This window comes from Burkholderia sp. BCC0506 (assembly GCF_902833145.1).
In the GTDB taxonomy this organism is placed as follows: domain Bacteria; phylum Pseudomonadota; class Gammaproteobacteria; order Burkholderiales; family Burkholderiaceae; genus Burkholderia.
This window is the reverse complement of sequence record NZ_CADFEN010000021.1, coordinates 1-56,013: the sequence shown is the minus strand read 5'-3', so window position 1 is coordinate 56,013 and position 56,013 is coordinate 1. Positions and strand designations below refer to the sequence as shown.

General features: G+C 68.5%; 54 protein-coding genes and 1 pseudogene (1 of these 55 only partly in view). 18 read left to right on the top strand and 37 right to left on the bottom strand.

What is annotated here, in order from left to right:
• Positions 1-175: the end of a YXWGXW repeat-containing protein gene (locus HWX62_RS31890; protein WP_175932987.1), read on the top strand. The gene continues 197 nt to the left of window position 1, outside the view; only the last 175 of its 372 coding nucleotides appear in the window; its start codon lies beyond the left edge, outside the window; its stop codon occupies positions 173-175.
• Positions 176-227: 52 nt separating this feature from the next.
• Here HWX62_RS31890 and HWX62_RS31885 read toward each other — a convergent pair.
• The 7 genes and pseudogenes from HWX62_RS31885 to HWX62_RS31855 all read right to left on the bottom strand — a co-directional run.
• A pseudogene (locus tag HWX62_RS31885) lies at positions 228-395 on the bottom strand (cysteine hydrolase); the annotation flags it as partial.
• A 57-nt stretch (positions 396-452) separates the two neighbouring features.
• Complete coding sequence (locus HWX62_RS31880; protein WP_175932986.1) at positions 453-1,703, bottom strand: MFS transporter; 1,251 nt, start codon at positions 1,701-1,703, stop codon at positions 453-455.
• Positions 1,704-1,866: 163 nt separating this feature from the next.
• The gene (locus HWX62_RS31875; protein WP_175932994.1) at positions 1,867-2,514 is read right to left on the bottom strand and encodes a glutathione binding-like protein; all 648 of its coding nucleotides are present in this window, start codon (positions 2,512-2,514) and stop codon (positions 1,867-1,869) included.
• Between the two features lie 259 nt (positions 2,515-2,773).
• Positions 2,774-3,229: a MarR family transcriptional regulator gene (locus tag HWX62_RS31870; protein ID WP_175932985.1), complete on the bottom strand. Its 456-nt coding sequence runs from the start codon at positions 3,227-3,229 to the stop codon at positions 2,774-2,776.
• Between the two features lie 163 nt (positions 3,230-3,392).
• Entirely contained in the window at positions 3,393-4,916 is a 1,524-nt protein-coding gene (locus tag HWX62_RS31865) for an efflux transporter outer membrane subunit (RefSeq protein ID WP_175932984.1), read from the bottom strand.
• Positions 4,913-8,086 carry a multidrug efflux RND transporter permease subunit gene (locus tag HWX62_RS31860; protein WP_175932983.1) on the bottom strand — a complete coding sequence of 1,058 codons (3,174 nt, stop codon included), beginning with the start codon at positions 8,084-8,086 and terminating at the stop codon, positions 4,913-4,915. The genes HWX62_RS31865 and HWX62_RS31860 overlap by 4 nt, the downstream gene beginning before the upstream one ends.
• A gap of 13 nt (positions 8,087-8,099) precedes the next feature.
• On the bottom strand, positions 8,100-9,296 hold the full coding sequence (locus HWX62_RS31855; RefSeq protein ID WP_175932982.1) for an efflux RND transporter periplasmic adaptor subunit: 1,197 nt from the start codon (positions 9,294-9,296) through the stop codon (positions 8,100-8,102).
• A 79-nt stretch (positions 9,297-9,375) separates the two neighbouring features.
• Between HWX62_RS31855 and soxR the strand changes: the two genes are divergently transcribed.
• Positions 9,376-9,855, top strand: coding sequence for a redox-sensitive transcriptional activator SoxR (soxR, locus tag HWX62_RS31850; protein WP_175932981.1), 480 nt, complete (start codon positions 9,376-9,378; stop codon positions 9,853-9,855).
• 24 nt (positions 9,856-9,879) lie between these two features.
• Here the strand turns inward: soxR and HWX62_RS31845 are convergent, their stop codons facing one another.
• Positions 9,880-10,641, bottom strand: a complete 762-nt coding sequence (locus tag HWX62_RS31845) for an SDR family oxidoreductase (RefSeq protein WP_175932980.1) — start codon at positions 10,639-10,641, stop codon at positions 9,880-9,882.
• A gap of 114 nt (positions 10,642-10,755) precedes the next feature.
• Here HWX62_RS31845 and HWX62_RS31840 point away from each other — a divergent pair, with 114 nt between their 5' ends.
• Complete coding sequence (locus HWX62_RS31840; protein ID WP_175932979.1) at positions 10,756-11,667, top strand: LysR family transcriptional regulator; 912 nt, start codon at positions 10,756-10,758, stop codon at positions 11,665-11,667.
• Between the two features lie 24 nt (positions 11,668-11,691).
• On the opposite strand, the gene HWX62_RS31835 is transcribed toward HWX62_RS31840, so the two are convergent.
• Positions 11,692-12,345 carry a TetR/AcrR family transcriptional regulator gene (locus tag HWX62_RS31835; protein ID WP_175932978.1) on the bottom strand — a complete coding sequence of 218 codons (654 nt, stop codon included), beginning with the start codon at positions 12,343-12,345 and terminating at the stop codon, positions 11,692-11,694.
• Positions 12,346-12,491: 146 nt separating this feature from the next.
• Between HWX62_RS31835 and HWX62_RS31830 the strand changes: the two genes are divergently transcribed.
• Together HWX62_RS31830 and HWX62_RS31825 are read left to right on the top strand one after the other, a co-directional pair.
• Positions 12,492-13,784, top strand: coding sequence for an NAD(P)/FAD-dependent oxidoreductase (locus HWX62_RS31830; RefSeq protein ID WP_175985327.1), 1,293 nt, complete (start codon positions 12,492-12,494; stop codon positions 13,782-13,784).
• A 44-nt stretch (positions 13,785-13,828) separates the two neighbouring features.
• Positions 13,829-14,218: a DUF3331 domain-containing protein gene (locus HWX62_RS31825; protein ID WP_175932976.1), complete on the top strand. Its 390-nt coding sequence runs from the start codon at positions 13,829-13,831 to the stop codon at positions 14,216-14,218.
• A gap of 3 nt (positions 14,219-14,221) precedes the next feature.
• Here HWX62_RS31825 and HWX62_RS31820 read toward each other — a convergent pair whose 3' ends face one another.
• Both HWX62_RS31820 and ggt read right to left on the bottom strand, forming a co-directional pair.
• Positions 14,222-15,550 (bottom strand): dicarboxylate/amino acid:cation symporter, encoded by a 1,329-nt coding sequence (locus HWX62_RS31820; RefSeq protein WP_175932975.1) that lies wholly within the window; start codon positions 15,548-15,550, stop codon positions 14,222-14,224.
• Positions 15,551-15,699: 149 nt separating this feature from the next.
• Complete coding sequence (ggt, locus tag HWX62_RS31815; RefSeq protein WP_175932974.1) at positions 15,700-17,451, bottom strand: gamma-glutamyltransferase; 1,752 nt, start codon at positions 17,449-17,451, stop codon at positions 15,700-15,702.
• A gap of 367 nt (positions 17,452-17,818) precedes the next feature.
• On the opposite strand from ggt, the gene HWX62_RS31810 reads away from it, so the two are divergent.
• The gene (locus HWX62_RS31810) at positions 17,819-18,697 is read left to right on the top strand and encodes a MurR/RpiR family transcriptional regulator (RefSeq protein WP_175932973.1); all 879 of its coding nucleotides are present in this window, start codon (positions 17,819-17,821) and stop codon (positions 18,695-18,697) included.
• A gap of 27 nt (positions 18,698-18,724) precedes the next feature.
• On the opposite strand, the gene HWX62_RS31805 is transcribed toward HWX62_RS31810, so the two are convergent.
• The 3 genes from HWX62_RS31805 to HWX62_RS31795 all read right to left on the bottom strand — a co-directional run bounded on the left by HWX62_RS31805 (position 18,725) and on the right by HWX62_RS31795 (position 22,127).
• Entirely contained in the window at positions 18,725-20,071 is a 1,347-nt protein-coding gene (locus tag HWX62_RS31805) for a nitrate/sulfonate/bicarbonate ABC transporter ATP-binding protein (protein WP_175932972.1), read from the bottom strand.
• 11 nt (positions 20,072-20,082) lie between these two features.
• A complete protein-coding gene (locus HWX62_RS31800) occupies positions 20,083-21,837 on the bottom strand; it encodes an ABC transporter permease subunit (protein WP_175932971.1) in 1,755 nt (584 codons plus the stop codon).
• An 89-nt stretch (positions 21,838-21,926) separates the two neighbouring features.
• Positions 21,927-22,127: a phosphate transporter gene (locus HWX62_RS31795; protein ID WP_175932970.1), complete on the bottom strand. Its 201-nt coding sequence runs from the start codon at positions 22,125-22,127 to the stop codon at positions 21,927-21,929.
• Between the two features lie 267 nt (positions 22,128-22,394).
• Here HWX62_RS31795 and HWX62_RS31790 point away from each other — a divergent pair, with 267 nt between their 5' ends.
• The 3 genes from HWX62_RS31790 to HWX62_RS31780 all read left to right on the top strand — a co-directional run bounded on the left by HWX62_RS31790 (position 22,395) and on the right by HWX62_RS31780 (position 24,254).
• Positions 22,395-23,339: a metallophosphoesterase gene (locus HWX62_RS31790; RefSeq protein ID WP_175932969.1), complete on the top strand. Its 945-nt coding sequence runs from the start codon at positions 22,395-22,397 to the stop codon at positions 23,337-23,339.
• Between the two features lie 19 nt (positions 23,340-23,358).
• Complete coding sequence (locus HWX62_RS31785; RefSeq protein ID WP_175932968.1) at positions 23,359-23,700, top strand: cupredoxin family copper-binding protein; 342 nt, start codon at positions 23,359-23,361, stop codon at positions 23,698-23,700.
• Between the two features lie 92 nt (positions 23,701-23,792).
• Positions 23,793-24,254, top strand: coding sequence for a cupin domain-containing protein (locus HWX62_RS31780; RefSeq protein WP_175932967.1), 462 nt, complete (start codon positions 23,793-23,795; stop codon positions 24,252-24,254).
• Positions 24,255-24,270: 16 nt separating this feature from the next.
• Here HWX62_RS31780 and HWX62_RS31775 read toward each other — a convergent pair whose 3' ends face one another.
• From HWX62_RS31775 to HWX62_RS31755, 5 genes are all read right to left on the bottom strand, one after another.
• The gene (locus HWX62_RS31775; protein ID WP_175932966.1) at positions 24,271-24,582 is read right to left on the bottom strand and encodes a 3-phosphoglycerate dehydrogenase; all 312 of its coding nucleotides are present in this window, start codon (positions 24,580-24,582) and stop codon (positions 24,271-24,273) included.
• A gap of 127 nt (positions 24,583-24,709) precedes the next feature.
• Positions 24,710-25,870: an alpha/beta hydrolase gene (locus HWX62_RS31770; RefSeq protein ID WP_175932965.1), complete on the bottom strand. Its 1,161-nt coding sequence runs from the start codon at positions 25,868-25,870 to the stop codon at positions 24,710-24,712.
• A gap of 94 nt (positions 25,871-25,964) precedes the next feature.
• Positions 25,965-27,317, bottom strand: coding sequence for an MFS transporter (locus tag HWX62_RS31765; RefSeq protein ID WP_175932964.1), 1,353 nt, complete (start codon positions 27,315-27,317; stop codon positions 25,965-25,967).
• 42 nt (positions 27,318-27,359) lie between these two features.
• On the bottom strand, positions 27,360-28,229 hold the full coding sequence (locus tag HWX62_RS31760; RefSeq protein ID WP_244136129.1) for an HAD-IA family hydrolase: 870 nt from the start codon (positions 28,227-28,229) through the stop codon (positions 27,360-27,362).
• Positions 28,151-28,462 carry a winged helix-turn-helix transcriptional regulator gene (locus HWX62_RS31755; RefSeq protein WP_244136128.1) on the bottom strand — a complete coding sequence of 104 codons (312 nt, stop codon included), beginning with the start codon at positions 28,460-28,462 and terminating at the stop codon, positions 28,151-28,153. The genes HWX62_RS31760 and HWX62_RS31755 overlap by 79 nt, the downstream gene beginning before the upstream one ends.
• 300 nt (positions 28,463-28,762) lie before the next feature.
• On the opposite strand from HWX62_RS31755, the gene HWX62_RS31750 reads away from it, so the two are divergent.
• A complete protein-coding gene (locus HWX62_RS31750; RefSeq protein WP_011547377.1) occupies positions 28,763-29,071 on the top strand; it encodes a helix-turn-helix transcriptional regulator in 309 nt (102 codons plus the stop codon).
• Positions 29,072-29,153: 82 nt separating this feature from the next.
• On the top strand, positions 29,154-30,215 hold the full coding sequence (locus tag HWX62_RS31745) for an alkene reductase (protein ID WP_175932962.1): 1,062 nt from the start codon (positions 29,154-29,156) through the stop codon (positions 30,213-30,215).
• A gap of 18 nt (positions 30,216-30,233) precedes the next feature.
• Here the strand turns inward: HWX62_RS31745 and HWX62_RS31740 are convergent, their stop codons facing one another.
• Positions 30,234-30,761 (bottom strand): GNAT family N-acetyltransferase, encoded by a 528-nt coding sequence (locus tag HWX62_RS31740; RefSeq protein ID WP_175932961.1) that lies wholly within the window; start codon positions 30,759-30,761, stop codon positions 30,234-30,236.
• A gap of 206 nt (positions 30,762-30,967) precedes the next feature.
• A complete protein-coding gene (locus tag HWX62_RS31735; protein WP_175932960.1) occupies positions 30,968-31,888 on the bottom strand; it encodes a phosphatidylinositol-specific phospholipase C in 921 nt (306 codons plus the stop codon).
• A gap of 6 nt (positions 31,889-31,894) precedes the next feature.
• On the opposite strand from HWX62_RS31735, the gene HWX62_RS31730 reads away from it, so the two are divergent.
• On the top strand, positions 31,895-32,917 hold the full coding sequence (locus HWX62_RS31730) for a LacI family DNA-binding transcriptional regulator (RefSeq protein ID WP_175932959.1): 1,023 nt from the start codon (positions 31,895-31,897) through the stop codon (positions 32,915-32,917).
• Between the two features lie 32 nt (positions 32,918-32,949).
• Here the strand turns inward: HWX62_RS31730 and HWX62_RS31725 are convergent, their stop codons facing one another.
• The 13 genes from HWX62_RS31725 to HWX62_RS31665 form a co-directional block, all read right to left on the bottom strand.
• Positions 32,950-33,810 carry a carbohydrate ABC transporter permease gene (locus HWX62_RS31725; RefSeq protein ID WP_175932958.1) on the bottom strand — a complete coding sequence of 287 codons (861 nt, stop codon included), beginning with the start codon at positions 33,808-33,810 and terminating at the stop codon, positions 32,950-32,952.
• Positions 33,807-34,676 (bottom strand): sugar ABC transporter permease, encoded by an 870-nt coding sequence (locus HWX62_RS31720; RefSeq protein ID WP_175932957.1) that lies wholly within the window; start codon positions 34,674-34,676, stop codon positions 33,807-33,809. The genes HWX62_RS31725 and HWX62_RS31720 overlap by 4 nt, the downstream gene beginning before the upstream one ends.
• A 34-nt stretch (positions 34,677-34,710) precedes the next feature.
• Positions 34,711-35,949, bottom strand: a complete 1,239-nt coding sequence (locus tag HWX62_RS31715) for an ABC transporter substrate-binding protein (protein ID WP_175932956.1) — start codon at positions 35,947-35,949, stop codon at positions 34,711-34,713.
• Positions 35,950-36,178: 229 nt separating this feature from the next.
• The gene (locus HWX62_RS31710) at positions 36,179-37,390 is read right to left on the bottom strand and encodes a porin (RefSeq protein ID WP_175932955.1); all 1,212 of its coding nucleotides are present in this window, start codon (positions 37,388-37,390) and stop codon (positions 36,179-36,181) included.
• Between the two features lie 161 nt (positions 37,391-37,551).
• Positions 37,552-38,490 carry a helix-turn-helix domain-containing protein gene (locus HWX62_RS31705; RefSeq protein ID WP_175932954.1) on the bottom strand — a complete coding sequence of 313 codons (939 nt, stop codon included), beginning with the start codon at positions 38,488-38,490 and terminating at the stop codon, positions 37,552-37,554.
• 68 nt (positions 38,491-38,558) lie between these two features.
• On the bottom strand, positions 38,559-39,143 hold the full coding sequence (locus HWX62_RS31700; protein WP_175932953.1) for a DUF3156 family protein: 585 nt from the start codon (positions 39,141-39,143) through the stop codon (positions 38,559-38,561).
• On the bottom strand, positions 39,140-40,642 hold the full coding sequence (locus HWX62_RS31695; protein WP_175932952.1) for an APC family permease: 1,503 nt from the start codon (positions 40,640-40,642) through the stop codon (positions 39,140-39,142). The genes HWX62_RS31700 and HWX62_RS31695 overlap by 4 nt, the downstream gene beginning before the upstream one ends.
• A gap of 245 nt (positions 40,643-40,887) precedes the next feature.
• The gene (locus tag HWX62_RS31690; protein WP_175932951.1) at positions 40,888-42,228 is read right to left on the bottom strand and encodes an aspartate aminotransferase family protein; all 1,341 of its coding nucleotides are present in this window, start codon (positions 42,226-42,228) and stop codon (positions 40,888-40,890) included.
• A 52-nt stretch (positions 42,229-42,280) separates the two neighbouring features.
• The gene (locus tag HWX62_RS31685) at positions 42,281-43,783 is read right to left on the bottom strand and encodes an aldehyde dehydrogenase family protein (protein ID WP_175932950.1); all 1,503 of its coding nucleotides are present in this window, start codon (positions 43,781-43,783) and stop codon (positions 42,281-42,283) included.
• A gap of 212 nt (positions 43,784-43,995) precedes the next feature.
• A complete protein-coding gene (locus HWX62_RS31680; RefSeq protein ID WP_175932949.1) occupies positions 43,996-44,193 on the bottom strand; it encodes a hypothetical protein in 198 nt (65 codons plus the stop codon).
• Positions 44,194-44,310: 117 nt separating this feature from the next.
• Positions 44,311-44,976 carry a hypothetical protein gene (locus HWX62_RS31675; RefSeq protein ID WP_175932948.1) on the bottom strand — a complete coding sequence of 222 codons (666 nt, stop codon included), beginning with the start codon at positions 44,974-44,976 and terminating at the stop codon, positions 44,311-44,313.
• Between the two features lie 39 nt (positions 44,977-45,015).
• Positions 45,016-45,756: a helix-turn-helix transcriptional regulator gene (locus HWX62_RS31670; RefSeq protein WP_175932947.1), complete on the bottom strand. Its 741-nt coding sequence runs from the start codon at positions 45,754-45,756 to the stop codon at positions 45,016-45,018.
• Between the two features lie 164 nt (positions 45,757-45,920).
• Complete coding sequence (locus HWX62_RS31665) at positions 45,921-46,799, bottom strand: neutral zinc metallopeptidase (protein ID WP_175932946.1); 879 nt, start codon at positions 46,797-46,799, stop codon at positions 45,921-45,923.
• Between the two features lie 438 nt (positions 46,800-47,237).
• Here HWX62_RS31665 and HWX62_RS31660 point away from each other — a divergent pair, with 438 nt between their 5' ends.
• The 5 genes from HWX62_RS31660 (at position 47,238) to HWX62_RS31640 (ending at position 52,160) form a co-directional block, all read left to right on the top strand.
• Positions 47,238-48,029 (top strand): SDR family oxidoreductase, encoded by a 792-nt coding sequence (locus HWX62_RS31660; protein WP_175985325.1) that lies wholly within the window; start codon positions 47,238-47,240, stop codon positions 48,027-48,029.
• Between the two features lie 176 nt (positions 48,030-48,205).
• A complete protein-coding gene (locus HWX62_RS31655) occupies positions 48,206-49,243 on the top strand; it encodes a LysR family transcriptional regulator (RefSeq protein WP_175932944.1) in 1,038 nt (345 codons plus the stop codon).
• Between the two features lie 99 nt (positions 49,244-49,342).
• Complete coding sequence (locus tag HWX62_RS31650; protein WP_175932943.1) at positions 49,343-50,032, top strand: DUF4286 family protein; 690 nt, start codon at positions 49,343-49,345, stop codon at positions 50,030-50,032.
• A 58-nt stretch (positions 50,033-50,090) separates the two neighbouring features.
• Positions 50,091-51,410: an MFS transporter gene (locus HWX62_RS31645; protein WP_175932992.1), complete on the top strand. Its 1,320-nt coding sequence runs from the start codon at positions 50,091-50,093 to the stop codon at positions 51,408-51,410.
• Positions 51,411-51,458: 48 nt separating this feature from the next.
• The gene (locus HWX62_RS31640; protein ID WP_175932942.1) at positions 51,459-52,160 is read left to right on the top strand and encodes a DUF2848 domain-containing protein; all 702 of its coding nucleotides are present in this window, start codon (positions 51,459-51,461) and stop codon (positions 52,158-52,160) included.
• A gap of 351 nt (positions 52,161-52,511) precedes the next feature.
• Here HWX62_RS31640 and HWX62_RS31635 read toward each other — a convergent pair whose 3' ends face one another.
• Positions 52,512-53,489: an NAD-dependent epimerase/dehydratase family protein gene (locus HWX62_RS31635; protein WP_175932941.1), complete on the bottom strand. Its 978-nt coding sequence runs from the start codon at positions 53,487-53,489 to the stop codon at positions 52,512-52,514.
• A 99-nt stretch (positions 53,490-53,588) separates the two neighbouring features.
• Here HWX62_RS31635 and HWX62_RS31630 point away from each other — a divergent pair, with 99 nt between their 5' ends.
• Positions 53,589-54,491: a LysR family transcriptional regulator gene (locus tag HWX62_RS31630; RefSeq protein WP_175932940.1), complete on the top strand. Its 903-nt coding sequence runs from the start codon at positions 53,589-53,591 to the stop codon at positions 54,489-54,491.
• Between the two features lie 31 nt (positions 54,492-54,522).
• Here HWX62_RS31630 and HWX62_RS31625 read toward each other — a convergent pair whose 3' ends face one another.
• Positions 54,523-54,843, bottom strand: coding sequence for a hypothetical protein (locus HWX62_RS31625; RefSeq protein ID WP_175932939.1), 321 nt, complete (start codon positions 54,841-54,843; stop codon positions 54,523-54,525).
• Between the two features lie 66 nt (positions 54,844-54,909).
• Entirely contained in the window at positions 54,910-55,782 is an 873-nt protein-coding gene (locus tag HWX62_RS31620; protein ID WP_175932938.1) for a LysR family transcriptional regulator, read from the bottom strand.
• Positions 55,783-56,013 lie beyond the last annotated feature (231 nt).

The following is a 56,013-nucleotide window of genomic DNA, read 5'->3' as shown; positions in this document are numbered from 1 at the left end:
GCCACCACGGCCGCACGGCTATATATGGACGGACGGTTATTGGCGCTGGCAGCGCGGCCGCTATATATGGGTGCCCGGTCGCTGGGTCGCGCGGCGCCCCGGCCGCCGTTGGGTGCCCGGCTACTGGCGCCGCCAAGGGTCGGTGTGGGTCTACGTCGACGGCTCGTGGCGGTAAACGGCGACTCGGCTCCGACCAATGAAGGTTTTGCGCGGAACGGCGCGCGCGAACTGCCGCCGTCCGCGACGTCGAGATCGCGCGTGGCGCACGCATCGTCGACGACGATCGCCGCATGCCGGGCGGCACCGCATCGCGCCGCACCAACTGCGCACGCGTGCGTCGAAAGGCCGGCGACGATCAACGTGTCGATGCCGGCCGCGTTCAGCCGCGTATCGACACGACAGCAGCGCGGCACGATATCCGACAGGATCGGGCCAACGTGCGCAAGCGCCGCCTATGACAGCACGGCCGTTCGCGCGCCCGGCCGCATGCGGCCGTACGCAACCATCATCGCGAAGCTGAGCAGGAAACCCGCGCCGCCGGCCAGCAGCAAACCGATTTCGCCGAATACGGGCAGCAGGTTCGTCAGCGCGCCCGTCACGACCCACGCGACCGCCATCACCGAGCCCGCGACGCCGAGCGCCCAGCCCTGCCGATCGTCGCTGACGGCATCGGAAAACGCCGTGTACATCGTCGTGTACGCCACCATGTCGAAGCAGCCCACGACCATCGCGAGCGCCCACAGCACCGGTTCGTGCGGAAACAGCGCGGACAGGATCTGGCCAAGCCCGGCCACGAGCAGGCCCGTCTTCGCGATATCGATCACGCGCCACACGCGCAGCATCAGCCGCACGACGCACAGCAGGCCGAACACGAAGCAGATGCCGATCACGCCGCTGAACAGCCCGAGCCGCGCGCTCGTATAGCCGAATTTCGTCTGCAACAGCAGCATGATGGTCTGCAGGTAGAGCCCGTAGCCGACCTGCATCAGGAAGAACACCACCGACAGGAACGCCACGTTGCGCTGCCGCGCGGCCTCCCAGACGATTCGCAGCGGCAACAGCGGATCGATGCGCGTATCGCCGCGCGGCGCGGCGGAATCGCGATACGACGCCCAGGTCCAGCACGCGCAGATCGACGACAGCACGGCCACCAGCACGAACGGCGTGCCGTAGTCGAACAGCGGCGAGATCGTCCGGTCGGACGTGACGCCGCCGAGCACCGGGCCGACGATCACGCCCGCGCTGAACGCGAGCGACATGATGCTCATGTTGTACGCCTTCGTCTCGGGGGTACTGAGGTCGGTGATGGCTGCCTGCGCGATACCCTGGCAACCGGCCATCAGGCCGGTGAGTCCGCGGCCGGCCAGCAGCAGCGCGACGCTGGCATGCCATGCGCCGGCCGCCATCATCGCGTAGCCGGCCGCGAGGCCGAGCACGCACAGCAGCAGGATGCGGCGGCGGCCGTAACGGTCGGACAGCTCGCCCATCAGCGACGAGCCGAAGAACATGCACAGCGGATAGACCCCGTAGCCGAGGCCGAGATAGAAATTGCGCGCGTGCGCGCCGGCGTCGGCCGGCAGGATGCCCGCGTGCGGATCGCTGAAAATCGCGGACATCATCGGATAGACGAGGCCGAATCCCATCGCGTCGAGCGCGATGGCGAGCAGGCAAGGGCCGAGCAGTGTGTAGTCGAGCCGGGACATGGCGACCTTCCGGATGGAGTGGATGATCGCGCAAGCGTAAAGACCGGGCGACGGCCGCGGTAGACCGCCGCTCGCGATACCCAGCATCGGCCCGCCCGATACCCGCGATGCCGCCCGCGCCGATGGATCGACGTCCCGGCCATGCGGCGCGGGCGATGCGATGTCAGTGCGCCGCCTCGGCCGCCGGCGCCCGGCATGCGACCAGGCCGCGTTGTACGGCCGGCCGCGCGGCGATCTCGGCGAGCCAGCGCTCGACGTGCGGGAAGCCGGCCACGTCGAGATCGAGCTCGGCCGCCGTGCGCAGCCACGGAAACGCGGCGATGTCGGCGATCGAATACCGCGACGACGCGAGATACGCCGATTCCGACAAGCGACCGTTCACGACCGCGTAGAGACGTAGCGCTTCCTTCCGGTAGCGGTCGATCGCTTCCGCATTGGCCGTCTTCGATGCATGCAGGAACCACCACAGCTGGCCGAGCATCGGCCCGATCCCGCCGATCTGAAAATGCAGCCACTGCTGGACCGCCGTGCGCTCGGCCAGCGTCTCGGGCTGCAGGTAGCCCGTCTTCTCGGCGAGATAGCCGAGGATCGCGCCGGATTCGAAAACGGCGAGCCCCGTGTCGTGGTCGACGATGGCCGGGATCTTGCCGTTCGGATTGATCGCGAGATACGCCGGGCTGCGCTGCTCGCCGGCGGACAGGTTCACGTGCACGCGATCGTGCGCGAGCCCGGCTTCTTCCAGGTAGATCGCGATCTTGTGCCCGTTCGGCGTGTCGGCCGTATAGAACGTGAGGGAATGCGTCGAGGTCATGTCGGTCCTTGTCATCGGGTTATCGTTGCAACTACAATCGTTGCAATTGCAATCCTATGCCCGAACCGGGTGTGCCGGCGACATGCCAGTACTCGAAGGAGGGATATGCAGGCTGCGCGATCCAGCCCCGCTCGTGCGGACGCCCGACACACGCCGCGCCGCGGCGGCCTGCCTTGAACGGCTGACGACGCGGTGGCTCGCGCCGCGAGGCCGCGTAGCGCCTTCGCTCGACGCGCGGCGCTCCGTGTGCCGGATACCGTTACTTCGCGTCGGCCGCCGCGTCGCGTGCGGCAGCGGTCGCACGGTCGAGCGCGGCGACCATCGCCGCCCGCTCCTTGCTGGTGAACTGCTCGAGAAATAGCTCGGCGACCGTCGACTGGTACACCTTCCACATCTTTTTGCGCAGCGTCCGCCCCTTGTCGGTGATGCTCGCGAATGCGGCGCGGCCGTCGTCCGCCGAACGCGTGCGCGTGACGAGCCCCTCCTGTTCGAGCCGGTCGACGAGACGCGTCAGGTTGTAGCGCTCGATCGCGAGCACGTCAGCCAGTTCGTGCATGCGGCGCGTGCCGTCGGGGCCGCTCTCGAGCCCCCACAGGGCGTCGTACCACGCGTACGCGGGCAGGCCGGCTGCCGCGAGGCGACGCTCGATCTCGCGAATCATCGTCCGGTGCGCGCGGACGAACGAGAACCACAGATCCGGTTCGGGTGCGTTCATGTCGGGTCGTTCCTGTCATTTAATTGCAGTTGCAATTAAATTTTACCGCGAGAACGATGGCCCCTTCATACGATGGCAGTTGCCGTCTTGCCCGCCGATCGGCGCGCATGTCGTCGCGTGGCGCGGCGCCACGACCGCCGCGCCACGCCGTTCGCTGCTCGCGCTACTTCTCCGACCGGGCGAGCGGCCCCTGCGTGCTCTGCCCCGCGCCCGCCGGCCAGCCGCCCGCGAGCGCCTTGTACAGCGCGACCGTCGATGCCGCGCCGCGCATCCGGCCGTCGGCCGCCGCGTCCTGCGCCTGCAGCAGCGTCCGCTGCGCGTCGAGCACTTCGTAGTAGTCGATCGCGCCGGCCGAGAAGCGCGCCTGCGCGAGTTGCGCGGCGCGTGCGCTGTCGTCGGCCGCGCGCACGAGGTGCGCGGTCTCGTCACGCGTGCGGGCGACACGCAGCAGCGCGTTCTCGGTTTCCTCCAGCGCGCCGAGCACGGTCTGCCGGTACTGCGCCAGCTGGCCGGCCGCTTCCGCGTCGCTCGCGGCGATCCGCGCACGCACGCGGCCGACGTCGAGGAACGACCAGTCGATGCCGAGCGCGATCAGGTTCGTGTCGCTGCCCGCGCGGAAGAACCCGTAGCTGCTCGTCGCGCTGCCGAGCAGCCCCGACAGCGTGAAGCGCGGGAACAGGTCGGCGGTCGCGACGCCGACGCGCGCGGTCGCCGCATGCAGCCGGGCTTCGGCGGCCGCGACATCGGGCCGGCGGCGCAGCAGGTCGCCCGGCGTACCGGGATCGATGTCGGCCGCGAGCGCCGGCAGCGGGACGGGTGTGCCCGTCGGCGTGCCCGTCTTCGGCAAGTCGAAACGGCCGATCAGCGCATCCGGCGTCTGCCCGGTCAGCACCGCGAGCCGGTGCTCGTCGACACCGATCGCCGCTTCGTACACGGCGATCCGCGAGGTCGTCGATTCGTACTGCGCACGCGCTCGCGCCGCATCGAGCTCCGAGCCCCTTCCGGCGCCGACGCGCGCATTGATCAGCGCGAGCGTCTGCCGCTGGTTGTCGGCGTTCTCGCGGGCGATCCGCAACCGCTCCTGCGAGCCGCGCAGATCGACGTACGTGCTCGCGACCTCGCCCGCGATCGCGACGCGCACCGCGCGCACGTCGGCCGCGCTGGCCGCCGTTTCCGCGCGTTGCGACTCGATCGAGCGGCGCACGCGGCCGAACAGGTCGAGTTCCCATGCTGCATTGATCCCGACGCTCGACGTCGGCGTATCGCGCTGGCTGCGCGGCGCGCCGAACGCCTGATCCCTGCTCGTCAACTGATGACCGATCTGGCCGCTCGCGGTGATCGTCGGGTAGCGGTCGAAGCTCGCCTGCGACAGCAGCGCGTTCGACGCGTCGTAGCGCGACACGGCGACCTGCAGGTCCTGGTTCGCCGCGAGCGCCGCATCGATCAACTGCGTCAGCGCCGGATCGCCGAAACCGCGCCAGAACGCGGCATCGGCGTCGGCCGACGCATCGGGCGGCGTATCGGGCCGGGGATCGACCGGCACCGCGTCTGCCTGCGTCGCCGGGCGGGCATCGCGCGCGAATCGCGCGGCCGCGGTCGTATCGGGCCGCTTGAAATCGGGGCCGACCGCGCAGGCAGCGAGCATCACCGACATCGCGAGCGCGGAAAGGCGGAAAGCGGCGCTCATCGGTTTTCTCCTTCGAGGGTGCCGTGCTGTTCGCTCCAGACGGCCGGCGTGCCGCCCGCGAGCTTGCGGATCGCCACGTAGAACACGGGCGTGAGGAACAGCCCGAACAGCGTGACGCCCAGCATCCCGGCGAACACGGTGACGCCGGTGGCCGCCCGCACCTCGCTGCCCGCGCCGCTGCCGATCAGCAGCGGCACCGAGCCCGCGATGAACGCAACCGACGTCATCACGATCGGACGCAGCCGCAGCTTGCACGCCTCGAGCGCCGCTTCGACCGCGCCCTTGCCCTGGATCTCGAGCTCGCGCGCGAATTCGACGATCAGGATCGCGTTCTTGCAGGCCAGCCCCATCAACACGACGAGGCCGACCTGCACGAACACGTTGTTGTCGCCGCCGGACAGCCACACGCCGAACAGCGCCGCGCACATGCAGACGGGCACGATCAGGATCACCGCGAGCGGCAACGTCCAGCTCTCGTACAGCGATGCGAGCACCAGGAACACGAGCATCACCGCGAGCGGGAACACGACGATCGCCGCATTGCTCTGCGTGACCTGTTGATAGCTGAGGTCGGTCCATTCGAGCGTGATGCCCGGCGGCAACACGTCCTTCGCGATCTGCTGCAGCTTCGCGATCGCCTGCGACGACGACATCGTCTTCGGATCGGCGTCGCCGATCAGGTCGGCGGCCGGATAGCCGTTGTAGCGGACGACCGGGTCGGGACCGTACGCGGGCCCGACCGTCACCATCGAGCCGATCGGCACCATCTCGCCCTTCGCGTTGCGCGTGCGCAGGTTCGCGATGTCGGCGGCCGTCTGCCGGTGGCCGGCATCCGCCTGCGCCATCACGCGATACACGCGGCCGAACGCGTTGAAGTCGTTCACGTACATCGAGCCGAGGTACACCTGCAACGTATTGAACAGGTCGGTCAGCGCGACGCCCTGCGCTTTCGCCTTCAACCGGTCGACCTTCACCTCGAGCTGCGGAATGTTCGCCTGGTACGAGCTGACGGGATAGCTCATCCCCGGCGTCTTCGCGACCGCGGCCTGGAACGCCGTGAGCGCCTTCTGCAATTCGCCGTAGCCGAGCCCGCCGCGATCCTCCAGGTACAGCGAGTAGCCCGAGCCGTTGCCGAGGCCCTGGATCGGCGGCGGCATCAGCGCATAGGTGATGCCGCCGCCGATCGCCGCGAAGCGCGCATTCAGCTCTGCGTTGATCTGCGCGGCGCTGCGGTGACGCCGGTCGAACGGCTTCAGGATCACGTACGAGTTCGTGATGTTCGGCGTATTCACGCCCTGCAGCGCATTCAGCCCCGCGAACGCCGGCACCATCTCGACGCCGTCGGTGCCGAGCGCGATCTTCGTCATCTGCTCGGTCACCGCGCTGGTGCGCGCGAGCGACGCGCCTTCCGGCAGCTTCGCGCCCGCGAACAGGTACAGCTTGTCCTGCACCGGGATGAAGCCGCCCGGCACCGCGTCGAACAGCAGCGCGGTCGCCGCGAGCAGCGCCGCATAGACGGCGAACACCGCGCCGCGCCGCTTCAGCGTGCGGCCGACGACGCCGTGATAGCGGTCGGCGCTGCGCTCGAAGAAGCGGTTGAACGGATGGAACAGCCAGCCGAACGCGCGGTCGAGCGCGCGCGTCAACGCATCCTTCGGCGCGCCGTGCGGACGCAGCAGTTTCGCGGCAAGCGCGGGCGACAGCGTCAGCGAATTGATCGCGGAGATCACCGTCGAGATCGCGATCGTCACCGCGAACTGCCGGTAGAACTGGCCGGTCACGCCCGACATGAACGCCATCGGCACGAACACCGCGCACAGCACGAGCGCGATCGCGACGATCGGCCCCGACACCTCGCGCATCGCCTGGTGCGCGGCATCGCGCGGGCTCAACCCCTGCGCGATGTTGCGCTCGACGTTCTCGACGACGACGATCGCATCGTCGACGACGATCCCGATCGCGAGCACGAGGCCGAACAGCGTCAGCGTGTTGATCGAATAGCCGAGCAGGTAGAGCCACGCGAACGTGCCGACCACCGACACCGGCACCGCGACGAGCGGAATGATCGACGCGCGCCACGTCTGCAGGAACAGGATCACGACGAGCACGACCAGCACGACGGCCTCGATCAGCGTGTGCTGCACCGCGCGGATCGATTCGCGCACGAACACGGTCGGATCCCACACCGGGCGATACGCGACGCCGGGCGGGAAGCGCTTCGACAATTCGTCGAGCTTCGCATACACGGCCTTCGCGACGTCGAGCGCGTTCGCGCCCGGCGACAGGAAGATGCCGACCACGGCCGAATGCCTGTCGTTGAAATACGAGCGCAGCGTATAGTCGCCCGCGCCGAGCTCGATGCGCGCGACGTCGGACAGCTTCACGACCTGCCCGTCGTCGCCGTTGCGCAGCACGATGTCGCCGAACTCCTGCACCGTGCGCAGGCGGCCGCGCACGTTGATCGACACGAGGAAGTCGTTCTTCTTCGGCGACGGCTCCGCGCCGAGCTGGCCGGCCGACACCTGCACGTTCTGCTCGCGCACGGCCGCGATCACGTCGCTCGCGGTCAACCCGCGCGACGCGAGCCGGTTCGGGTCGAGCCACAGCCGCATCGCATAGTCGCCGGAGCCGTACACGCCGACGTCGCCGATGCCGGTGAGCCGCGACAGTTCGTCCTTCACGTGCAGCGTCAAATAGTTGCGCAGGTACAGCGAATCGCGGCTGTTGTCCGGCGAATACAGGCTCACGTACATCAGCGGCGTGGGCGACTGCTTCTGCGTGGTCACGCCGTACTGGCGCACCTCGTCGGGCAGGCGCGACAGCGCCTGGCTCACGCGGTTCTGCACGCGCACGGCGGCCGTGTCGGGATCGACGCCCTGCAGGAACGTGACGACGACCTGCAGGCTGCCGTCCGAACCGGCGACCGACTTCATGTACATGATGCCTTCGACGCCGTTGATCGCCTCTTCCAGCGGTTCGGCCACCGACTCGGCGATTTCCTTCGGGTTCGCACCCGGGTACGTCGCACGCACGACGACGCTCGGCGGCACGACTTCCGGGTATTCGCCGGCCGGCAGCATCGGAATCGAGATCAGGCCGATCGCGAAGATGACGATCGACAGCACGACCGCGAAGATCGGGCGGTCGATGAAGAAACGGGAGAAATCCATCGTATCGCTCCCGTCATTGCGCGGCAGGCGCGCCGGCATCGGCGAGCGCCTGCGTGGCATCGCCCGCATCGGCGCGCGCGGGCAGCGCCTTCGGCTTCACCTGCGCGCCCGGATAGTAGATGCGCTGCACGCCGTCGACCACCACGCGGTCGCCCGCCTGCAACCCCTTCTCGACGATCCGCTCGCCGTCGAGTTCGCGGCCGATCGTCACGTCGCGGCGCAGCGCCTTGTCGCCGGGGCCGATCACGTACACGTACTTGCGGTCCTGGTCGGTCAGCACGGCCTTGTCGTCGACCAGCAATGCGTCCTGGTCGCGGCCGCTCACGAGCTGCACGCGTGCGTACAGGCCCGGCGTAAACGTATGGTCCGCATTCGGCAGCCGCACGCGTGCGCGGATCGTGCCGGTTTGCGGATCGAGCCGGTTGTCGAGGAAATCGACGGTGCCCGCATGCGGGAAGCCCGTCTCGTTCGCGAGGCCGACGCGCACCGGGTCGGCGCCGATCGCGCGATGCTTCGGGTCGGCGCGCCGCGCGTTGTAGCGCAGGTAGCTTTGCTCGTCGCAATCGAAATACACGTAGACCGGATCCTGCGATACGACGGTCGTGAGCAGCGTGTCGTCCGCACGCGCGAGGTTGCCGACGGTCGCGACCGCGCGACCGACGCGGCCCGCGATCGGCGCGCGCACTTCGGTGAAGCCGAGATTGAGCTTCGCGTCGGCCACGGCCGCATCGGCCGCCTGCAGATCGGCGCGCGCCTGCTCGGCAGTGGCGCGCGCGTTGTCGAGCTCTTCCTGCGACGTCGCATGCGCATCGATCAGCGTCTGCACGCGCTTGAGCTGCACGTTCGCGAGGCTCGCTGCCGCACGGGCGCGCTGCTGCTGCGCATTCGCACGGTCGAGCGCGATCCGGTACGGGCGCGGATCGATCTCGAACAGCAGCGCGCCCTGCGCGACCACATCGCCCTCCTTGTATGCGACGCGCTGCAGATAGCCGCTCACGCGCGGCCGCAGTTCGACCGCGTCGACCGCTTCGACGCGTCCGTTGAATTCGTCCGCGAGGCGGATGGTGCGTGGCGCAACGGTGGCGACGCCGACTTCGGGAAGGGGATGAGCCGACGATGTGCCTTTGCCGTCGTGACACCCCGACAACGCCAGCAACAGGGCGCAGGCCGCGCCCAAGGGCGACGTCCTGCGTAGGAGAAAGGAGCGCATGATGCCTCGCGACGGGTTAAACTGCCGCGTAGCATAAAAGTTGAAGTTAACTTCAAGTCAAGCTTTCCCGGAGGGCATCATGGGTATCCAGGAAACCCCGCAATGGCCGCTGATGTCGATCCGCGAAGTGGCCGCGCGCAGCGGGGTGCCGGCGTCGACGCTGCGTTTCTACGAAATGCGCGGGCTGATCAAGTCGCACCGCAACGGCTCGAGCCATCGTCACTATTCGCGTGCGGTGCTGCGGCTGATCGCGTTCATCGTATTCGCGCAGAAGATCGGCTATTCGCTCGATGAAATCGCCGAACAGCTCGTCAGCCTGCCCGAGGACACCGCGCCGAGCAACAAGGACTGGCAGCGGCTGTCGCGCGGCTGGAAGCAGCGCGTCGCGAGCCGGATCGAAGAGCTGCAGCGGCTCTACATCAATCTCGACGAATGCATCGGCTGCGGCTGCCTGTCGCTGAAACGGTGCAAGCTGACCAACCCGGACGACCGCGCGGGCCGCAACGGGCCCGGCGCGCGGCGCTGGCTCGGCGACAAGCCGCCGACGGACCTCGAATGACCGGACGGCAGCGTGCGGGGTGCATCATCCGACGCGCCAGCCGCCGTTTACCGCGATCGTCGCGCCCGTGACGAACGACGCGCGCGGCCCGGCGAGCCAGGCGACGGCGTCGGCGACGTCTTCCGGCTGCCCGGCGCGGCCGGCCGGCGTCTGCTCGCGGATCGTCGTCGCGACGGCCGGCGCAACGCCGCCGTCGCCGAAGAAACGCGTGCCGGCGATATAGCCGGGCGCGACCGTATTGACCGTCGCGCCGCGCGCGCCGAGTTCGCGTGCCAGCGCGGCGGTGAAGCCTTCGACGCCGGCCTTCGCGGCCGCATACGCGAGACCGCCCGGCAATAGGCTGCCGGCGCGCGCCGCGATCGAGCCGATGTTGACGATGCGCGCGGCGTGGTCGGCCAGGTGCGGCAGCACGGCCATCGTCGTCAGGAACAGGCTTTTGAGGTTCGCGTCGAGCACGGCATCCCACACGGCCTCGGCCTCGCTCGCTTCGGTATCCGCGGCGACGCGCCCGGTCAGCCCCGCGTTGTTGACGAGGACGTCGACACGCGGCCACCTTGCGACGATCGCGGCCACCACCGCTTCGGCGTCGCGCCGCTCGCTCAAATCGCCGGCCTGTCCGATCGCCGCGCCGCCCAGACGCGCGACCGCTGCATCGAGCCGCGTCGCGTCGCGCCCGACGATCGCGACGCGATACCCGTCCTGTACCAGCCGGCTCGCGATCGCGAAGCCGATCCCGCTCGACCCGCCCGTGACGATCGCCGTGCGTTGCCGTTCGTTGCCTGCCATGACCCGCCCTCCTTTCCTCGGTGTTGACGATGGGTGACATTCGCAGTGTGGGCAACGAACAGCGATAGGTAAAATACGAATCCGATGATGGCTTGATACGCGAAAGGTATCGCAATGATCGATCTGCGCCAGTTCCGGCAATTCATCGCGGTCGCCGAAACGCTCAGCTTCCGGCGCGCGGCCGAGCGGCTGCACATGGCCCAGCCGCCGCTCAGCGCGGCGATCCGCAAGCTCGAGGACGAACTGGGCGTCGCCTTGCTCGAGCGCGACAACCGCGGCTCGCGGCTCACGCCGGCCGGCGAAGCGTTCCTGCTCGAGGCGCGGCGCACGCTCGAACAGGCCGAGCGCGCGGCGACCGTGGCGCGCCGCGCGGGCGCCGGCCTCGGCGGCACGCTGCGGCTGCGCTTCGTCGACAGCACGGTCAACGCACTGTTGCCGCTGATCCTGCGCGCGTTCCAGGAACGGCATCCGCACGTCGATTTCCAGCTCGAGGAAGGCACGACCGCCGAGCAGTTGCTCGCGCTGCGTCAGGACCGCACCGACGCCGGCCTCGTCGTGCTACCGGTGGCCGATGCCGGCGACGTGCATGTCGAGCCGCTGCTGCGCGACCGGATGGTGGCCGCGCTCCCCGACGGCCACCGGCTCGCGCGCCGACGCCGCATCGCGCTGGCCGAGCTGGCGGACGAGCCGTGGGTCATGTTTGCCGCTCACCACGGGCCCGGCATGCATGCGTTGATCGTGACGGCATGCGCGCAGGCGGGCTTCGCGCCGCGCGTGGTCCAGCAGCCGCGCCAGATGCAGACGACGGCCGGACTCGTCGCCGGTGGCATCGGCGTCGCGCTGATGCCGCGCCTGTTCGTGCCGATGCAGCCGCACGGTATGACGTTCTGCGAACTGAAGGATGCGGGCAGCCCGCTCGCGTACGAACTGGCGCTCGCGTACCGTACGCCGTCGCCGCTCGTCGATGCGCTGCGCGACAGCGCACGGAACGCGGTGCGCGAGCTGGGGCTGGTTGCCGCGACGTGACCGCACGCATGGCGCGCGCGGCGCTCAGTCGCCGAGGAAGTTGAACGCGACGCCGAGCACGGCCTCGCGGAACGCCTCCGGCCGCGCCGGCAGCGACGTGAACTCCAGCATCATGTGACTGTACGATACCGTCGTGCTCACGGCGCTCGCGATCATGAAGAACAGCACGTTCGGATCGACCGGGCGGATCGCGCCGGCCTCCACCGCGTCCGCCAGCAGCGGAAACATCGCGTCGTGATACGGGCGCACGATCCGCTCCTGCAGCCGGTCGAGCCGCCCGCCTTCCTCGGTCGCGGCCGTCGAGAAGAACATGCCGATATCCGGCTCCGCGAATTCGTGATCGACGCACAGCTCGAGCGCGCGCCGCACGCGGTCGCGATGCGAAAGCGACGACGTGCGCAACGCACGCAGCGCGTCGAACATCGGTTCGGCCAGCTCGACGATCTGCTCGACGACGGCCAGCCACAACGTTTCCTTCGTACCGAAGTGATGCGCGATCAGCGCCGCATCGATGCCCAGCTCGCGCGCGACTTCGCGCACGCTCGTCGCGTCGTAGCCGCGCTTCGCGAACGTGCGGCGCGCGGCCCGCAATATCACGTCCGGACCGACGGACGCATCCGCCAGCGGCCGTCCGCGCGTACGCCGCTTCGACGGCGCGCGCTCAGTGACTTCTGCCACGTTTTTCCTGCTCCTTGAACGATTCGAATGCCCGTGTTCGATCCCCGGTTTCACGTACCGGAAGCGGGCGGCCTGCCCCGCTCCGTTGACACGCGGAGCCGGGAAGCGCTAGGATCATACATTATTCATCACGTGATGATTTATCCATGACAACCCCTACACGCATCGTCATCGTCGGCGGCGGGATCGCCGGGCTGCAGCTCGCGACCCGCCTGGGCGAACGCCTCGGCCGGTCCGGGCGGGCGCAGATCACGGTCGTCGACCGCAGTCCGACGCACATCTGGAAGCCGATGCTGCACACGATCGCGGCCGGCACGCGCGACGTCCAGCAGCAACAGGTGATCTTCCTCGCCCACGCCCGCGACCACGGCTACACGTACCAGCCCGGCGAACTGAAGGGGCTCGATCGCGCGCGCCGCCGCATACAGCTCGGCGAGATCCGGTCGCAGAACGGCGACGTGGCGATCGACGCACGCGAACTCGAATATGACGTGCTGATCCTCGCGCTCGGCAGCCAGGCCAACGATTTCGGCGTGCCCGGCGTGCGCGAGCACTGCTACTTCATCGACAGCCAGCAGCAGGCCGAAACCTTCAACGAAGCGTTGCGGATGCGCGTGTTCCGCAGCATCGCGCGCGACGAGCCGTTTCGCGTCGCGATCGTCGGCGCGGGCGCGACGGGCGTGGAACTCGCGGCGGAGCTGAGCCGTTTGCTGGAAGTAGCGCAGGCCTATGGTGACGAAACGGTGCGCGAGCGGCTGCAGCTCACGCTGCTCGAAAGCGGCCCGCGCATCCTCAATGCGTTTCCGCCGAGGATTTCCGCGTCGGCCCAGCGGCGGCTCGAACAGATCGGGTTTCGCGTGCTGACGTCGACGCGCGTCACGTCGGCCGACGCGAACGGTTTTCACTACGGCGACGGTTCGTTCGCGGAAGCGGACCTGATGGTCTGGGCGGCCGGCGTGAAGGCGCCCGATTTCATGCAGGCGCTGGGCGGGCTCGACACGAACCGCGCGAACCAGATCCTCGTCGGCCCCACGCTGCAGGCGACCGGCGACGATCACGTGCTCGCGATCGGCGATTGCGGGAGTCTGCTGCCCGACGGCCACGAACGGCCGCTGCCGCCGACCGCGCAGGTCGCGACGCAGCAGGCCGAGCATCTCGCGAAGCACCTGCCCGCCTGGCTCGACGGCACGCCGATTCCGCCGTTCGCGTTCCACGATTTCGGCGCGCTGGTGTCGATCAGCGACTACGACGCGTTCGGCACGCTCGGGCAGTTCGGGTTCTTCCGCGGCGGCTTCATCCAGGGGCGCTTCGCGCAGTTCAGCCACCTGATGCTCTACCGGCGGCACCAGCAGGCGCTGCACGGCTTCTCCAAGGCGACCTTGCTGTGGATCGCCGAGCGGATCAACGGCTGGGTGCAACCGCGCATCCGCCTGTCGTGATGCCGCACGTCGCGGCACCGCGCAACGTTTCGAGGAACAGACACATGAACAACCGTGCAGCGCCCTGGCTCATGACCGTCGCCGCCATCGGCAGCTTCGACATGCCGTCCGTCTCGTGGGGCGGGCCGCGACGGCGCAGCATCACGCGCGACCGGCTGCCGTCGTGGGACGCGACGAGCAAGCCGACCATCAGCGTGCTCGAGCAACCCACGGCCGACACCGTGATGATTTCCTGGTGCGACGCCTGCACCGGGCACTACGGCTACCAGAAGTGGCGGTTGTTCACCACGCGCAAGCGCGGCGTGTGCGCGCTGTCGGGGCGTCCGATCGAGATCGGCGACAGCGTCTATGCACCGCAACTGCTCGGCTCGACGCCGGGCAACGCCGCCGCGATGGTGCTCGCGGCGTGCATCGACGACGCGCTGGCGGCCTGACCGTCAGGTCGACGTGGTCTGACCGGCGCCATAGGCCGGCTCGCGGTTCTGCCGTTCGAGTTCGGCATCGAGATGCGCGGCATGCGCGCGTGCTTCGGACTCCGACATCAGCTCGCCCTCCCACTTCGCGACCACCGCGCTGGCGATCGAGTTGCCCACCGCGTTCGTGGCCGAGCGGCCCATGTCGAGAAACGTGTCGACGCCGAGAATCAGCAGCAGCCCGGCTTCCGGAATGTTGAACTGGTGCAGCGTGGCCGCGATCACGACGAGCGATGCGCGCGGCACGCCGGCCATCCCCTTCGACGTGAGCATCAGCACGAGCAGCATCGTGACCTGCGTGCCGATCGACAGGTGGATGTTATACGCCTGCGCGATGAACAGCGACGCGAACGTGCAGTACATCATCGACCCGTCGAGGTTGAACGAATAGCCCATCGGCATCACGAAGCTCGAGATCTTGCGCTTCACGCCGAACCGGTCGAGCGCGTCGAGGATCTTCGGGTACGCGGCTTCGGAGCTGGCCGTCGCGAACGACAGCATGAACGCTTCCTTGATCAACGCGAGCAGCTTGAACACGCGACGGCCGAGGAACAAGAGCCCGGCCGCGACGAGCGTGGCCCACAGCAGCACGAGGCTCACGTAGAAGTCGCCCATGAACACCGCGAACTTCAGCAGGATCGACAACCCGTTGACCGCGACGGTCGACGCCATCGCGGCCATCACCGCGAGCGGCGCGAGCTTCATCACGTAGCCGGTGATCTTCAGCATCACGTGCGCGAGCTGGTCGATCGCGGCGACGAGGATCTTGCCGCGCTCGCCGAGCGCCGACAGCGCAACGCCGAAGAACATCGAGAACACGACGATCTGCAGGATCTCGTTGTTCGCCATCGCCTCGGCGATCGACTTCGGCACCATGTGGCCGACGAAATCCTTCAGCGTGAACTTGGAGGTCGCGAGATGCGCGGACGCGCCGATGTCGGGCAGCGGCAGGCCGAGGTTCTCGCCGGGCCGCAGCAGGTTCGCCATCAGCAGGCCCAGCAGCAGCGAGACCAGCGATGCGGTGACGAACCAGCCGAACGCCTTCACGAACACGCGCCCGACCGACGACGCGTCGCCCATGTGCGCAATGCCGACGACCAGCGTGGAAAACACGAGCGGCCCGATCACCATCTTGATCAGGCGCAGGAACACGTCGGACACGAGCGAGATGTAGCCGGCGATTTCGGCGGCCGACTGCTTGTCCGGAAGCTGCGTGTAGATCAGGTAGCCGGTCAGGATGCCGGCTGCCATCGCGAGCAGGATCCAGCCTGCCGCTGACATTCGTTTGTTCATGAGGAATTCGCCGCATGGCGATGGAGTTGATGGAAGAAAGGCGCGCGCCGCTCAAGCTGGCGGATGTCCACCGCCGGACGCGCGGCCGCCGCATCGGCATTCGCGGGAACGCGAACGCCGGCGGCGGCGATTCGACATGCAACGATCGGTCAGTAGCCGATCGCCGAACCGGCCGGACGGCGCGGGTCGTTGTAGCCGTAGATGAAGCCGACGCGCACGTTGCCGGACACGGACGAATCGTTGCCGGAACTCTGGCGGCTCGCCGCTTCGGTGTCCGGCAGGCCGACCATGATCAGCTCGGCGGCGCCCCACGGCGTCTGCTCGACCATCTTGTAGCCCATGTTGCGCAGGATCGCGAGCGTGTCGGGCGACAGGCCGTAGGTTTCGTAATAGACCGCGTCGGGCAGCCACTGATGATGGATGCGCGGCGCGGCGACCGCGTCCTGCGGCGTCATCCCGTAGTCGATCACGTTCAGCACGGTCTGCAGCGTGATCGTGATGATGCGCGAGCCGCCCGGCGAGCCGACCACCATGAACACCTTGCCGTCCTTCTTCACGATGGTCGGCGCCATCGACGACAGCGGACGCTTGCCCGGCGCGATCGAGTTGCGCGTGCCCTGCACGAGGCCGAACAGGTTCTGCGCGCCGACCTTCACGGTGAAGTCGTCCATCTCGTCGTTCAGGAAGAAGCCCGTGCCCGGCGCGATGACCACGGCGCCGAAGCGGCCGTTGACCGTATAGGTCGTCGATACCGCATTGCCGTCGTGGTCGACGATCGAGTAATGCGTCGTTTCCGGCTTCTCGTGCACGCCGACACCGGGCTGCACGTCGACCGACGGCGTCGCCGTGTCGGCATGGATGCTCTTGCGGATCTGCGCCGCGTATTCCTTGCTCGTCAGCTTCGCGACCGGGTTGTCGATGAAGTTCGGGTCGCCGAGCAGCGTGTTGCGGTCTTCATATGCATGGCGCATCGCTTCGGTCATGTAGTGGACCGCCGCGGCCGAGTGGTAGCCGAGCTTGCGCAGGTCATACCCTTCGAGGATGTTCAGCGTCTCGCACATCGTCACGCCGCCCGAGCTCGGCGGCGGCGCCGACACGAACTCGTAGCCGCGATACGTACACGTCAGCGGCGCCATGTCCTGCGCACGATAGGACGCGAAATCGGCCGCCGCGATCACGCCGCCGCCGCGCCTGGCCGCCGCCTCGACGATCTTCGGGATCTCGCCATGATAGAACGCGTCGGGCCCCTGCGCCGCGATGCGCTCGAGCGTGCGGGCCAGATCCTTCTGCACCAGACGGTCGCCCGGCTGCAGCGCCGTGCCGTCCGGGCGCAGGAAGATGCGCGCGGCTTCCGGATCCTTCTTGAAGCGCTCGACCGTCGTGTCGAGGATGTCGGTATCGCCGCGCGTCAGCACGAAGCCGTCGCGCGCGAGCCGGATCGCCGGCGCCATCACCTGCTGGCGCGTCAGCTTCCCGTACTTGCGCTGCGCGAGATCGAGGCCGGCCACCGTGCCCGGCACGCCCACCGCGCGATAGCCGTACAGGCTCTGGTCCGGAATGACGTTGCCCGACGCATCGAGATACATGTTCGCGGACGCCGCGGCCGGCGCCGTCTCGCGGAAATTGATGAAGCGGTCGCGACCGTCGGCCAGATGGATCGTCATGAAGCCGCCGCCGCCGATGTTGCCGCAGCACGGGTTGGTCACGGCCTGCGCATAGCCGACCGCCACCGCGGCGTCCACCGCGTTGCCGCCCGCCTTCAGGATGTCGACGCCGATCTGCGACGCGAAGTGCTGCGACGACACGACCATGCCGTTCTTCGCTTCGACCGCCGGGTCCGACGCGGCGAACGCGCACACGCTCATCGCCGACAACAGGGTGAGTACCACGAGCCGCCTCATGACGGAATCCTCCAGACGAATAAACCGGGTCATGCCGGGATGCTGCGGCACACAACCGCACGGCGATGCTGCCCATCCGGCATGTAATAAACGATACATTTGAACGAGGCCGCGATCATAACACTCGCTTTTTTTCGCCAAAAACTAGGGTAATCACCCAATCCAATGCGAACGGGCGTCGCCGTGCCGCGCGAGAAATGTTTGATTCATTACAGACATGAACGGATTGATCGGCGGGTGATGCGTCCCTCTAATTTCGGGACGTGCGCGGCCTGCCGCACGTCGATCGGCTAACATGCGTGCAGTTGCCGGCAGACACCCGTCTGCCGTCGGGTCGTTCAATTCAGATAGAGAGCCGGAGTGCCCGATGGGGACGAGCATCAGGGCGTTGCTGTTATCCCAGATGGATAGCTTCACGCCGTCGGAACAGAAAGTCGCGCAGGCGTTGCTGGATCGCTATCCCAGTCTCGGGCTCGGCCCCATCGCGCAGTTTGCGAAGCAGGCGGACGTCAGCGACCCGACCGTGTTCCGCTTCGTCGTCCGGATCGGCTTTCCGAACTACTCGTCGTTCCAGCAGGCGCTGCACGACGAGATCGACACCGCGATGAATTCGCCGCTCGCGCGAATGGATGCGTTCCACTCGGAAACGGGCATGCGCGACAGCCATGCGGCGATTTTCCAGCGGCTGTCCGAATCGCTCGCGACCACGATCGACGGTCTCGACGCGGCCGCGTTCGATGCAGCCGTGGCGGTGCTGGCCGATCCGGACGTGCGCGTCTTCTGCGGCGGCGGGCGCTATACGGCACCGCTCGCGTCGCTGTTCTCGTTCACGCTGGCCTATGCGCGGCCGCACGTGCAGTACGTCGAGCCGAACGTGAATCTCGCGTCCGTCGCGCTGGCCGACATGGGACCCAGCGACCTGCTCGTGATCTTCGACTTTCGCCGCTACCAGAAGGACAGCATCCGCTTCGCGCAGGCCGCGCACCGGCTCGGCACGCGGATCCTGCTGATCACCGACGAATGGCGCTCGCCGATCGGCGAGTTCGCGGAAATCGTGCTGCGGATCCAGGGGCGGCCGTTCGCGATGCTGCAGACCAACGTGCCGGCGCTGGCGCTCGCCGAAGCGCTGGTGATCGGCGTGACGAACCGGCTGCCGGAACTGGCGCGGCAGCGGATGGAGAAGATCGAGCAGCTCAACGCGGGCGGCATCGAATGGGATGCGAGTCGGCGGGATCTGCCCGAGTGATGGCGTGTCGCCCTCCCCCGGCAGGCATCAGTTCTCGACGTCCTCGAGGCTGAACACTTCCGTCTTGTCGTTATACGAGAACACTTCGCCATAACGCCCCCAGTCGATCACCGCATCGAGCGTTTCCTCCGCCGCGTCGTCGGACAGGAAATCCTCGAGCTCCTGCTCGAAGCGCACACGCGGCGCGCGATGGCCCGGGCGCTCGTTCAGCACTTTCCTGATCCGGGCGGCAAGCGGCACGTGCTTCAACAGGTGATCGGCGAACATCAGCTTGCGCTCCTGCGTGCCGAATTCCGCGAACACGCGCGCGGGCGGCGTCAGGAACACGTCGCCTTCGCGCACGTCCGCGAAGCCGAGGTACTGCAGCACTTCCGCGATCGGGAACAGTTCGTCGACTTCCAGATGCAGCGTGCGCGCGATTTCCGGCATGTCGGCGCGGCCATGGTACGGCGCCATCGCAAGCGTCTCGATCAGGCCGGCCATCAGGTTGGTCGACACGCGCGGCATCCAGCTGCCGAGTTCCAGCCCCTTCTTCGTCGCTTCGCCGGTCTGACGCGCGGTCATCTTCGCGTAGATGTCGTCGACGAGCTTGCGGAAATCGGTGTCGAGACGATTGCGCGGGTGCTTGAACGGCACCTTGATCTCGGCGATCACGCGGCCCGGGTTCGACGACAGCACGAGGATCCGGTCGCACATGAACACCGCTTCCTCGATGTTGTGCGTGACGATCAGCACCGACTTGATCGGCATGCGGCCCTGCGTCCACAGATCCAGCAAGTCGGTACGCAGCGTTTCGGCCGTCAGCACGTCGAGCGCGGAGAACGGCTCGTCCATCAGCAGGATCGTCGGATCGACGACGAGCGCGCGCGCGAAACCGACGCGCTGGCGCATCCCGCCCGACAACTCGCGCGGGTACGCGTTCTCGAAGCCGTCCAGACCGATCAGGTCGATCGCGGCGAGCGCGCGCTCGCGCCGCTCGCGCGCGCCGACGCCGAGCGCCTCCAGCCCGGCTTCCACGTTCTGCAGCACGGTGAGCCACGGGAACAGCGCGAAGGTCTGGAACACCATCGCGACGCCTTCGGCCGGGCCGCGCAGCGGTTTGCCGAGATAGGTCACTTCGCCGCCGGTCGGCTCGATCAGGCCGGCGATGATGCGCAGCAGCGTCGACTTGCCCGAGCCCGAGCGGCCGAGCAGGCCGACGATCTCGCCTTTGCGCAGCGACAGGTTCGCATCGTCGAGCACGAGCAGTTCGCCCTGCGTCTTGTTGAAGCCGCGGTTCACGTGCTCGACGCGCAGGATTTCTTCGCCCAGGCGCGGCGGTTGCAGCGGCTGGGACGTCTTGACGGGGGCGTTGATAACGGTCGAATTTTGCATCGCGCTTACTCTCAATCGAGACGGAGCCGGGATTCCGCATAGGCGTACATCGGACGCCACAGCAGGCGGTTGAACAAGGTAACGAACAGGGACATCACGGCGATGCCGAGGATGATCTTCGGGAAATCGCCCGCGGCGGTCGTTTGCGCGATATACGCGCCCAGGCCGTGCGCGACGACTTTCGTGTCGCCCCACTGCACGAACTCGGACACGATGCTCGCATTCCACGCGCCGCCCGATGCGGTGATCGCACCCGTCACGTAGTACGGGAAGATGCCGGGCAGCATCGCCTGGCGCCACCACTGCCAGCCGCGGATGCGGAAATTCTTCGTCGCTTCCTTGTAATCGTTCGGATAGGACATCGCACCGGCGATCACGTTGAACAGGATGTACCACTGCGTGCCGAGCACGATCAGCGGCGACAGCCAGATGTCGGCGTTCAGGTGGAAATGGACGATCACGATCACGAACACCGGGAACAGCAGGTTCGCCGGGAACGCGGCGAGAAACTGCGCGAGCGGCTGGATCTTCTCCGCGAGCGCCGGGCGCAGCCCGATCAGCACGCCGAACGGCACCCAGATTACCGATGCGATCGCGATCAGCACCAGCACGCGCAGCAGCGTGATCAGCCCGAGCACGAGCACGTGCCCGAGCTCGCCCATCGTCACGCCGGTCGCGACGAAGCCGACGACGCGCCACACGACGTACACCGTCAGCAGGATCACGACCGCGCCCCATACGATGTCGCCGATGCGCGACGCACGGCGCGCCGCCGCGCCGCGCTTGCGCGCGCCATTCAGCGACGGCACGCGCAGCGGAATCCGCGCGGCCTGCGACAGCAGCCAGCCGGCCGGCACGAGCAACTGATGGATCAGGTGCGTACGCCGCATCATGTCGAGCAGCCACGATTGCGGCGCATCGCCCGATGCGGTGTTCTCCATCCGGAACTTGTCGGCCCACGCGACGAGCGGACGGAACAGGAACTGGTCGTACGCGAGGATCACGACGGACATCGCGACGATCACCCAGCCGACCGCGCCGAGATTCTTGTCGGCGATCGCCTGCGCGAGATACGCGCCGATGCCCGGCAACGTGATCGTCTGGTTGCCGACGGTGATCGCCTCCGACGCGACGACGAAGAACCAGCCGCCCGACATCGACATCATCATGTTCCAGATCAGGCCCGGCATCGAGAACGGCACCTCGAGCTTCCAGAAGCGCTGCCACGGCGTCAGGTGAAAGCCGCGCGACACCTCGCCCAGGTCGCGCGGCACCGTGCGCAGCGACTGGTAGAAGCTGAACGTCATGTTCCATGCCTGGCTCGTGAAGATCGCGAAGATCGCGGCCAGCTCGGCGCCGAGCACGCGGCCCGGGAACAGCGCGAGGAAGAACGTGACCGTAAACGAGATATAGCCGAGCACCGGCACCGACTGCAGGATGTCGAGGATTGGAATCAGCACCATGCCCGCGCGGCGGCTCTTCGCCGCGAGCGTGCCGTAGACGAGCGTGAACACGAGGGATGCGACCATCGCGGCGAGCATCCGCAGCGTGGTCCGCAACGCGTATTCGGGCAGGTTCGACGGATCGAGCGCGATCTTCTGCGTCTGCAGCACGCCGATCGGCGCCATCGTCTGGTGGAAACCGACGATCGCCATCGCGAGTATGCCGATGATCAGCGGAAACGCGATCGCGTCCCAGCGGTTGGGCAACACGCGCCACGCGGACGCGTTCGCGGTGCGATTCGGATCGAAGAAACTGATATCCATCGGTAGCGTCTTGTGTCGAATTGAAAATCGATGGGTCCGGCCGCTCGCCGCGCAGCCGGGCGTCGCAGCGGCGCTGCGCATCGGAACGGCTAGTGCAGTACCCGGTATGAGGTGGCCCGCAGCGCGAACGACGGCGCCGGGCCTTCGTTGACGAAACGGAAGCCGGCATCGGAATGAACGCCGACATGGGCGATGCCGCAGGCGGTGATCAGAAAAACCAGCACGAGGCCGATGGTGCGCATGCGGTGGTCGGCCGCACCGCCCGTGTCCGTTGCCGCGAGGTTCGGCATGAAGGGCTCCGGAGAGGGGATTCGGAGTGGGAGGCTATCGGGCGGTCGTGACGCAAATGTGACGTGTCACTTACAGGACATTGACACGTCGGCCGGCGGCAATCGCCCGGTGTCCCGCCGGCCGACGGCATGCGTATTCGGCATACGTATTCGATCTCGCAACGATCGGGAATAAATCCGCCGCTTCGCCGGTATCGCATGCGAAGGCGCCGGCTTATTCCAGGACGATCCGGCCGTCCGGTTCCGTCACACGAATGCGAGGCTCACATGTCTTCATCGACCCCCACCCGCCCGTCGCGCCGCAAGGCCCTGCAATGCATGGCCTTCGGCGGCCTCGGTACGCTGTTTACGCTGTCGGGCGGCATCCTCACGCCGTTCGACCTCGCGCTCGCCCAGGCCGGCGACGCGCGCCCCGCCGATGCGGGCCGGCCGCTGTTCGTGCAGATCAGCGATACGCACATCGGCTTCAACAAGGATGCGAATCCCGACGTGTCGGCCACGCTGAAGCAGACGATCGACCTCGTCAACGGAATGCCTGCGCTGCCCGCGCTGGCGATCCACACCGGCGACATCACGCACCTGTCGAAGCCCGAGGAATTCGACCACGCGTCGCAGTTGCTGTCCGCGCTGCGCGTGCCGGAACTGCATACGGTGCCCGGCGAACACGACGTCACCGACGGGTCGGGCGCCGAATATTTCGGCCGCTTCGGCAAGGCGTCGGACAATCGCGGCTATTACAGCTTCGATCACGCGGGCGTGCACTTCATCGGCCTCGTCAACGTGATGCACTTCAAGCCGAACGGGCTCGGCAGCTTCGGCGACGAGCAGCTCGCGTGGCTCGCGCAGGACCTGAAAGGCCGCTCGTCGAGCACGCCGATCGTCGTGTTCTCGCACATGCCGATGTGGACCATCTACGAACCGTGGGGCTGGGGCACCGGCGATGCGCCGCAGACGATGGCGCTGCTGCGCCGCTTCGGCTCGGTCACCGTGCTGAACGGGCACATCCATCAGATCGTGTCGAAGGTCGAGGGCAACGTGACGTTTCATACCGCCCGCTCGACCGCGTTCCCGCAGCCGACGGCCGGCAACGGCCCGGGCCCCGTGCCGCTGACGGTGCCGCACGACCGGCTGCCGTCGATGCTCGGCGTGACGACCGTCGAATTCGCTGGCCATCCTGTCGCGTCGTCGCTGCACGACACGACGCTCGCGTGATAACGATGAGGAGACCGACATGATCCGCCTCCAACCCGCCCGAATCATCGCGGCGATGATCCTGTGCGGCGCCGCTGCCGGCACGCCGCCCGCCGCGTTCGCGCAGGGCCCGAACGGCCCGCTCGTGACGATCCGCAATTTCATGTTTTCGCCGATGTCGACCACGATCAAGGCCGGCACGACGATCACGTGGAAGAACCTCGACGCGGAGCCGCATACCGTCGTCAACGACGCCGGCATCTTTCATTCGAAGGCGCTCGACCAGGACGAGACGTATTCGTTCCGCTTCGACAAGCCGGGCGTCTACAAGGTGTTCTGCGGGATTCATCCGTACATGAAGGAGACGATCACCGTCGAATGACACGGCCCGCCACGCACCGCGAGCGAACGACGGGCGGCGGCCGCCTACAATGACTGTCGTCCCCTTCGCCCGCGAGGCAGACGGAGCCGTCCATGCCAAGGATCGATCTCGGTACCGTGCCCGAACGCCGCGGCAGCGGCTATCCGCGGCCGTTCGATGCGCCGTGCGCGCAGCGCATCCGCCAGCGTCTCGGCGACGCCGGCGGCCTGTGCGATTTCGGCGTCAACCTGATGCGCGTGCCGCCAGGCGGCTGGTCGTCGCAGCGCCACTGGCATTCCGACGAGGACGAATTCGTCTACGTGCTCGCAGGCGAGCTCGTGATGATCGAGGACGGTGGTGAAACCGTGCTGCGCGCGGGCGACTGCGCGGCGTTTCCGAAAAATTCGGGTAACGGCCATCATCTGGTCAACCGGTCGGATGCGCTCGCCGTCTATCTCGAGGTCGGCTCGCGCTCGCCGGACGACGTGATCACCTGCCCGGACATCGACATGATCAGCCCGAGCCGCGACGGCCGGTTCCTGCACAAGGACGGCACGCCGTACCCGGACGCGTGACGCGGGCGTGTGCCGGTCACGTCCGCCCGGCCCGCAAGTGCGCGCGGCCGGCCGCACTTACCGCCACCTCCGCCACGCCGCCGGGCGTATGACGCCGGACCACGTAGCCGCGCGCGCAGGCTTCCTCCCATACCGGCAGGCGCGGGCACGACGTGCGCCACGCGTCGATCACCTCGTCGTACGGCCGCGCGCCGCGCCCGATCCATTCGAGCAGGTCGAGGATCAACGGCTCCAGCGCCGCCGCTTCGCGCTCGGACGCGTCCGGGCGGACTTCGTGGATCGGTTGCCTGTCCGGCTTGCGATAGTCGTCGGAAATCGTGATGTTCATGGAAGCGCCCCTGGGAACGCCGTCATCCTGAACCGCGAACGCCCGATCGGCAAATGAATTTATCTTGCCGATTCCTGCATTTTTCCGATCGATCGACGTCCGTCTCGTACGCCTCCCGCATGCAGGTTCACTGCCCCGCTGCGCGCAGGTCCGACGCGGTGCCGGCAACGACCGGACACGACTGCGGCAACGCGCGCCCGAACAACACGGCCTGCCCGCAAGCGGACGTGAACATGCCGAGGGCGTCATGCCCGACACCCGGCACTTCGACGACCTGCTGCGCGAGATCGTCCGGATGCCGCTTCTTCAGGTAATCGAAATAGGCCAGCCCGCGCGCGAGCCGGTACGGGCCCTGCGCCATCGCCGCACACGAACGGTCGATGAAATGCGTGGTCGGGTTCGTGTCGGCCTGCCCGAGCAGGTACACGACATGGCGTGCGACGTAGCGTGTTTCGAGTTCGCGCACGTCCTGCGACACGACGTAAGGCGGCGCCGACTTCAGCCCGTATTTCCATTCCGTCGCGCGCGGGCAGGCGCCGCCCGCGATCGCGTCGGCATTCGGGCGCTCGTCGTCGAAGTACAGGTAACTCGACGGGTTCGCGACCACGTAGCGCACGGCGATGCCGGCCCGCGCCAGCGCGTCGCCTTCGCGCCCGGCTACTGCGTAGCGCTGCAGCAACTGCGCGCCGGCGGAGTGGCCGATCACGACGACCGTCGTCAGAGACGGGTACAGGTTGCGGTCGGCGAAATGCGCGAGCAGCGCGTCGAGCGCGGCAAACGAGCTGATCGGGCCCGGCTGGCGAGCCGGTTCGCCGCCTTTCCATCCTTCCTGGCTCCACGCGAGCGTCGATGCGGGCAACGAGAACGCACGCGTATCGGCACGTGTCAGGAACTGCGGCGCGACGACCATCGTGCCGTCGCCTGCCCCGCCGGCCTTCTCGACGACCTTGCGCCCCGATGCGTAGTAAGCGTCGGCGTTGCGCAACGTGCCGTGAATCACGATGAACACGCGCGTGACGTCGGGCGCCGCCTGGTCGACCGGATGGTCGGCGTACACGGGCAGCATCGCGCTGCCCTGCGGCGTCTCGACGGCCAAACGCTGGTCGGCGACGGCCTTCACGGGCGCTTCGAGACGTTCGCGCTGGGCGGGTGTAACGGCTTCGGCCCGGTGCGCGCCCCCCAGGATGCCGATGGCTGCCGCGACCGGAATCGCGAACGACAGGAACCGGGCGGCCGGCCACACGCGCGAGCGCCGGATGCGGGCAAAGGCAATGGAAATGACGGACATGGCAGAGGACCGGATGGCGGAAAGTGACGGATATCGCTTTAACGGCGATGGTCGCAGAATCCGTCGCGCGCTGCAGGCCTGTCGCGAACCCCGCTCAGTCGGCCGGTTCGGACACCCGTCCGGCGTCGGCGCGGAGGTCGAGCCTGTCGCGGGGTGGCGCATCCGTTCCCCCTGATTCCGGCGGCAAGCCGCCCGCCGCCGCGGCGAGCAGCGGGCGCTCGGGATGCACGAACAGCCACAGCACCGCGCCACCGGCCGCCGCGGCGCCGATCACGATCATCCCGCTGCCCCAGTTGCCGGTGACCTTCACGACGAGCGCGAGCGCCATCGGCCCCGCGACGTTCGACAGTGCGCCCCACACGTTGGTCCAGCCGGACATCACGCCGGCGAACGGCCGCCCGAGATCCTGCGCGGCCGACCATACGACGACCTGCACGAACCCGACGGCCGCGAACGACAGGCACAGCAGCGCGATGACCGCGGCCATCGCCTCCGCGCGCGACGCGGCGATCAGTGCCAGCGCGCTCACGGCGAATCCCGCGATCGCGACCGGCGTGCGCGCCCAGTAGATCGAGCCCGTTTTCCGCAGTAACCGGTCGCTGACCGTGCCCGCGACGAATACCGCCACGAACACGGCCACCCACGGCAGCGACGCGACCCTCCCCATCGCCTTCAGCGACAGCCCGCGCGCGTGCATCAGATAGGTGGGCAACCACGTCGTGTAGAAGCTCTGGATCAGCACCAGCAGGAAATACTGGATGCCGAAGATCCAGAAGCGCGCCAACCGCAGGCAGCGCACGAGCGAACCCGACACGACCGCGTGGCCGCGCGGCTGGCCGGCCGCGATGTAGTCCGCCTCGGCCCGCGTGATGAGCGGATGCGACGCCGGCGCATCGCGGTAGCCGCACCACCAGATGGCGCCGAGCAGCAGGCCGAGGGCGCCGAACCCGTAGAAGACGGCATGCCAGCCGAAATGGACGATCGTCCAGGCGGTGAGCGGCGCCGACACGATCGGGCCCAGATACAGCCCCGCGAGCAGCACCGCGTTGCCTTTCGCACGCTCGCCGGCCGGAAACCAGCGCTTGAGCGCGACGACGCTGCTCGACCAGTCGGCCGACTGCGCGCCGCCGAGCACCAGCCGGCAACCGAACAGCCAGGCGAACGAACCGCCGAGCGGCGTGACGATCATCATCAGCGACCACAGCGCGCTCGTGCCGAACAGCACGCTGCGCGACCCGAAGCGTTCGGCCGCGCGCCCGGCCGGCATCTGGCCGATCGCATAGGCCCAGAAGTAGATCGTCAGGATCATCGACATCTCGACGATCGACAGACCGAGTTCGCCCTGGATCGTCGGTGCGGCCACGGCCATCGCCGCGCGATCGAGCGTCATCACGAAGGTCAGCGGCGCGACCAGCAACGCGACGATCTTCCAGCGGAGATGGTTCACGCGGCGCGGCATCGTTCGGCTCCCCGAATCCGGCGTCAGGCGTCAGGCGTCGTTCGGGCCGGACGTCCGGCCCGGTTCGCGCCGCATCCGCCGCACGATCGCGTCCAGTTCGCCGATATGCGTGGGCACGGCCTGCTTGCCGGCGCGCGCCCAGGCCTCGAACGACGTCATGCCGGTCACCGCGCCGACGAACGGCACGCCGGCCTGCTCGGCCGCCTGCGCGTCCACCGCATGGTCGCCGACGTAGATCGCCGCGCGGGCCGGCAGATCGAGCCGCGCCAATGCCTGCACGAGCCCCTCGGGATCCGGCTTGTGACGCTGCACGTCTTCCCCGCCGATCACCACGTCGACCAGCGACCGAAGGCCGTTGCGTTCGAGAATCGCGTCGATCCGGTAGCGAAACTTGGACGACACGATCGCCACGGCGAGCCCCTGCTCGCGCAACCGCGCAAGCAGCTCGGGCACCTCGGGATAGATACGCGTACCGGCCACCATGATCTCGTCGGCACGCGACACGAAGTGCCGCGCGAACGCGTCCGCCCGCGCCGGTTCGGTTTCGTCCGTCAATTCGCGGAACATCCGCGGCAGCGGCAGCCCGATCACGGCGGCGATCCGCGCCGGCGTCGCGCCTGCCGCGCCAAGCTGACGCAACGCGTATTCCGTGCACGCGATGATCGCCGCGGACGAATCCGCCAGCGTCAAGTCGAAGTCGAAGATGACGGCCCGGACAGACATGAAAGGACTCCGGAAACAAAAAAATGGCTCACGCACGAGGCGTGATGCTGACGCGTGACCCGCAACGACGTCGCGATGCGCCGCTTGGGCGCGGACGATCAACGCGCCGGGCCGGATTGCTCGCGATCGGCCGCGTCCAGCCCCGCCGGGTCGCGCTTCGCCCACTGCCTTGCCCACGCCAGCAACGGCTGCAGCGCCGCTTCGAGCCGCCTGCCTTCGGCGGTCATGCAATAACCGCCTTCTCCATGCTCGACGAGGCCCGACGCCTTGAGCTCGGTCAACCGCGTGTTGAGCAGGCGCGCATTCGTTTCGCAGGCTTCCTGCAATGCGCGGAACGTGAGCGGCGCGCCTCGCAGTTCCCACAGGATGCGCAGCGCGGTGCGGCGCCCGAGCAGATCCAGCACGACCATGATGGGCCGTCCCGTCGTCGATCCGCGCACGCGCTGTCCGATTCTTGGTGTCGTCATGCTTTACTTTTTAAAGCAATCGGCACGCAGCGTCAATTGCCCGAACCGAGCGTCGCTTCCGCTTTACTTTTTAAAGCACGGTGCATTGCGAGGATATGGCAACGCGGCGCCGCGCTCCGACCCCATGATCGACGTCCGCTATCAACCCCATTGCCGGCAGTGCTTTCAAACATATCGTTAAAACACGATATATGATTCGCCTATCGACGATACCCGTTTGCCTGACCGACACACCCATCCTGCATGCCGACCGAACTCGACATCGACGCGATCCTGAAAGCGCTCTCGAACCCCGTGCGCCGGGAGATCCTCGTCTGGCTGAAAACGCCCGGCGAGCATTTCCCGCAGCAGACGCTGCCGTACGAACACGGCGTCTGCGCGGGCCAGATCGACGCGCGCTGCGGGCTGTCGCAGTCGACCGTCTCCGCGCACCTCGCGACGTTGCAGCGCGCGGGGCTCGTGACGTCGACGCGGATCGGCCAATGGGCGTTCTTTCAACGCAACGAGGCCGTCATCGACGCATTTCTCGACGCCCTGCGCCGCGAACTCTAACCCACGGCCGAACCCGGCCATGCGGGGCGCCATCGCGCATGACGCGACGGCTTCCCCGCCTTTCGTGAAGAGGTTATCTGCCATGCCCACGCTGTTCGATCCCGTTACCCTCGGCGAGCTGACCCTGCCCAACCGCATCGTGATGGCGCCGCTCACCCGCTCCCGTGCGGGCGCGGCGCGCGTGCCGAATGCGCTGATGGCGCGCTATTACGCCGAGCGTGCATCGGCCGGCCTGATCATTACCGAAGCGACGTCGGTCACGCCGCAAGGCGTCGGCTATGCCGACACGCCGGGCATCTGGTCCGACGAACAGATCGAAGGCTGGAAGCAGATCACGCAGGCCGTGCACGCGGCCGGCGGGCGCATCGTGCTGCAGCTCTGGCACGTCGGCCGGATCTCCGATCCGATGTTCCTGAACGGCGACCTGCCGGTCGCACCGAGCGCGATCGCCGCGGGCGGCCACGTGAGCCTCGTGCGTCCGCAGCGTCCGTATGTGACGCCGCGCGCGCTGGAACTCGACGAAATCCCCGGCATCGTCGCCGCGTACCGCAAGGGTGCCGAGAACGCGAAAGCGGCGGGCTTCGACGGCGTGGAGATTCACGGCGCGAACGGCTACCTGCTCGACCAGTTCCTGCAGGACAGCACCAACCGCCGCACCGACGCGTACGGCGGCCCGATCGAGAATCGCGCCCGCCTGCTGCTCGAGGTGGTCGACGCGGCGATCGACGTGTGGGGCGCCGGCCGCGTCGGCGTGCACCTCGCGCCGCGCGGCGACGCGCATACGATGGGCGATTCCGATCCCGCAGCAACGTTCGGCTATGTCGCGCGCGAACTCGGCCGCCGCAAGATCGCGTTCATCTTCACGCGCGAATCGTATTCGGGCGATGAATTGAGCCCGCGCCTGAAGGAAGCGTTCGGCGGCCCGCTGATCGCGAACGAGCAGTTCACGCTCGACACCGCGCAGGCCGCGCTCGCGAACGGCACCGCCGACGCGATCGCGTGGGGCAAGCTGTTCATCGCGAACCCGGACCTGCCGCGCCGGCTCGAAATCGGCGCACCGCTCAACAAGCCGGTGCCGGAAACGTTCTACGCGGAAGGCGAAACCGGCTACACCGACTATCCGGCGCTGAGCGACGCGGCCTGACGGCGGCGCGGCGCGTGTTCAGGCGCGCACGTCCGCGCACATGAACACGCGCCGCGTTTCGTCGAGACCGAGCGCGACGTGGTGCGCGCGGATCGCGTGCAGCGCGTCGTCGAGCGTTGCGTCGTCGATGATCCGGAAACCGACGCGCGCGTAATAAGGCGCGTTCCACGGCGCGTCGCGAAACGTCGACAGCACGACCTGAGCGATGCCGTCTTGCGCGGCGCGCGTCATGATCCGCTCGATCAGGCGCGCGCCGATCCGCTGCCCCGCATGCGACGGCGCGACATCGAGTTCCTCCAGATACAACCGCTGCGCATCGAGCAGCCGGTAGAACGCGAACCCCACGCACGCACCTTGCGGATCGACCGCCACATACGCGCGGCCGTCGTCGATCCGCACGAGCACGGCAGCCGGATCGGTCGGCTCGCCGTCGGCGATGTCGGTCATGCCGATCTCGCGAAACCGCTGCGCGGCGGCGACTTCCACGGCGGCCATCGCGGCCGCGTCTTCCCGCGTGGCGGGGCGAATCAGGATCGGTGCAGGCATGACGGCAATTCAGCGCAGACGGTGTGGAACGGCCGTCACTATAATCGACTCTGCATACGTATCGTTTCGAATACCCGATCCACGAGATCCGTCACGACGTTGTCCGCCCTCGCCGTCTTCGTCTTCGCACTGCTCGTCGCTGCCGGCACGCCCGCGTGAGCGTGGCCGCGCTCGCCACGCGATAGTCCCCGGCGACGCTCCGCCCCCTAACAGCGAAACGCCTTGCGCCATACGCCCTGCTCCGGCGTGTAGTCGTTGCATTCGATCAGCGCGCGCACCAGCGCCCAATCGTCGTCATCGCAGAAATCGAGCAGCATCGCGCCGTACGGGCCGGGTTGCTCGCGCAAGCGCTCGGCCAGCCGCGCATGAATGCCCGGCACGCGGCCATCGCCGTGCGCGACCACCGACGGATTCGCCCCCATCCCCGTACCGCTGCAGAAATTGAGCGCCCAGCGGCCGCTGTCCGGCAGCGGCAGATGCGTCAGCAGCGCGTCGATCGCGCGCCACTTCCACGCGATCGATGCGGCCACCGGCACGCGATATTCATCCTGGATCACGAACGCGCCGTCCGGATGGTCGATCGTAAACGTCGCGTTGTCGGGCCATGCAGTCAGGTCGATGCCCAGCGGCCGGCCGCTGCGAAAGCGCCGCAACAGCACGAGCGCGCCGCGCACGTCGCCGAGCGTCGGCAGCGTGCCGCCGGCATGCCAGCGCAGCCGCGGATGCCGCGCGCGATGCGCATCGAACGTCGCATCGAAACCGCGCGTGCACGCGTGCGCCGGCCACTCGTCCTTCACCGACATCACGATGCATTCGCGCGGATGCGCATCGAGAAAACGCGTACAGGCGGCCAGCACGTCTTCGAACGTCATGCCGAGCGCGATGCCGCCGTGATGGATGTCGAACGCATCGCGCACGTGCCGGCAGCGGATGTCGAGCAGCCGCACGCCATGCGCGAGCTGCGCATCGAGCGGCGCACGCTGCGTGCGCACCAACGGATCGTCGACCGTATACGCACAGGTGTCATGGCTGCCCGGTAGGGTCAGCGTATGCAGCGGCCGCGCGTCGTCGAGCGCCGACATCCAGTCGGCAGGCGGCATGCACGTATCGTGGCGCGAAGGGATCATGAATCGATGAATGACAAGGAAAGAAAACCGTGGGTGACGGCGTCGGATGTCGCGGCGCGGGCCGGCGTCTCGCGCTCGGCAGTGTCGCGCGCGTTCTCGCCGACGGCAAGCATCGCGCCGCAAACGCGCGAACGCGTGATGGTCGCCGCGCGTGCGCTGGGCTACCAGGTGAACCTGATCGCGCGCGACATGATCACGCAGCGCAGCAGCATGATCGGCGTCGTGACGGCCGGGTTCGAGAACCCGTTCCGCGCGCGGCTGCTGTCGGACCTGATGGCCGCGCTCGGGCAGCGCGCGCTCACGCCGCTCGTGACCAATGCGGAAGATCCGCGCCAGATCCGGCAATCGCTCGAACGACTGCTCAGCTACCGGATCGCGGGCCTCGTGATGACTTCCGCATCGCCGCCGCTGTCGGTCGCGCAGCGGTATCTCGAACACCGGATCCCGGTCGTGATGATCAACCGCGAAGCGAACCTGCCGGGCGCCGATGTGGTCGTCAGCGACAATGCCGCGGGCGCCGCCCACGCCGCGCAGCGGCTCGTGCGGGCGGGTGCGCGCCGGCTCGCGTTCGTCGGGCCGCGCGGCGCGAGCTATAGCGCGCGGTCGCGCGCCGCGGCGTTCGAGCACGCGATCGGGCCACGCGATGCACGCGATGCGACGCTCGTACGCGTGCTCGACACGCCATCCGACACGCATGCCAGCGGGATCGACGCCGCGCGGCAACTGTTCGCGACCGGCGAGCGGCCCGACGGCGTGTTCTGCTCGTCCGACCTGCTCGCGCTCGGCGTGATCGACGTCGCGCGCCGCGAATTCGGCTTGCGCGTGCCGGACGACCTGCGCGTGATCGGCTTCGACGACATCCCCGCTGCCGAATACGACGCGTATCGGCTGACGACGCAGCGACAAGACACGCGCGGCCTCGCGCATGCGGCAGTCGACCTGCTCGCCGACCGGATGCAGACGTTCGACGGTCCATCCCGCACGCGCGTCGTGCCGGTCACGCAGGTGGTACGAAACAGTTGCGCGTGACGATGCAGGGCGGGGCGCGGCGACGCCGCGCGTCACTTCAACCCGCCCGCGAACCCGCGCAACAGGTAGCGCTGCACATAGCCGGCCACGGCGAGCGTGGGCAGCGACGCCATCAGCCCCGCGCTCATCAGGTCGCCCCAGTCGATCCCGTTCTCCGTCACGTAGCCGGCAATCGCGAGCGGCAACGTGAAGCGGCTCGGCGTCGACACGAACAGCAGCGCGATCAGGAATTCGTTCCAGGCGGCGATGAACACGAAGATCGCGGTCGCGATCAGCCCCGGCGCGCACAGCGGCAGCACGATCTGCACGAGCCGCCGCGCGCGCCCCGCGCCGTCGATGCACGCCGCTTCCTCGTATTCGATCGGCACGTCGCGCACGAATGCGAGCAGCATCCAGATCGCCATCGGCAGCGCGTAGATCTGGTACGCGAGCATCAGGCCGAGCGTCGAATCGAGCAGGTGCAGCCGCTTCGCGAGCGCGAACAGCGGCACCGCGATCGTGATCGGCGGCATCAGCTTCAGCGCCAGCACGAGCACCAGGAACAGCAGGTCGAGCCGCGCCGGGAATCGCAGCCGCACGAGCGCATACGCGGCCGGAAATGCGAGCGCCAGCGCGAGCAGCGTCGTGCCGAAGCCGACCAGCAGCGAATTGAACAGCGGCGCGCCGATCCCGTTGGACCACACCGACGCGAAATGCTCGAAGGTCGGCGCGGCCGGCCAGATCCGCAACGGATGATCGAGGCGTTCGAGCGTCGGCATGAAGGCCGCGCCGGCCATCCACAGGCACGGCAGCAGCAACAGCGCGAGCGCGACGACGCGCAGCGCCCACGGCACCGCGTGACCGAATGCAGCGCCGGATCGTGCGCGGGAAATGCTCACCGATTGCGTCGTCATGCGCGCCGCTTGCGAACCGTTTGCCATACGTACCCCGAGACCAGCAGCGCGGACGCCGCGAGCATCAGCACCGACGCGGCACTCGCCGGCCCGACGTTGAAGAAGCGAAAGCCCGTGTCGTAGATGTAGGTCGACAGCGTCTGCGTCGCATTGCCGGGGCCGCCGCCCGTCAGCGCGTAGACCTTGTCGAACAGCTTGAACGTATCGATCGAGCGCAGCAGCAGCGCGAGGCCGATCTGCGGCGCCGCGAGCGGCAGCGTGAGGTCGCGCAGGCACTGCCACTCGCTCGCGCCGTCGGTGCGCGCGGCTTCGTACAGTTCCTGCGGGATCGACTGCAGCCCGGCCAGCACGATCAGGAACGCCATCGGCGTCCACTGCCACACGTCGACGAGCGCGAGCGACCACAGCGCGAGGTGCGGATCGGACAGCCAGCGCACGCCGTCGATGCCGAACGCCGCGAGCAGCGCGTTCAGGAACCCGTCGAAGTTCAGCCAGTTGCGCCAAATCGCCGAGCACACGAGCGTGGACAGCATCATCGGCAGGATCGCGAGCGGCAGCGCGAGGCGCCGGCCCGGAAACGCGCGCACGAACAGCAGCGCGAGGCCGAAGCCGAGCGCGACTTCGGCGAGCGATGCGACGATCGTGAAGCGCAGCGTGTTGCCGAAGCCGGCCACGAATGCGTCGTCGCCGAGCACCGCGCGATAGTTCGCAAGCCCCGCGAACGCGCGGCTGCCGGCCGAGTAATCGACCCGGCAGAACGAGTCGATCAGCACCTGCGCGACCGGATACAGCGCGAGTGCGGCGAGCACGAGCAGCGCCGGGCCGAGCAGCGCGACGAACGGCAGGCTGCGGCCGAAGGCTTTCATGCGCGGGCTCCGGCCGACGGATCGACGTGCACGGTCACTTGCCGGCCGCGGCCGTCGCCTGCGCGATCTTCTGCTGCGCCTGACGCAGCGCGGCGTCGGGCGCGGCCTGCCCCGTCAGCGCGAGTTGCAACTGGTCGCCGAGAATGCTCTCGACCTGCTGCCAGTCCTTCACGCGCGGCCGCGCACGGCCGGCCTCGAGCGCCTTCAGTTGATCGGGATACCAGCGGTACTGGCGCACCAGCGCCGGATCGTTGAAGACGCTGCGGCGAGTCGGCGGAATACCGATGCCGGCGAGGCGCGTCTGCGTCTCGCGGGCGGTCAGGTAAGCGAGGAAGTCCTGCGCGAGCTTCGCGTGCGGCGCGTCCTTCGGAATCCCCATCTGCCAGATGCCGAGCATCGGCGCCGGGCCCGCGGTCTGCCCCGGCGGCGGCTGCAGCGCGATCTGCCCGACCACGCGCGACTGCTTCGCGTCGTCGAGCGCCGGCACCCACGCCGGCCATACCTCGATCGATTGCGCAGCCGTACCGCGTTGCAGCGCATCGCGTACTTCGGCCGCGCCATACACGTCGACGTCCTTCGGCGCGAACGCCTTCAGCGCAAGGAACGTCTTCAAGGCGGCCTGCGCCTCGCGCGAATCGATCGTCACGTTGCCGGCGCGGTCGAACACGTCGCCGCCGTACGCCCACAGGATCGGCAGGAAGCCCGTGACGACCGGGTTGCCCTTCGTGCCGCGAAACACGACACCCGACACGCTCTTGTCCGCGCCGCCGACGGTCTGTGCGATCTTCAGCACGTCGTCCCAGTTGCGCGGCGGTTGCAGGTTGTACTTCGCGAGCAGATCCTTGCGGTACGCGAACATCTCGACGTTGCCGACGATCGGCAGCGCGTACAGCGCGCCGGCCGCGTTGCGGCCGAGCGCGACGGCGGACGGCACGAGATCGGCGTCCGCGAGCGACGCCGGCAGCGGCTTCAGCCAGCCGTTGCCGATGAATTCGGGCGCCCACGTGTCGTCCATCATCACGAGATCGTACGCGCCGGTGCCTTCGCGCATCGACAGCTTCAGCTTCTGGTACAGGTTCGCGTTCGGCAGCTTGAGCAGCTCGATCTCGGTGCCCGGATGCAGCTTGTTGAAGCCGGCGACGGCGTCGGCGAGCCCCTTGCCGTAGATGTCGTCGCGGCCTGCGACGACGAGATCGGCCGCCACGGCGTGCGTGGCGGCGAAGGACAGCGCAACGGCGGCGGACAGCGCGCGCAGGCGGCTCAGCAAGGTCATGTGGTCTCTCTCGATCGGCGTGGTGGCGGGGCGGCCAGGCGTTGCACACGTGTGCAACGCGGCAGATGCGGCTGGCCGCCTGAAGCGAACGCCATTGTTCACGCCGATCGTTAAGAATTTGTGGCACGCGGCGGCGGCGGCGCCGATCCGCCCGACTGCGCCGCCCCGCGTGGTCATCCTTGCCGCCGGCCCGGCCTTCCCGGCTCCCTGACCGGATCTCCCCGACAGATCAGAAGTTCACACGAATGCCGGCCATCACCGCCAGTTGCCGGCTCGAATTGCTGTTCGCGAGCACCGGGATCTGCGCATAGTTCGCCGCGTTGCCGTTCGCATCGGTGCCGAGCCCCGTGCCGCTCGCGAGCTGGCCGATCGCGACCGCGTACAGCGCGGTGCGCTTCGACAGGCTGTAGTTCGCGCCGACGTTCACCTGGTGGAACCGCGTCGTGCCGCGCCCGTCCGTATGCGCGGCGTTGAAGATATACGCGACGCCGCCTTGCAGTGCCGGCGTGAACATGTACGTGACGTTCAGCTCGCCGATGTCGAACGTGAACGCCTGCGTGCGCGGCTGCGCGGCGCTCGAGAAGTAGCGGCTGTCGCCGAGCCGCGTATGCGTGTAAGTGAGCGCGACCGTCGCCGGGCCGAGCGCGACCGAGCCGGCCGCGCCGAACGCACGCATCGAGCCGGCATCCTGCAGCAGGCAGTACATCGCGCCCGGGTTGCTGCACGCGAAATCGCCGATATAGCCGCTCGCGCCGCCGAGCGCCGCGTCGAGCGGCTGGTGCAGGTCGAGGTAGCCGACCGAGAAGGCCACCGGCGCGCGCGTGTACGTCGCGGCGACCGCATAACCGCGCTTCGCGGAGAAATCGCCGGCCTGCCCGCCGAAGCTGAACGTGCCGCCGAACGTGAGGCCGTTGAAATCGGCGCTGGTGAACTTCACCGCGTTGTTGAAGTTGAACGCGGCGTTCAGGTTGTCGACGTCGCCGAGATGCGAGCCGTACGGCGTCGCCCAGTTGTTGCTCGACACGTACGCGCCGAGCATGTCGGTGTACGAATCGTATTGGCGGCCGAGGCCGAGCGTGCCGATCCCGTCCCGGCGCAGCCCGACCCATGCCTGCCGGCTGAATGCGGTGCCGCCCTGCAGCGCCTGCCCGTTCGCCGACAGGAACTGCTGCTCGAGCGTGAACACCGCGTCGAGGCCGCCGCCGAGCGGCTCGGCGCCCTGGAAGCCGAAGCGGGACGGCACGAGGTTGCCGCCGCCCATCTGCCACGCATGGCCGCCGCCCGTGCTGCCGTCGGCGCGCGTGAACTGCTGGTTCGTCGAATAGATGATGCCGGTATCCACGGTGCCGTACAGCGTCACGCTTCCCGAAGTCTGCGCGTGCGCCGCATGCGCGCAACCCAGCATGGCCGCGGCCGCGGCCAGTCGTCGTCCGTTCTTCATGTCCCGCCCCTCTGTGATCATCGATTCGCAGTGCAAACCGATGGCGTTGTCGATATGGGTGGCAGGACTTTATCCAGCGAAAATTCCGAACCTCTATCCCAAATCAGCAAATGGTGACGAGGACGGGCGACACGCGACGGCGACGTCGCGGCGCGAGACGGTCATTCGGGACGCAAGGTTTGCGACGGCAGCTCGCCGAACAGGTCGCGATACTCGCGCGCGAAATAGCCGAGATGCGTGAAGCCCCAGCTCGCGGCGGCTTCGCCGACGCCGAGTTGACGCGCCGACGTCGTGCGCAGCAGGCGGCGCACCGCGTTCAGCCGGATCGTGCGCAAGTAGCCGACCGGCGTGACGTCGGCCACGCGCTGGAAGCTCGTTTGCAGCGTGCGGCGGCTGCAGCGCAGCGCGCGGCACAGTTCGAGCACGGTGACGGGTTCTTCGGGCCGGTCGCGCAGGTGCTTCTCGCAGCGGCTCACGATATCGCTGTAGGTGGCGTGCGTGATGTCGCGGCGCTCGACGCCGATGCCCTGTTCGAGCGCGTCGAGGAACATGCCGAGCATCGCGTCGCGAAACATCTTGCGGGTCGCCGCGTGCTCGAGGCAGCCGGGGTTGCGCTGGGCATCGTCGATCAGCGCCGACAGCCGCGCGCCGAGCGCGACGCCTTGCGCGTCGGACAGCCGCGTCACGTGCCGCAGCCGGCGCGCGCCCGCTGCGCCGAATTCGGCTTCGCACAGCTCGTCGACCATGTCGGACGCCGCGCTGATCCCGACGAGCCCCATCCCTTCCGGCGTATGGAATTCGAAATCCTCGCCGGCGCGCAGCGCGAGCAGCGCATAGCCGTCGACCGGCTGCCCCTGGAACGTGCCCGCAAGCGGCACGGACAGCGGCACCGCGAGCGACGTGCGTCCGACCGGCGCGAGACCGGTTTGCGCGACGCGCCGGTTGGTGGTTTCCCGGAAGAAGTGGAAATCGTCGTACAGCACCTGCGTGACGGTGCCCTTGAAGCGGCCGGGCGTCATCTGACGGTAGACCTGATGCCAGCCCGCGATCGCGAGCCCGTGATCGTGCACGTCTTCGTGTGAGCGTGACTGGAACAGCATCGGCATCTCCGGTAAAACCCTCGGGTCCTGGACGCGGCCGCCGTTCGCACGGCGCGCATCGCCACAGCTTACCCTCGCAAAATTCTGCGTAGTGCGGTTTCGAACGCCAGGCAGGCCGCCGACAGCGCCGCGGCCTGCTCGTCGATCAGCCTGACATAGCGACGAAACGACGGCATCCGGTTCACGATCTCGCTGCCGCCGAACGGCACGATCGCGAGCGTCCAGCGGCCGTCGCGCGCCTCGATCGTGCAGTCCGTCAGATGCAGCGGCCGCAGTGCGTCGGCCAGCAACGGCTCCGCGAGCAGCGTGGCCAGCGTGTCGAGGAACACGGGGTCGCATCCGGGTACGGGCGCGGTATCGACGCCGGTGCGGCGCAGCCAGCCGGTCTGCCGCACGCGCGCGCCGCCCTGCGCCGCCGGGCCGCTCGCTGCCGCCCTCACCTCCACGCTGACGGTATGCATCAGGAACTGGCGCTCGATGCGCTCGTCGATGCTCACCCGCACACCGTTCGGCAACCGCGCGGCGCCGTCGACATCGTCGGCCTCGCGCACGGCCCGCAGGTCGGCGAGCACGCGCGCGGCGATCGTGCCGGGCCGATGGCCGGGCGGCGGCGCATCGGGCGCCGCGCGCCACCCCGCAAGCGCGGCCTTCACGGCGCGACGTGCTCGTTGCGCAGCACGTCCTCGACCGGTACCGGCCTGAACGGATGCCGGCGCTGCACGACGAGCGTCCAGAACAGCGCGTACAGCGCGGTGAGCCCGAGCATCGCGCCGAACGGCACGTAGATGTCGCGCGCGTTCATGCCGGGCGGCGTGATGTACCAGATCGCGAGCACGATGCCGACGCTCGACACGATCTGCGGCAGCGGGAACCACGGCGAACGGTACGGACGCGGCAGGTCGGGCCGCCGGATGCGCAGCATCACGACCGACGCGGTCACGAGCAGGTACGCGGTGCCCCACGCGCAGGTCGCGGCGAGCACGAGGTGCAGGATGCTGTCGAGGTTGCCGTTGATCAGCCACGCATGGAAGATCGGCACGATCGCCGACGCGACGATGCCGACCACCGGCGTCCTGAAGCGCGGATGCAGATACGCGAAGCAGCGCGGCAGCGCGCCGTCGATCGCCATCCCGTACAGGATGCGCGGCAGCCCGGCCATCAGCGTGTTGATCGTCGCGGCGCCCGCGCACAGGAACGCGATGCCGAACCACACGCGGCCGAACGGCCCGAGCACCTGCAGCGCGAACGCGGGAATCGCGCCCGGCGTGTCGAGCAGGTGCGTGAGGCCGTCGGCGCTCACCGGCACGTTCGCGACCTGCCGGCGGATTGCCGCGCCGTACAAGAACATGCAGATCGCGACGCCGACGAGGCCGAGCGCCATCGCGCGCGGGATCGTGCGGCCCGGCGCCTTCATTTCCGGCGCGAGCGGCGTGACGAACTCGCAGCCGACGAACATGAACATCGCCATCCCGACCAGCGACAGCACGGCCGGCACCGACGTGCCGACCTCCGAGCCGCCGAACCAGCCGTCGAGATGCACGGCGGGCGCGGCCGCGAGGCCGAGGATCCCGAAGATCATCAGCGACAGCCACATGCCGGCCGTCAGCACGATCTCGAGCTTGCTGAACACCTTGATGCCGACGATGTTGGTGATCGCGAACGTGACCACGAGGCCGACGCCGACGAGCCACGAGCTGTTGTGCTTCTCGAACGCGGCGTTCAGCGATTCGAAGTTCACGAGCGCCATGATGCCGCTCAGGATCGTCTCCGCCGTGCCGGCGAACACGTGCACGAGGAAATACGCGGAAATCGTGCCGGTGATCGCCCAGAAGCGGCCGAGCCCGCACGACAGGTAATCGTAAACCGAACCGGCCGTCGGCAGCATCGCCGCGGCTTCGGAGAACGTGGTGGCCTGCGCCTGCATCATCACGAACGCGATGATCATCGCGACCGCGAACGCCCAGCCGCCCATCCCGAAGCCCGACGTCGCGGTGAGGATCACCGGGCTCGCCATGATGAGGCCGACGGCGCTCGCCAGCGCGGTCGGGAAACCGACCGCACCGGCCTTCAATGCGGTGCCGCCGCCCGCTTCAGCCGGCGAGCCGGCGGGCGTATCGCCCGCGGCGCCGGTCACTCCCGACCATCCCGACATCGTTGTCTCCTTGCGTTGCTGGCCTGAATCCGCGGTGCGTCGGCGGCTGCGGCCACGTTGCCTTGCGATCGGCCCGGGGCGGCGCTTGAACGCTGCGATCCCGGACCCCGTGTCAGTCACACCGTGACCCGATGTCGAAAAAATACGCAGGCAAAATAATGCGGTCATAGCGCAAATCGGCAAACCCGCGATGGCGTTTACCCTCCGCCGCGGGTTTGCCGTGATGCGGTCACGCGGTCACGCCGTCATGCGAACGGTACGGCCTCGAAGCCGGCCGCGAGTGCGTCGACGATCCGGTCGAGCTGTTCGCGCTGGATCACGAGCGGCGGCGACAGGATGATCTTCGTGCCGACCGGGCGCACCAGCACGCCGTTTTCGCGCGCGACTTCCGCGACCGCATTCGCATAGCCGGACAGCGGATCGATCGGCTCGCGCGTGTCCTTGTTCGCGACGAGGTCGAGCGCGAGCATCAGCCCCTTGCCGCGCACCTCGCCGACCGCCGCGAAGCGTTCCGCGAACGGCTGCAGCGCTTCGAGCAGATACGCGCCCTGCTTCGCCGCATTCGCCGGCAGGTCTTCCTTCACGACGATGTCGAGGCTCGCGATCGCGGCCGCGCAGGCGACCGGGTGGCCCGCGTACGTGTAGCCGTGCATGATCGCCCCGCCGAAATCGGCATTCGCGGCGAACGCGTCCTCGATCCGCGCGTTCACGACCGTCGCGCCGAGCGGCACGTAGCCGGACGAAATCCCCTTCGCGAGACACATGATGTCCGGGCGCACGCCCCAGCCGCGGCTGCCGAACAGGCTGCCGCTACGGCCGAAGCCGGTCACGACTTCGTCGGCGATCAGCAGCACGCCGTAGCGGTCGCACACTTCTCGCACCAGCGGCCAGTAGTTGGCCGGCGGCACGATCACGCCGCCCGCGCCCTGGATCGGCTCCGCGATGAACGCGGCGACGGTGTCCGGGCTCTGGAACTGGATCTCGCGCTCCAGCATTTCCGCGCAGATCCGGCCGAGTTCTTCGGGATCCTGCGTGAACGGGTTGCGGTACAGCCACGGCGTCTCGACGTGGAAGCAGCCTGGCAGGTTCGGCTCATAGTTGCGGCGAAACACCGTGTTGCCGTTCACCGACGCGCCGCCGAAGTGCGTGCCGTGATACCCCTGCTTCAGCGAGATGAACTTCGTGCGATCGGCCTGGCCGCGCACCTTCCAGTACTGGCGCGCGATCTTCAGCGCGGTTTCGATCGAGTCGGAGCCGCCCGAGCTGTACAGCACGCGGCGCATCCCTTCCGGCTCCAGCAGGTCGATCACCGTCTTCGACAGCTCCTCGGCGCGCGGATGCGAGATGCCGTCGAACAGCTGGAAGTACTCGAGTTCGTCGAGCTGGCGCACGATCGCGTCCTTCACTTCCCGGCGGTTATGGCCGACGTTCACGTTCCACAGGCCCGCGACGCCGTCGACCAGTTGCTTGCCGGTTTCGTCGAACACGTAGCAGCCGTCGCCGCGAACGATGCGGATCGGCTTGCGCTGTTTCATTTCGTTCGGGTGCAGCATCGGGTGCCAGAACTTCGCTTCGTTGTAGCTCATTGCAATCTCCACTTTCGGATCGGTGTTTGCGGTTGTGGGATGGGCCCGCGCGTCAGTGCGCGATGCACACGGATTTGGTTTCGGTGAAGCCTTCGATCGCGTACTGGCCGAATTCGCGGCCGATGCCCGATTGCTTGTAGCCGCCGAACGGCATCGACGGATCGAGCGGGATATGGCAGTTCACCCACACGGTGCCGGCCTCGATCTGCGGCACGAGGTTCATCACGCGCTTCAGGTCGTTGCTCCAGATGCTCGCGGCGAGGCCGTACGGCGACGCGTTCGCGAGGCGCACCGCGTCGGCCGCGTCGTCGAACGGCACGACGACGATCACCGGGCCGAACACCTCGTCGCGCACGATCGCGCTGTCCGGGTGCGGATCGGCAATCACGGCCGGCTTCACGTAATAGCCGGGCAGATCGTCGGCCGGCGTGCCGCCCGCAAGGAACGCGAGGCCCGCGCGGCGCGCGCCCTCGATGTGCTGGACCACCTTGTCGCGATGGTGCGCGGACACGAGCGGGTTGATCTGCGCGGTGGTGTCGAGGCCCGCGCCGAGCTTCATCGACCGTGCGACGCCCGCGAGGCCGTCGGCGAGCTGCGCGAACTTGCTGCGATGCACATAGATGCGCGACGCGGCCGCGCACACCTGCCCCTGGTTGAAGAACGCGCCGGCGGCCACCCCGTCGAGCGCCTGCGCGACGTCGACGTCGTCGAGCATCACGATCGGGTTCTTGCCGCCGAGCTCCAGCGAGAAGCGCGTCATGTTCTGCACGGCCGCCGCGCCGACCAGCTTGCCGGTCGCGGTCGACCCGGTGAACGAGATCTTCGCGATCGACGGATGGCTCGCGAGCGCCGCGCCGCACACGCGGCCGCCCGTGACGACGTTGAACACGCCGGGCGGCACGCCGGCTTCAAGCGCGAGCTCGGCGAGGCGCAGCGCGGTGAGCGGCGTTTCCGGCGACGGCTTCAGCACGATCGTGCAGCCGGCCGCGAGCGCGGGAATCAGCTTCCACACCGCGATCATCAGCGGGAAATTCCACGGCACGATCGCGGCGACCACGCCCACGGGTTCCTTGCGCGTATAGGCCGTATAGCGCGCGCCGGGCGGGAACGGGATCGACACGTCGAGCGTCTGGCCGGTGATCTTGGTCGCCCAACCGGCCATGTAGCGCACGTATTCGACGCTCGCGCCGACTTCGATCGCGCGCGACACGTGAATCGACTTGCCCTGGTTCAGCGTCTCGAGCTGCGCGAGCGTTTCGGCGTCGGCTTCGATCAGGTCCGCGAGTTTCAGCAGGATGCGCTCGCGGTCGGCCGGCCGCAGCCCGCTCCAGACGCGCGCGTCGAACGCGTGTTTCGCGCTGGCGACCGCGCGGTCGACGTCGTGGGCGTCGGCATCGGCGACGGTCGCGAGCCGCTCGCCCGTGGCGGGGTCGTACACGTCGAGGCGCGCCGGGGCGTGCGCGGGCTGCATCGCTCCGTCGATGAAGAGGCCGAAATCGCGCGCGACGAAAGTGCGCACGGTGTCGCTGACGGCGACGAAGGTCGTGTTGCTCATGGGCGTCTCGTTGATTGTCGTGGCTAGGCCGCGTGCCTGTGAGGCACGCGGGCGTCGGACCACTGTATCGACGGGAGATCGCGCCGGGTGAGCGCAAATTGGCAGCGCGTGGCGCAAGGTTGCGGGGTTCGGACCCGGCGGGCGGGCGACGCGGGTGGTCGGCCGGGACAGCTGGGGTTGGGATGCCGGACCGACGCCCGGTCATCGAATCGTCAGTTTCTGAAACCGTGCCCCATCGCTACGAGGAAGTCGTACGCCTGGTAGTCCAGCCAATAAACGCCGAGCGCAAGCGGGATCAGGAAGTACAGCGAGTCGTAGATCCCGCTTCTGACGGTTCTGATGATGAAAATCGGCAGCGCAATGCTCAACGCGATGACCAACAGCGAAGCGGCAAGGATCGCGACGTCCATGTTTTCGGCCCTTTCCCGGATGGTTGTCGAGACGACGATCGCGCATGATACTGCACGATGTCGCGGGCCGGCGAGCAAGACGATTACAGGAATAGCGCGCCGCCCGTCTCGTGACCGTCAGCCGCTGACGTCCAGGCAGCTCGCGGGCCCGACCAGTCCGTCTTTCCCCGCGCGGCCCGATATGAACAGGCAGAAGCTGGCGCCAATCTCACTTTCGAACCTCATCAGGAAGTCCGGCCGGCCGTCGCGATCGAGATCGCCCGCCCAGATCAGCGTCGCGCGGAACGGCGGTGTGCTGCCGCCGAAGTCATGCAGAACGGATCGCCTGCCGTCGCCTTCGGCGATCACCGCACCGGATACCGTGTGACGGATTCCGTACTGGCGGCCGTGAAAACGGAAACGCAATGTGCTGACGCCGGGATCGATCACCCTTCCGTCGGTCGGGAACGCCAGGTTTACCGCGTCGACCTTGCCCGGTCGGAGCGACTTGCAACGAAACAGCGCGACCGCTCGTCTCGGGTTGGACTGGATATCGACGATGCCTCCGTCGGGCTGCACCGGTTCGAAGCGAACGCGTGCGGAGGCGAGCATCCAATGGTTCCCGTTCGAGGTCAGTCCGAGCCACCCGCCTCCCGGATAGGCGCCCGCTTCGCCGGCGTCTTCCAGGGCCATCCGGGTCGGTTGCAGCACGAAACAGGAAGCCGGCGCCCATTCCTGTGCGAAGGTCGAGGCAGCGAAACTCGACAAGACGAGCAGCACGGCCAGCAGCGCTTTGGTATTCATGAATCCGCGATCGCGAAAGGGGCAATGTTCGGATCGCGATTATCCATCAGATGACAGGAACAACGCCCCGACCAGCTCCGTGCGATTCGACACGCCGAGCTTGCGGTACATGCGCATCAGGTGGGTCTTGATCGTCGGTGGCCCGAGCGCGAGATCGCGCGCGATCTCCTTGTTCGAGCGGCCGTCGCGCACGAGTCGCGCGATCTGCTCCTCGCGGTAGGTCAGCCGCGCCTCGCAACCGATTCGATGGATGCCGCGCCGCGCGCGCAGCAGCGGGCCCAGCGCCGCTTCGGCGACCGGCTGCAGCCGCGCGAGCGCGTCGATTTCGCCGGGTACGAACCGTGCTGCCGTGCCGTTGCCGTGCGCGTCGCCCATACCGAAGCGCAGCAGCGAGAACGCGCCGACCGTGCGGCCCGCGTCGCGCAGCCAGATCTCGACGACGTCGGCCACGTCGTGCCGACGCAGAAAACGGGTCCAGTACGCTGACGCCGCGCGTCTTTCGTCAGGTAATTGGGACGCGAGCGTGACGACCGCGCAGTCGCCCGCCGCGCAACGCGACGGATGCAGCGGATCGAGCATCCGGTAGCGGGCGACATAGGTGCGGTGCATCGATTCCGGCATTCCGAACAGCTCGAAATCGGCCGGCTCGCCGCTCTGGTCGAGCCGGTAGAACACGATCGCCGACGGGCTCGCGAACGCGTCGAACGCATCGACGCACGCGCGCAGCACGCGTTGCCAGTCGGCGGCATCGTGGTCGGCGGAAACGGATGAGGTCGGCATGGGGAATCGGCTGGCGGATGGACGACATCGAACGTCGAAGTCCCGGCCAGCCTACCGGCGCCGAAAAGCGCCGGTGAGCACAAATCGGCAAATCGTCCCGGGCCGGCCGGGGTGGCCGGTTCAGCCGGGACGATACAAGCGCGCGACGGTGCGCGCGCCTCGTTTCAGCGCGCGTTCGCGGCGAACGTGTCGCAGGCGCTCACCTCGCCCGACTCCATCCCGCGCCGCAGCCAGTACACGCGCTGCTCGCTCGTGCCGTGCGTGAAGCTTTCGGGCACGACGTAGCCCTGCCCTTGCTGCTGCAGCCGGTCGTCGCCGATCGCCGCGGCGGCCTTCAGCCCCTGCTCGAAATCGCCCGGCTCCATCAGCCGCTGGTTCGCGCGCTGCGCGTTGTTCGCCCACACGCCGGCGAAGCAGTCGGCCTGCAGTTCCATCCGCACCGACAGCGCGTTCGAGCGCGCCTGGCTCGACCGCCTGCGCGCGGCGTCGACCTTGTCGGAAATGCCGAGCAGGTTCTGCACGTGATGGCCGACTTCGTGCGCGATCACGTAGGCCTGCGCGAAATCGCCGCCCGCGCCGAATCGCCTGCGCAGTTCGTCGTAGAAGCCGAGATCGATATACACGTTGCGGTCGCCCGGGCAGTAGAACGGCCCCATCGCGGTCTGGCCGGTGCCGCACGCGGTCGGCGTCGAATTCGTGAACATCACGAGCTTCGGCGGTTGGTACTGCGCGTGCAACTGGGTATTGAACACGTCCGTCCACGTGCGTTCGATATTGCCGAGCACCTTGCGCGTGAACACCGCGCCGGGATCGTTCGCCGGCGCGCCCTGGTGCTGGGTCGGCGCGGGCTGCGCCTGCTGCTGGCGGCCCTGCAGCGCCGACGCGCCTTCGAGCACGACGCGCGGGTCGATCCCGAAGAAATACGATGCGGCCAGCGCGACCACGATCGTGCCGATGCCGATCGTCGCGCGCCCGCCGCCGAACCCGCCGGCGCCGCGGCGATCCTCGACGTTCATGCTTTCTCTTTCGTCGTCCAGCCTCATTGCCGGCCCCTCCCTGTTCTTGTGTCGATGGTCCGGCCGCGCCAGCGCGCAACCGGGCGATACGCCGTGGCGACATGATCCGTCGGCGGACGCCGGACCGAGCCGATCAGGCATCCGCTCGCGCCGATCCCGCGTGCCGTGCCATTGCCGGCCGCGCCTTGGCTGGCCGCGCCCTTGCTGGCCGCGCGATTCGTACGATGGAATCGGGAGGCCGACGCGCCGCGGGTCCGCCCGCGCTATTTTGCCGGGCTTTCGTGGCTTATCCCAAAAATATGGAGGATAGAGCGATTCGGCGGCGGACATCGTCAGCCTTTGCAAAATGGGCCACGGCCGCCCTGCGCGCGGCCGTCCGGACGACCCGCGTTCATCCATTCGGCGGATACCGGCGCGCGCCGACGGCGCCTAAAGTGGCCGGAACGCCCCTTTCCGGAGAACGACATGACGCACGCTCAACCCCGCACGATCGCGATCACCGGCGCAGGCACCGGCATCGGCGCCGCCTGCGCGCGCCGCTTCGCCCGTCGCGGCGACTGCGTCGTGCTGATCGGCCGCCGCCGGGCGCCACTCGACGCGCTGGCTGCCGAAACGGGCGGCCTCGCGCTGGCCGGCGACGCCGCCCGCCCCGCCGACTGGGCCGGGTTCCTGCCGCGCATCGCCGAACGCTTCGGCCGCGTCGACGCGCTCGTCGCCTGCGCGGGCGGCCACGGGCTCGGCCGCGCGGACGAAACGGGCGACGCGCAGTGGCGCGATGCGATGCACGCGAACCTCGACACCGCATTCGTCAGCACGCGTGCGTGCCTGCCGGACCTGATCGCGCAGCGCGGCAATATCGTGCTAGTCGCGTCGATCGCTGCGCTCGCGGCGGGGCCGGGCGTATGCGGCTACACGGTCGGCAAGCACGCGCTGCTCGGGCTGGCGCGATCGCTCGCGCGCGACTACGGCCCGCATGGCGTGCGGGCGAACGCCGTGTGCCCGGGCTGGGTCCGCACGCCGATGGCCGATGCGGAAATGGAGCCGCTGATGGCCGCGCACGGCGATGCGCTCGACGGTGCGTACGCCCGCGTGAGCGCCGACGTGCCGCTGCGGCGCGCGGCCGATCCCGACGAGATCGCGGCCGTCTGTGCGTTCCTGGCATCGCCGGACGCATCGTTCGTGACCGGCGCGACGCTCGTCGCGGACGGCGGCGCCACGGTCGTCGACGTGCCGACGCTCGCGTTCGACCGGCTTTGACGCAAACAGGCACGCCGCCCGCGTCGCACGTCGAGCGGGCAGCCTGTCAGCATCGGGCCGCCCGGGCCCACCCCGTGGCACGCGCGGCGTCGCGGGGGCGTTTCCCGCTCCGGAAATCCGCTACCATCGACCGGTCCCGCCGCTTCCCCCGGCATTGCCCCACCGTTCCGAATTCGATGAACATCCGGTTCCTGGAAACCTTCGTCTGGCTCGCGAAGCTGGAAAACTTCCGGCTCACGGCCGAAAAACTGCACACGACGCAGGCCGCCGTGTCGAGCCGCATCGCCTCGCTCGAGGAAGCGTTCGACGTGCGCCTGTTCGACCGCAACACGCGCTCGGCCACGCTCACGCCCGCGGGCCGGCGCATGCTGGCCTACGCGGAGCGGATCGTGCGGCTCGACGGCGAAATGCGGCGCGACATCGACGCCGCGAGCGATGCGGGGCTGATCCGGATCGGCGTGATCGAATCGATCGTGCACAGTTGGTTCCCCGCACTGATGGCGCAACTGCGCGAGCGCTATCCGCGCCTCGACGTCGAAATCACGAGCGACACGACGCTGCACCTGATTCGCCTGCTCAGCACCGACGGCGTCGACCTGATCCTGCAGACCGACGCGGTGCCGGGGCCGGACTTCACGAACCTGCCGCTGTGCGAATTCCCGGTGCGCTGGGTGGCGAGCCCGCGCCTCGGGCTCGGCGGCCAGGCGCTCGACGTCGCGCGCCTGGCCGCGTTTCCGATCATCAGCTTCTCGCGCCACTCGGGGCCGCATGCGACGATCGAGCGGCTGTTCGCGGCGGTCGAACGGCCGGCCAGCATCAACTGCATCACGTCGGTCGCCGCGATGATCCGCCTCGTCGCCGACGGCTTCGGCGTGGCCGCGCTGCCGCCGGCGATCATCGGGCGAGAGCTGCACGAAGGCACGCTCGAACTGCTCGACGTCGAGCCCGAATTCCCCGCGCTGCCGCTCGTCGCGACGTACCGCAGCCAGGGGCTGCCGGTCGCCGCGCGCATCGCGGAACTCGCGAGCGAAGCCGCGCGTACGACGGCCGCCGCCGCGCACCTCGCGAAGCCGGCCGCCGCCGACCGCATCGACGCAACGCCCACACGCAAGGCGGCCGGGGCAAGGCCGACCACGCCGGCGACAACGAAGCGCGCGGCGAAAGCCGCATCGCCCGCCGTATCCGCCGCGAAACGCCGCCCGCGCCACTCATAAGAAAACCTGTTCACCGCGAATTTGTTTTCTTGTTGGACGGGCGCGGCCCGTCTTCGGGACACTGCGGTTCCTGACACACCCGTCACGAGGAACCCCGCGATGACCCGCCTTTCCCTTCCGCACGGCCAGCTTTGCGTCTGGACGGATATCGACCCCGCGCACGAAGCCGATTTCAACGCGTGGTACGACCGCGAGCACATGCAGGAGCGTGTCGCGATTCCCGGCTTCACGCATGCGCGGCGGTTTCGCGCGACCGACGGCGGCCCGCGCCGATACCTCGCGCTGTACGTGACGGACGCGCTCGACGTGTTCCGCGGCGACGCGTACCGGCGCGCGTTCACGCAGCAGACCGCTTGGTCGCTCGCGAACTTCGAGCGCATGACGGGCACGCAGCGGCGGGTCGGCGAACTGACGATCGAGGCCGGCGACGGCGAAGGCGCGCATCTCGCGCTGTTCGTGCTGCCGCCGGATCGCATCGACGTACCGCATCTGCGCGAGCGCTTCGACGCCGCGCTGCGGGAACCGGGCATCCACGCCGCGCGGCTCTTTCGCACATCACCCGATCTCTCCGCGCCGATCGGTGCCGCAGCAGCCGCGCGCCCGGCCGCCGATGCGCTGGTGCTGATCGAGGGCAGCGACGCAACGGCCACGCGCCGCGTCGCCGCCGCGCTCGCCGGACACGACGACGTGCGCACCTTCGACCTGCTGTGGCGCGCCGCCGCACCGCTGCCGGCCCGGCGACGCGACGCCGAAGCCGAACCGGCCGCCGCTACCGCGCTGCCTGCCTGAACGCTCGACGCCGACGCCCGACGCCGGCCCCGCGCTTCATCCCGTCATCCGTCACGACCTGCCCGATACCATGAGCACTCTCGTCCAGCCCGCCGCCCACGCGCCCCGCCGCGTCCGCAACAGCCGACTCGCGACCGCGAGCATGATCGGCACGTCGCTCGAGTGGTACGACTTCACGATCTACAACACGCTCGCCGCGCTCGTTTTCAACCATCTGTTCTTCCCGTCGGTCGATCCGCTGGCCGGCACGATCCTCGCGTTCTCGACCTACGCGGTCGGCTACGTGTCGCGCCCGCTCGGCGGCTTCGTGTTCGGCAACCTCGGCGATCGCATCGGCCGCCGCGCGGTGCTGATGCTCACGCTCGTGCTGATGGGCGTGACGACCGCGCTGATGGGTGCGCTGCCGACCTACGCGCAGGCCGGCATCCTGAGCCCGATCCTGCTCGTCGCGCTGCGCTTCGTGCAGGGCGTCGCGCTCGGCGGCGAATGGGCCGGCGCGGTGCTGCTGTCGGTCGAGCACGGCGACCAGAAACGGCGTGGGCTGTCGGCGTCGTGGACGCAGATCGGCCCGTCGTTCGGCACGCTGCTCGGCACCGGCTGCATCGCGCTCGTCACGCTGTCGACCACGTCCGACGCCTTCCTGTCGTGGGGCTGGCGCTTGCCGTTCGCGGCCAGCGCGCTGCTCGTCGTGTTCGGCTTCTGGCTGCGGCGCGGCGTCGACGAAACGCCGCAGTTCGAGCAGCTCGCCGAATCGCACGCGACCGCCGACGTGCCCGTCGCCGACGTGCTGAAGTACCACTGGAAGCGCCTGTTGATCGCGGGCGGCTCGCGAATCGGCTCGGACGTGCTGTATGCGCTGATCGTCGTGTTCACGCTGACCTACGTGACGACCGTGCTGCACCTGTCGCGCCCCGTCGCGCTGACGGCCGTGATGATCGGCACGGCCTGCAACGCGCTCGCGGTGCCGTTCTTCGGTGCGCTGTCGGACCGTTTCGGCCGCCGGCCCGTGTATCTCGCCGGCGCGATTGCCGGCATCGCGTGGGCGTTCGTGTTCTTCGCGCTGCTCGATTCGGCGCGCCCCGCGGCGATCGTCGCGGCCGTCGCGATCGGCCTCGTAATCCATGCGGTGATGTACGGCCCGCAGGGCGCGTTCGTGACCGAACAGTTCCCGACGCGCGTGCGCTACGCGGGCGCGTCGCTGGCGTACACGCTCGCCGGCATCGTCGGCGGCGGCTTCGCGCCGCTCGTGATCGCCGCGCTGTTCCGGCAGACGGGCACGACGACGGCCGTGTCGCTGTACGTCACCGCCGCGCTCGTCGTCACGTCGGTCGCGCTCGTCGCCGCGCGCGAGACCGCGCACCGGCCGCTCGAGGATTGAGCGCCGCCGCCGGCCCACTCTTCCTTCGCACTTCAAATGGACAGCCGCATGCCAATCCTGTCGTTCAACGTGATTTCCCGGCAACGCGCGCCGGCCACCGTCGACGTCGACATCGAACGCGTCGTGATCGCCGGCTGGGCCGGCCGCGACCCGGCCGCGATCCAGGCGCACATCGACGAACTCGCCGCGCTCGGCGTCGCGCCGCCTTCAGCCACGCCGTGCTTCTATCGCGTGTCGTCCGCGCTGCTCACGCAGGCGCCGTCGATCGGCGTGCTCGGCGCGCGCTCGGGCGGCGAGATCGAATGCGTGCTGATCGACAGCCCGGCCGGCACGCTCGTCACGGTCGGCTCCGATCACACGGATCGCGAAGTCGAAGTGTACGGCGTCGCCGTATCCAAGCAGGTATGCGCGAAGCCGCTCGGTCGCGATGCGTGGCGTTACGCGGATGTCGCCGATCACTGGGACGCGCTCGAGATGCGTTCGTGGTTGATTGCGCGCGACGGCGAACGGCAGGCGTACCAGCACGGCGCGGTCAGCGGCCTGCTCGCGCCCGACGCGCTGTGGCAGCGGTTCGACGCGCGCCGCACGATGCCCGCGCGCTGCGCGATGTATGGCGGGACCGTCGCCGTGCATGGCGCGATTGCCGCGATGGGCGACGGCGATGCATTCGAGATGGAGCTGCACGATCCGGTGCTCGGCCGCAGCCTCGTGCATCGCTATGCAGTCGAGGTGTTGCCGGTCGTGGCTTGACGGCGAGCGGAAAACCGCACGGGCCCCGCGCACGACCGATTTCAGTCGCGCGCCTGTGCCTACCGGTACGACTCGAAGCAGTGGTAGTCCGGAAAGTTGAACTGCGAGTTACCGCAATACAGCACGCCTGCCAGGTTGGTACATCCGCTCAACGTGAACATGAGCGCTCCCGCGACCGACATTTTCCATCCGAAGTACCCCATCGCGCCCCCGTTTTCGCGTTATCGGCATCGACCGACATGATGCGCATCGGACGCACGCGGGTATGTGGAGAATTGTGGTCCCGGGGCCTCTGCGGGTCGGCGTTGCTCGTTTCCGCACGCGAGCGCGGCCTGTGCTGCCCGCCGTCGCTCACCCGAGACACCCGAGCCCGTCCAGCGTCGCCTCCACCGCCGTATCGAGCGGCGTCACCGGCTCGCGGCCGAGCACCGCGGTCACGCGCGCGTTGTCCATCCGGATCGGTTCGCGCCACAGGTATCGCATCTCGAGCAATTCGCGCAGCGTCGTGACGAACGGCGCGGCCGCCCAAACGAGCCACCACGGAAAATCGCGCAGCACCGGCCGCATGCCGTGCCGCTGCGCGACGCGTTGCACGGCCAGCGCCATCTGCATGCCGTCTTCATCCCAATGCCCGCCCAGATGGAACCGCGCGAACGGCTCCAGCGTCGCGCGCCGCTCGATCAGCTCGACCATCGTGCGGGCCACGTCCGGCACATACGCCCATTGATGGCCGACGCCGCGGCTCGGCACGCTGATGGCCGCGACCGGGCGCCCCGGCTTGATCAGCCCCTGCGAGAACCAGCTGTTGCCGAGCTGCGGCCCGAAGAAATCGCCGGCGCGCACGACGATCGCCCGTACGCCGTGCGCGCCGGCGTCCTGCAGCCGCCGCTCCAGTTCGACGCGGATCGCGCCCTTGCGGGTGGCCGGATGCTGCGGCGCGTCTTCCCGCAGCATCGGAAACGCATCGGCGCCGAAGTTGTAGACCGTGCCCGGCAGCACGACGGTTGCCTGCGCGGCGCGCGCCGCCGCGATCGTGTTGTCGATCATCGGCAGCACCTGCGTGGCCCAGTTCCGGTATCCGGGCGGGTTCACCGCATGCACGATCACGCCGCAGCCGCGCGCGGCGCGCACCACCGCATCGCGATCCAGCGCGTCGCCGCGCATCCATTCAATGCCGTCGCGCTCCACGACTTCGGCATCGAGCCCGCGCTTGAGCGCGCGCACCTGCCAGCCCGCATCGCGCAACTGCCGCGCCACTTCCCCGCCGATCCCGCCGCTCGCGCCGAGCACGAGTGCCTGCCGTTGCGTCCCGCCTGCATTTGCCGTCATTGCCGCTCTCCTTGACCGGAACCATCGTGAGCTGCATTCTCGCGCGCCGGTCGTTATCAAGGAATTGCCTGGCCTGGCTGATCGGCTATACATTTATGCATGACCACCGATCTGAACTGGGAACGCTACCGCACCTTCCTCGCGGTGCTGACGGAAGGCTCGTTGTCCGGCGCGGCGCGCGCGCTCGGCATCACGCAGCCGACGGCCGGCCGCCATGTCGCGGCGCTCGAAGCCGCGTTCGGCCAGACGCTGTTTACGCGCTCGCCGTCGGGCCTGCTGCCGACCGAGGCCGCGCTCGCGCTGCGCGGCCATGCGGAGGCGCTGCGCAGCGCGGCCGCCGCGTTCGAGCGCGCAGCGGCCAGCCACGGCGCCGGCGTGCGCGGCATCGTGAGGATCTCGGCCAGCGACGTGATCGCCGTCGAGGTGCTGCCGCCGATGCTCGCGCGGTTGCGGCGCGACCATCCGGGGCTCGTGATCGAACTGGTGCCGACCGACCGCATCCAGGACGTGCTCAAGCGCGAGGCCGACATCGCGGTCCGGATGGCGCCGCCCGCGCAGGACGCGCTCGTCGCACGGCGCGTCGGCGAAATCGAGGTCGGGCTTTATGCGCGCGACGATTACCTGGCGCACCACGGCGCGCCCGCGACGACCGACGCGCTCGCGCATCACGCGCTGATCGGCTTCGATACGGTCACGCCGTTCATCCGCTCCGCGGGGCGCGGCATGCCGCTGTGGAAGCGCGACGCGTTCGCGCTGCGCACCGACAGCAATCTCGCGCAGCTCGCGATGATCCGTGCCGGCTACGGGATCGGCTTCTGCCAGACGGCACTCGCGAAACGCGACGCGCGGCTCGTGCGCGTGCTGCCCGATGGCCCCGCGGTGCGGCTGGAAACCTGGGTCGTGATGCACGAGGATCTGCGCGCGAGCCCGCGCTGCCGGGCCGTGTTCGATGCACTGGCCAATGGGCTGCGGGCGTATGCGGACGGGGAAGCCGCCGAGTAGAAAGCGGCGCGTGCGAATCGCGCGGGCCGCGCTATTCGTAGCCTTTCCCGGCGAACAGGATGTCCGCGATGCGCCGCCACGGGTTGTCGGGCACGTGATAGAAGCGCAGCCCCTCTTCCGACGCCTCGGCCCAGTCGATCATCGCTTCCAGGTACTCGCCGATCGAGCGGTTCTCCCAGCCGAGCGCCGCGTGGGCGTACGGCGACAGCGGCGCATCGGCCTCGAGCTGCCGCTCCGTTCGCCAGTCATGGCCGAGCACGCGCAGGAAGTGAATCAGCGAACGCTCGTCGACCACGCGCTCCAGCGCGTGCTGCAGCTTCGCGGCCATGTCGTTCTTCAGTTCGTCGTTCATGCCTGTGGCCCCCTGGCGCGCCTCTCGATTACGCGCCGCCGCGCAACCCGCGGCATGGTTCTACCGTTACATCAGCAGTTGGCGCGACAGCACCTCGCGCGCCTGGGTGACGGTCTCGCGTTCGCCCGGCAGCGGCGGCGTCAGCGAAAACACCGCGTCGGGCAACGGCGGCAGCCGGTACTTCGTGCCGAGCCGCATCAGGCCGTCGCCGATCGCCGACGCGCACAGGCAGCCGACCCCGAGCCCCGCCGCGAGCATCGACTGCAACCCGGCGACGCCCGACGCGCTGTGCACGAGCACGTACGGCGTGTGCTGCTCGTCGAGCGAGCGCACCGCGACCTGATGCATCATGCAGTCGTCCGGCAGCAGCACCAGCGGCAGCGGCTCGGGCAACTGCTCGGCGAGCGCGGGCGACGCGACCCACGACAGCGGTTCGCGCCGCAGCACCCAGCGCGTATCGGCCGACGCCGGCCGGAACGGCCCGCTCGACATGTTCATCACGACGCCGAGATCGATCTGCCCGCGCGCGTGCGCCGCTTCGATCTCCGCGCTCTTCATCGCGCTCACGTGCAGGCTCAACTGCGGGTAGCACTCCCGCAGCCGCGCCAGCATGCCCGCCACTTCATTCGTCCGGTAGTAGTCGGTGATCGCGACGCGCAGCTCGCCCTTGATCGCCTGCCCGCGCAGCTCGTCGAACGCGGCCTCGTTCAGCGCGACGATGCGCCGTGCGTGCTGCAGCAGCCGCGAGCCGGCCGGCGTCGGTTCGACGCCGCGCTTGCTGCGCACGAACAGCGGCACGCCCGCGCGCGATTCGAGCTTGCGCACCTGCTCGCTGACGGTCGATTGCGACAGGTGCAGCAGCGGCGCGGCAGCCGTCAGGCTGCCGGCGTCCGCCACCGCCGCGAACGTGCGCAACTGGTCCAGATCGAAACCGCGCATCGCGAATCCTCCATCCATCGAATAACCCGATGGATGCTACCACTCTTTCCCGCTTTTCCGAACCATAGGCGATATAGAGAATAAGGGATCAACGGCCCGCCTGCGTCATTCGGCTATCGGGCCCTAATGCCGTTCAGTTAAGAACTGAACGGCATTTTTGTTTTTAGGGTTGGAGTTGTAAACAAAGCGGCAAGCTGTTAACTTGGTCAGCGATGCTGAACGACCACCTGA

What these genes read in the sequence shown, in the direction of transcription:
- HWX62_RS31640 (WP_175932942.1), top strand. Translation starts at nt 51,459, where the DNA reads ATGCCAATCCTGTCGTTCAACGTGATTTCCCGGCAACGCGCGCCGGCC.
- HWX62_RS31795 (WP_175932970.1), bottom strand. Translation starts at nt 22,127, where the DNA reads ATGCCGAACCTCGCGGCAACGGACACGGGCGGTGCGGCCGACCACCGC.
- HWX62_RS31840 (WP_175932979.1), top strand. Translation starts at nt 10,756, where the DNA reads ATGATCGATCTGCGCCAGTTCCGGCAATTCATCGCGGTCGCCGAAACG.
- HWX62_RS31620 (WP_175932938.1), bottom strand. Translation starts at nt 55,782, where the DNA reads ATGCGCGGTTTCGATCTGGACCAGTTGCGCACGTTCGCGGCGGTGGCG.
- HWX62_RS31750 (WP_011547377.1), top strand. Translation starts at nt 28,763, where the DNA reads ATGCCGACCGAACTCGACATCGACGCGATCCTGAAAGCGCTCTCGAAC.
- HWX62_RS31755 (WP_244136128.1), bottom strand. Translation starts at nt 28,462, where the DNA reads ATGGTCGTGCTGGATCTGCTCGGGCGCCGCACCGCGCTGCGCATCCTG.
- HWX62_RS31785 (WP_175932968.1), top strand. Translation starts at nt 23,359, where the DNA reads ATGATCCGCCTCCAACCCGCCCGAATCATCGCGGCGATGATCCTGTGC.
- HWX62_RS31660 (WP_175985325.1), top strand. Translation starts at nt 47,238, where the DNA reads ATGACGCACGCTCAACCCCGCACGATCGCGATCACCGGCGCAGGCACC.
- HWX62_RS31635 (WP_175932941.1), bottom strand. Translation starts at nt 53,489, where the DNA reads ATGACGGCAAATGCAGGCGGGACGCAACGGCAGGCACTCGTGCTCGGC.
- HWX62_RS31715 (WP_175932956.1), bottom strand. Translation starts at nt 35,949, where the DNA reads ATGACCTTGCTGAGCCGCCTGCGCGCGCTGTCCGCCGCCGTTGCGCTG.
- HWX62_RS31820 (WP_175932975.1), bottom strand. Translation starts at nt 15,550, where the DNA reads ATGAACAAACGAATGTCAGCGGCAGGCTGGATCCTGCTCGCGATGGCA.
- HWX62_RS31870 (WP_175932985.1), bottom strand. Translation starts at nt 3,229, where the DNA reads ATGAACGCACCCGAACCGGATCTGTGGTTCTCGTTCGTCCGCGCGCAC.
- HWX62_RS31775 (WP_175932966.1), bottom strand. Translation starts at nt 24,582, where the DNA reads ATGAACATCACGATTTCCGACGACTATCGCAAGCCGGACAGGCAACCG.
- HWX62_RS31625 (WP_175932939.1), bottom strand. Translation starts at nt 54,843, where the DNA reads ATGAACGACGAACTGAAGAACGACATGGCCGCGAAGCTGCAGCACGCG.
- HWX62_RS31740 (WP_175932961.1), bottom strand. Translation starts at nt 30,761, where the DNA reads ATGCCTGCACCGATCCTGATTCGCCCCGCCACGCGGGAAGACGCGGCC.
- HWX62_RS31675 (WP_175932948.1), bottom strand. Translation starts at nt 44,976, where the DNA reads ATGAATACCAAAGCGCTGCTGGCCGTGCTGCTCGTCTTGTCGAGTTTC.
- HWX62_RS31745 (WP_175932962.1), top strand. Translation starts at nt 29,154, where the DNA reads ATGCCCACGCTGTTCGATCCCGTTACCCTCGGCGAGCTGACCCTGCCC.
- HWX62_RS31860 (WP_175932983.1), bottom strand. Translation starts at nt 8,086, where the DNA reads ATGGATTTCTCCCGTTTCTTCATCGACCGCCCGATCTTCGCGGTCGTG.
- HWX62_RS31855 (WP_175932982.1), bottom strand. Translation starts at nt 9,296, where the DNA reads ATGCGCTCCTTTCTCCTACGCAGGACGTCGCCCTTGGGCGCGGCCTGC.
- ggt (WP_175932974.1), bottom strand. Translation starts at nt 17,451, where the DNA reads ATGAGGCGGCTCGTGGTACTCACCCTGTTGTCGGCGATGAGCGTGTGC.
- HWX62_RS31665 (WP_175932946.1), bottom strand. Translation starts at nt 46,799, where the DNA reads ATGAGGCTGGACGACGAAAGAGAAAGCATGAACGTCGAGGATCGCCGC.
- HWX62_RS31630 (WP_175932940.1), top strand. Translation starts at nt 53,589, where the DNA reads ATGACCACCGATCTGAACTGGGAACGCTACCGCACCTTCCTCGCGGTG.
- HWX62_RS31650 (WP_175932943.1), top strand. Translation starts at nt 49,343, where the DNA reads ATGACCCGCCTTTCCCTTCCGCACGGCCAGCTTTGCGTCTGGACGGAT.
- HWX62_RS31780 (WP_175932967.1), top strand. Translation starts at nt 23,793, where the DNA reads ATGCCAAGGATCGATCTCGGTACCGTGCCCGAACGCCGCGGCAGCGGC.
- soxR (WP_175932981.1), top strand. Translation starts at nt 9,376, where the DNA reads ATGGGTATCCAGGAAACCCCGCAATGGCCGCTGATGTCGATCCGCGAA.
- HWX62_RS31705 (WP_175932954.1), bottom strand. Translation starts at nt 38,490, where the DNA reads ATGCTGTTCCAGTCACGCTCACACGAAGACGTGCACGATCACGGGCTC.
- HWX62_RS31735 (WP_175932960.1), bottom strand. Translation starts at nt 31,888, where the DNA reads ATGATCCCTTCGCGCCACGATACGTGCATGCCGCCTGCCGACTGGATG.
- HWX62_RS31670 (WP_175932947.1), bottom strand. Translation starts at nt 45,756, where the DNA reads ATGCCGACCTCATCCGTTTCCGCCGACCACGATGCCGCCGACTGGCAA.
- HWX62_RS31880 (WP_175932986.1), bottom strand. Translation starts at nt 1,703, where the DNA reads ATGTCCCGGCTCGACTACACACTGCTCGGCCCTTGCCTGCTCGCCATC.
- HWX62_RS31790 (WP_175932969.1), top strand. Translation starts at nt 22,395, where the DNA reads ATGTCTTCATCGACCCCCACCCGCCCGTCGCGCCGCAAGGCCCTGCAA.
- HWX62_RS31830 (WP_175985327.1), top strand. Translation starts at nt 12,492, where the DNA reads ATGACAACCCCTACACGCATCGTCATCGTCGGCGGCGGGATCGCCGGG.
- HWX62_RS31720 (WP_175932957.1), bottom strand. Translation starts at nt 34,676, where the DNA reads ATGAAAGCCTTCGGCCGCAGCCTGCCGTTCGTCGCGCTGCTCGGCCCG.
- HWX62_RS31770 (WP_175932965.1), bottom strand. Translation starts at nt 25,870, where the DNA reads ATGTCCGTCATTTCCATTGCCTTTGCCCGCATCCGGCGCTCGCGCGTG.
- HWX62_RS31730 (WP_175932959.1), top strand. Translation starts at nt 31,895, where the DNA reads ATGAATGACAAGGAAAGAAAACCGTGGGTGACGGCGTCGGATGTCGCG.
- HWX62_RS31655 (WP_175932944.1), top strand. Translation starts at nt 48,206, where the DNA reads ATGAACATCCGGTTCCTGGAAACCTTCGTCTGGCTCGCGAAGCTGGAA.
- HWX62_RS31800 (WP_175932971.1), bottom strand. Translation starts at nt 21,837, where the DNA reads ATGGATATCAGTTTCTTCGATCCGAATCGCACCGCGAACGCGTCCGCG.
- HWX62_RS31710 (WP_175932955.1), bottom strand. Translation starts at nt 37,390, where the DNA reads ATGAAGAACGGACGACGACTGGCCGCGGCCGCGGCCATGCTGGGTTGC.
- HWX62_RS31810 (WP_175932973.1), top strand. Translation starts at nt 17,819, where the DNA reads ATGGGGACGAGCATCAGGGCGTTGCTGTTATCCCAGATGGATAGCTTC.
- HWX62_RS31725 (WP_175932958.1), bottom strand. Translation starts at nt 33,810, where the DNA reads ATGACGACGCAATCGGTGAGCATTTCCCGCGCACGATCCGGCGCTGCA.
- HWX62_RS31695 (WP_175932952.1), bottom strand. Translation starts at nt 40,642, where the DNA reads ATGTCGGGATGGTCGGGAGTGACCGGCGCCGCGGGCGATACGCCCGCC.
- HWX62_RS31825 (WP_175932976.1), top strand. Translation starts at nt 13,829, where the DNA reads ATGAACAACCGTGCAGCGCCCTGGCTCATGACCGTCGCCGCCATCGGC.
- HWX62_RS31685 (WP_175932950.1), bottom strand. Translation starts at nt 43,783, where the DNA reads ATGAGCAACACGACCTTCGTCGCCGTCAGCGACACCGTGCGCACTTTC.
- HWX62_RS31690 (WP_175932951.1), bottom strand. Translation starts at nt 42,228, where the DNA reads ATGAGCTACAACGAAGCGAAGTTCTGGCACCCGATGCTGCACCCGAAC.
- HWX62_RS31865 (WP_175932984.1), bottom strand. Translation starts at nt 4,916, where the DNA reads ATGAGCGCCGCTTTCCGCCTTTCCGCGCTCGCGATGTCGGTGATGCTC.
- HWX62_RS31680 (WP_175932949.1), bottom strand. Translation starts at nt 44,193, where the DNA reads ATGGACGTCGCGATCCTTGCCGCTTCGCTGTTGGTCATCGCGTTGAGC.
- HWX62_RS31845 (WP_175932980.1), bottom strand. Translation starts at nt 10,641, where the DNA reads ATGGCAGGCAACGAACGGCAACGCACGGCGATCGTCACGGGCGGGTCG.
- HWX62_RS31805 (WP_175932972.1), bottom strand. Translation starts at nt 20,071, where the DNA reads ATGCAAAATTCGACCGTTATCAACGCCCCCGTCAAGACGTCCCAGCCG.
- HWX62_RS31875 (WP_175932994.1), bottom strand. Translation starts at nt 2,514, where the DNA reads ATGACCTCGACGCATTCCCTCACGTTCTATACGGCCGACACGCCGAAC.